Here is a 57671-nt window from a genome sequence, read left to right as displayed (position 1 = left end):
GGGCTTAGTGCTTAGCGCGGGTTATGGGGCTACAAAACCGGGTATTGAGGGTGGCACAGTGATTTTTGCACCACTTGCGCCACCGATCACCGTGACAGGTCCAAATGCCCCTGTTACCATTAATTATAATCCAGTCTCATATACAGCGCCCACCGATTACTCTACGAACTTCGTATTAACTGACTCCACACTGACACAGCATATGCTGGTGTATGCAACCGGTGGTGATAAAACATTTGATGGTTTAGCCACAACAACTCTTTCAAGCCTCATAGATGGCCCTTCAGGCGTAAGCTTAGTGGCAGGCCCAAACAGCACAGCTACCTTTGATAATGCTGCAGTAGGAACAGACAAAACCATCACCTTTGCTGGCTATAGCCTTGCTGGTGATAATGCGGGTAATTTTGCCTTGGCTGCTGATTGTTGTACCGGTGTACTCACAACCACTGGAACGATATCGGCTGCACCTACTGGTGGAACTCCAACTACTGGTGGAACTCCATCTGTGGTTGTGACGCCAATCATTCAATCGACTCCACCAGGAAAATTGCCACCACTCCTCGTGGTACCTCCATTACTTACCGTGTTGCCACCAGCTGAATTGCCACCTGTAGAAGTATATGTACCTCCTGTGGTCGTTGTTCCACCCAAACCCGTAGTCATCCCGCAACCGCCGGTAATCTACGTGCCGCCCGTTTACCCACCTAAGCAGGATCGCAACTAAAAGATTTTTAAACTTAATCTTAGGTTATTCTTGATCGGCATGACATTAGCTCGTAGCGAAGCACCAAACAAAGCCTGTCGATATAGTCTGATAGACAGGAATTGCTTTTTTAGTAATAAGGTCATTCAATGAAAATTTCTGGACACACAAGTGTAGTAGTGGCTGAAAAATTGTTGTCAGAGGCTAAATTTAGCAACCTAACGCAATCAGCAGTTGTTATGATAAGTCAGCGGCTTTGCCTTGGAATTATATTGACTGGCTTTATTACTAATCAGGCATTAGCTGCCGAGCCTAAGCAATCTGTAGTACCTATCAGTTCAGTGTTAGCCACTAATTATAATAAAACCCAGATTCATGTAACGCCTGTTCACTCACTGGTACCCAAACTCAGTACCAAACGCGCCAACTTTAAACAGGAAACTACCACTCAAGATTCTGTATATTTAGCAGATTGGGTGCTTGATTCAGGTGACAACCAACAGATGCCTTTTGCAATTGTTGATAAAAAGGCAGCCAAGGTTTATGTGTTTGATGCACTCGGGCAATTAACTGGCGCAGCACCCGCACTACTTGGCTTGGCAGTGGGCGACGATTCAATCCCTAATATTGGCAATATGGCTTTAGCCAGTATTAAACCAGAACAACGTACTACGCCTGCTGGTCGATTCGTCGTAGCCTTAGGTAAAAACATACATAATAAAGAAGTTTTATGGATAGATTATGATGCGGCAATCTCACTGCATCGCGTTGTTACGTCATCTCCCAAAGAACGGCGCTTGCAACGCTTAGAATCCCAAAATCTTTTAGAACGTCGAATTTCGTACGGATGTATTAACGTTCCTGTCAATTTTTATGACCAGGTGGTAAGTCCAGCATTCACTGGAACAAATGGCGTCGTATATGTGTTACCCGATACGCGTTCTATACAAGAAGTGTTTGGATCATATAGTGAACCGCCCCGAGTATATCGGAGGCAGATTTACTTGAGTCAGGCTGCAATGCCTGACAGGGTTAAATTATCATAATACCGTCTTTCAAACTCAAAAGGTGACACATAACCAATCGTGCTATGCAAACGGGTTTTATTAAAGGTAATCCCCCCCCCAATAAATAAGAACACTTAGAAATAGAGATTAACTGCTAAAATATACCAGCAGGAGAATCCTATGAAAAAGATACGCTTTACTGACAACCAAATCGTCAACATCCTCAAACAAGCAGAACAGGGTGTGCCTATCGCTGATTTATGCCGTGAGCATAATATCGGCCAAAGCACGTTCTACAACTGGCGTTCTAAATATGGTGGTATGGATGCCGCGCTTATCAGTCGCTTAAAAGAGCTTGAAGTTGAGAATGCTCGATTAAAGAAGATGTATGCTGATGAATGTCTTAAATCAGACATACTACAGGATGCCATGTCAAAAAAGTGGTAGCGCCGCTTGGGCTTGTCACTACATCAAAGAGCGTAGGATCAGCATCCGTAGGGCTTGCTTGATCTTTAATATCAGCGTGACCTGCTATTATCATAAGTCTGCGGCTTCTGACGAGAATAAGCAGATAGCTGACTTGCTTGTAGAACTGACTACCCAGAATAAGAACTGGGGCTTTGGGTTGTGCTTTTTAAGTCTGCGTAACGTGTTGGGACTGCCATACAACCATAAGCGTGTGTATCGCATCTACTGCGAGCTTGAATTAAACCTTAGAATCAAACCTAAGCGCCGTATTAAACGCGTTAAACCCGTACCACTTGCCGTACCTGTAGAACCGAATCAAAGCTGGAGCATGGACTTCATGCATGATGCTTTAACCGATGGCAGGGCATTTAGACTGTTTAATGTCATTGATGATTACAACCGTGAAGCCTTAACGGTTGAGATTGACTTCTCACTGCCCGCCCAAAGGGTTATACGCAGCTTAAATCAGTTAATTGAATACCGAGGTAAACCGGTTCAAGTAAGATGTGATAATGGTGCCGAGTACATTAGCAATGCGCTCAAAGACTGGGCGGTAAATCAAGGTATTACGATAAGATATATTGAGCCTGGCAATCCACAACAAAACGCTTATGTTGAGCGCTATAATAGAACGATGCGTTATGATTGGTTAAACCAAGAGCTGTTTACTGATTTGGATCAAGTCCGTCAGCAAGCAGAGGACTGGTTATATCACTACAATAACGAGCGCCCTAATATGGGTAATGGCGGTTTTACACCGATACAGAAACTACATCAGGCAGCTTAATTCTATTTGATTAGCATCTTATCGTTGGGATGATTACCCAGACACCAAACAAAGTACGCTAAGGCCCGTTATCAAGCCTGACAGCTTTGTTTATACTGATAGCTACCGAAGTTACAATGCATTAGATGTGAGCGACTTTAAACATTTCAGAGTCAATCACTCTAAAGAGTTTACTTGCGGTAAAAACAATCACATCAATGGCATTGATAAGAAGTATTTCCATTTATTTTTAAAAGAGTGTGAGTTTAGATTTAACTATGGGTCACCATCTAATCAACTTAAAACTCTGAGAAAATGGTGTGATATTTAATCCTTATCTACTACAGCCCCTAGATTAATAAACGATAGCTTTTATGATAGGAACGGCACTTAATCAGAGATTGGGTGACGTTTGATTTATTTATTAATATATCTTTCCTTTTTTTATTATTATTAAGATTATTTACAAAATTAAATGTTGTTTTGAATGGATATTTCTTATAATAACTTATCTAATTGGGAGAGATATTATGTCGGAATTACAAAAATTGCAGCAACTTGTTGAGCAGCGCCGTTCGATTTATGCTTTGAGTAGTCAGTTACCGGTATCAAATAGTGAAGTGGTTAAATTGGTCGAGCATGCTATTTTGCATACGCCTTCATCGTTTAACTCGCAGTCAACCCGAATCATTGTCTTGTTTGGCGATGAGCATCATAAACTCTGGCAACTGACTGAAGATACCTTGCGCAGTATCGTCGATAATGATGAGCAATTTGCCTCAACCAAACAAAAAATAGACAGCTTTAAAGCCGGTGCTGGTACGGTATTGTTCTTTGAAGATCATAAGGTTATTAGAGCCCTACAAGAAAAAGCTCCTTTATATGCAGATAAGTTCCCAATTTGGGCGCAGCATACCAGTGCCATGCATCAATATGTGATTTGGACAGCCTTGGCGAGCGTAAATATCGGTGCAAGCTTACAGCACTATAACCCTGTTATTGATGCCAAAGTGGCTGAGACTTGGGATGTGGATAGGGATTGGGAATTGGTTGCGCAGATGGTGTTTGGCGCTATTGAGCAGCCAGCAGGCGATAAAGCATTTGAGCCGCTCAACAAGCGACTCAAGGTATTTGGTTAATAGTTGACTGTATTGAATTTATAGCGACTACATCAGACGTGTTCTAGATATAAAAAGCGCCACTCAACAGTTTGTTGGGTGGCGCTTCTTTATTTTATTAAAAGATTATAGGTAATATCGTTCAAACCGTTATCCAAAAATAATAGCAATTGTCAGTATGATATTACCTGATCATTCACTGGCTCGCTTAGAATAAATATACCCATCGCCATAAATAGCGGCGTCGATAAGCGCATGTAAAACAACAATACCAAGGCGCTCATTATCAAGGTAAACCAAACGGATAGTGACATGCCAATCCCGAGTAGACTGACAAAAATAGCCGGAACACAGAGCAAATGGATTTTCTTATTGATAAGATTTTGATGACTGACCGAGTACTCACTGAGCCACTGCTCAAGAGTGCGCTTGGACATTCGCTTTTGCTGAGTAACAAACATACTAACCTCCTTGTTAGTAAATGAATGATAGTAGATAAATAAAGTAAATGGCTTACGACTATAGTCGATTCCAAATAAAGTAGATACATCATGTTTTAACGCGGCACTGGTATAAATTTTTCTGGCGTGCTGTGCCTGCGCAGACAGAGGCTGCAAAAAATTCATTCCAGTCCCGCTGTATCGTTTTTATACTGGGCTTACGACTACCAGTTGTAGCACTAATCTAAGCAATCCGCCATTTTATCTATTAGACGCTATAGTCGGGGCGGTTCAAATTGTTATTCTCTATCCACCATGTATATCAATGATAATTTTTTAGGTTGGTGGCATAAAATATAATAGCTAATTCTTATTAGAAAATAATGAGATTGTAACAAAAGATGTAATATATGAGAAACAAAGTAGTTATTGAAACAATTTGAAATAACTATTTAAAATCAGTGGTTTACGCGTATTAATGAGAGGTTAGAGTAAGCTTAAGTAGCATAAATTCACAAAGCACGTCTATATAGTCAACAGAGAAAATATGAATGATTGCTATACTTATTCATAAGTTCAAGGAAATAATAAAACGGACGAATAAAAAGCAACTATAATGTTTTTAGGAACTCAGTTTTTAGAGATAATTTGTAAAAGAAGTAAGAGATACCAAGATATAGAATGTTCATAAAAATATAAATAATATAAAAGAGGTATTTGATTTGGCTAAGTTAGCAAAATTGCATCGTTCACAGAACAATCGCATGATAGCGGGCGTGATGGGTGGCATTGCAGAATATGTCGGTTGGTCACCAACGTGGGTGAGATTACTATTTTTTATTATCTCAACCTTGAGTGCAGCAGTACCTGGTATTTTGATCTATATTATTTTATGGATCGTTATGCCTAAAGCAAGCAGCCAGTCTTATCGGTAATGCATTGATTTATAAGAATTGATTTATAATAGTAGTGATAAAGTAAAAAATACCAATAAGAAATAGTCGTGCCCAAAAAAACAAAAAGCCTGATCAATCAGGATGCTCGAGACATACCTTTCCTCCTGCCCAGATGCTCGCGCATTTGGGTATTTTTTTTGTTTATCATAATGACTGTCTTTAGCCCTAGGTTTTAGTCATTAATTGCTTACCAAAATTGATATCGCTGCCTGATATATAAATTTAGTTCAGGTAAATATAGATAAAATCGTCAATTTTTAGTAAGGTGAGCAGGCAAATAGCATCGTTGCTGCGTAAGCGATACGAGCGCTATCAAAGATTTATCTTATAACACTCATTCACAGTGGCTTTACTATGACAACCCAAACTATGACGTCTCAAACTATGACATCCCAAGCGAAGAACGCCGAACCGATGACCTTTCAAGATTTAATCATAACCTTACAGAATTATTGGGCGGATAAGGGCTGCGTTATCTTGCAGCCTTATGATATGGAAGTTGGCGCAGGCACCTTTCATACGGCGACGTTTTTGCGCTCATTAGGTCCTGAGCGTTGGAATGCTGCTTATGTGCAGCCATCACGTCGTCCAACCGATGGTCGCTACGGTGACAACCCAAACCGTTTGCAACATTATTATCAGTTTCAAGTCGTGCTCAAGCCCAATCCGCCCAATATCCAAGAGCTATATTTAGGCTCGCTTGAGGCAATTGGTATTGATCCATTGGTGCATGATGTGCGTTTTGTTGAAGATAATTGGGAGTCACCAACGCTAGGTGCGTGGGGACTTGGTTGGGAGATTTGGCTAAACGGTATGGAAGTGACTCAGTTTACATATTTCCAGCAAGTGGGCGGTATTGAGTGTTTCCCCGTGACAGGCGAGATTACGTACGGTCTTGAGCGTCTAGCGATGTATGTACAAGGCGTCGATAGTGTTTATGATTTGGTTTGGGCAGATGGTGAGTTTGGTCGTGTTACTTATGGCGATGTCTTCCATCAAAATGAAGTTGAGCAGTCTACCTATAACTTTGAGCACGCTGATGTGCCGATGATGGGGCAAATGTTCGACTTCTATGAGCAGCAAGCAGATAAGCTGGTTGAAGCCGGCTTACCATTACCAGCTTACGAGATGGTACTGAAAGCCTCGCATGCCTTTAATTTACTTGATGCACGCGGTGCAATTTCAGTCACTGAGCGTCAGCGCTTTATTTTGCGCGTACGTACGCTGGCACGCAAGGTTGCCTTTGGTTATGTTGAAGCGCGTGCAAAACTGGGTTTCCCATTGGCAGACGAGGCGCATCGTCAAGCGGCGCTTGATAAGTATTTGCCAAAAGAAGAAACCGTTGAGAGTATAGAAAGCAATCAACCTACCGATAACAGCCAATCTACTAATAACAATAAATAGGAGCATCCCATGAGTACCATTTTATTTGAACTGGGGTGTGAAGAGCTACCTCCAAAAAGCCTAAAAACTTTACGTGATGCATTGCAGCAAAGCTTCATTATACAGTCAGCCGCAGCTAACATTACCTTTGATAGCATCAAAGCCTTTGTGGCACCGCGCCGTTTAGCGATTCAGATTAAAGGTATTAGCGCTAAGCAGCCGGATCGTACTGAAGAAAAACGTGGACCTGCGATTAAAGCGGCGTTTGATGCTGAGGGTAATCCTACTCGTGCGGCGATGGGATTTGCAAAAGGCTTGGGTATTGAAGCCAGCGAGTTGACGACTATTAACACCGATAAAGGTGATTACGTCGGTTACGTACAAACTGTACAGGGTCAAGCGACCACTGAGCTGCTGCCTACTATTTTTCAGACCGCGCTTGATAATTTGCCAATTGCTAAGCGTATGCGTTCAGGCGCGAGTCGCAATGAGTTCGTCCGTCCAGTACAGTGGGCAGTATTGATGCAAGATGATGCTGTCATTAATGCCACTATCCAAGGTCATCAGACTGGAAATCAAACGCGTGGTCATCGCTTCCATAGTCCTGATTACCATACTATTGCGCATGCCAACGATTATGAGCAACTACTTGACGGCTTAAAAGTTGTGGCTGACTTTGATAAGCGTCAAATGCTGATTAAAAATCAAGTCAAAGCCTTGGCAGACGAGGTCAACTCTGACGCTATCGTACCGCAGAGCTTGTTAGATGAAGTCACTGCCTTGGTTGATTTTCCAATTGCGCTGCGTGCCAGCTTTGAGCCGCGCTTTTTACAAGTGCCACAAGAAGCGCTTATCTCTACCATGCAAGCAGATCAAAAGTATTTTTGCTTAACGGATAAAGAAGGCAAATTGCAGCCATACTTTATCTTTATTACCAATATTGAATCTAAAGACCCTAAGCAGATTATTGAAGGTAATGAGAAAGTTGTGCGCCCGCGTTTGGCTGATGCAGAGTTTTTCTTCTTACAAGATCAAAAGCAGCCGCTATTTGTATTGACTGAAAATCTTAAAAACCGTGTGTTCCAAGATAAGCTAGGTACGATTTGGGAAAAGTCTGAGCGTATTGCTAAGCTTGCTGCTTTTATTGCTACCTTGATGCAGCAGCAAGGGCAAGAGATTGATATCAATGAAACGGTGCGTGCAGGCATTTTGTCCAAAGCAGATTTGGCAAGCTCATTGGTCGGTGAGTATCCTGAGTTGCAAGGTATCGCTGGTACTTATTATGCGCGTCTGAATAATGAGCCTGAAGCGGTGGCAGCAAGTTTAGAAGAGCAATATTTGCCTAAGTTCAGCGGTGATGTATTACCAAAGACAGCGGTTGGGATTTGCTTAGCATTGGCAGATCGCTTAGATACGCTAGTGGGTATTTTTGCCATTGGTCAAGCGCCGACTGGCTCAAAAGACCCGTTTAGCTTACGTCGTTCAGCAATTGGTATTTTGCGTATTTTGATTGAAAAGCAGTTGCCCATTAATCTAGTGGCGTTGGTCGAACAAGCGATTAAAGGCTATAGCACTAGCGACGGTAGCAAGATTGCCAAGATGGGTGATACCTTTACTCAAGTGATGGCGTTTTTAAATTCGCGCTATCGGGCGATGTATACTGAGCAAGGCGTTAGCGTCGATACCATTCAGGCAGTACAGGCGATTAATCCGCACATGCCGCTTGATTTTGATCAGCGTATTCGTGCCGTTCAAACGTTTAGCGAATTGCCACAAGCGTCGATGTTGGCGGATTCAAACAAGCGCGTTGCGAATATTTTGGCGAAATCTGAAGGCGCGGTAGCCAATGAGGTTAATGCATCGCTACTGACTGAGGAGGTTGAAAAGTCTCTATATCAGACGGTGCAACAAGCGCAATTGGATGTGATGCCATTACTTGATACTGCCAACTATACGCAAGTACTGCAGACCCTGGTCAGTCTAGATGCGCCATTGACGCAGTTCTTTGCTGATGTGATGGTGAATAGTGAAGATGCAGCACTTAAAGCCAATCGCTTAGCGCTGCTTAAGCAAGTGCGTGCTTTATTCTTGACGGTCGCCGATATCAGTGAGTTGCAGTTATAATATCGTAAGTATAATTGCCACCTCATTTAATTTCTAAAATAAAAAACTGGCTCAATGTAGCCAGTTTTTTATATGATTATTCTGAAGTGTTGCGTTTAGAATGTATTCAGCCATATTTGAAGGAGCGCTGCCGTGTTAGCTGTTATCATTATCATTATCATCATCTGGGTTTCGATGTGGGGGTTTTATAAGTTTATGTACCCGCGCGCGCCCAAAAGTATGATGCCCAAAAAAGGCGATATCATTACACCGCGTCAATGCGCCTTTTGTGGCAATAGCTTGGCTGAGTATCGTGGTGTGCTTGAAAGCGCTGTTAATGCCGATACCCATACAACGTCAGAGAGTATTGATAAATCAGCATCTGGCGAGCTGTTCTTTTGCAATTATGAACACCAAGCAGATTTTCATGCAGGTAAGGTTTATCAGCCATAAGTATAAAAACAGGCTTATCTATCGTTGAAATACTTTAAAGTCGCTACCGTATTGCTGGTGTCATTTTTTTGCAGCCTCTGTCTGCGTAGGCACAGCAAGCAAGAAAAATTTGCACCAGTAGTACGTGTTGTGTTGTATTGTATCGATATTACTTTTCACCGACTATAGGTTTTAAAAAACGCTTAGTTTTAGTGACTAAGCGTTTGATGTATTTATAAGCATCATGAACAGTATTGGCTTATAAAATAGAATGAGCGTCTTGAATAACTTTATTTAGCAAAGCCATAGACTGCTTATCCTGTTGCCCATGATCTTTTTCGTTTCTTTCATGAGTTTGGATTTTCTCATATAAATTTAAGCAGCATAATACCAATAAGCTTTCTTGGCTAAGACTCGGTGCGTCTCTTTTTAGATTGAGTGCATAGTCGTTGATATAAGAAACTGCTGAACGTAACTCTTCTTGTTCATGTACTGGGCAATAGATAGGATAGGTCACCCCTGCTATTGCAATATCTACTTTCTTGATTTGCGGCTCAGGTGCGCTATTTACTTTAGCAGCGGCGCTGCTTTGCATATTTGCATTATTTGATACAATTTTTTGTGCCTGACTATTTTCTACTTGAGATTTTTTTACTGGGCTATTTTGCAGCTGTTTTTCTGTGATTTTGTTATGGTTGTCGGTCATGATAAATCCTACAATGTCTGGTCAATAAAGTGGAAGAGGTATGCTGTTATAGTGAGCGTTTGCGAGCTTCATTAATAAAAATAGTGATAATTTTCAACTACAAGCGACTACTGGCTCTCTGTTTGATCAATACGGGTTAAGCGTTGTAATACCACTTGTGTACGCTCCGCTGCCAATTCATTCTTCTTTTTTAAGTCACTGTTTTGCTGCTTAATATCGCTATACTGCTGCTTTAATTCATTGTTATGCTGTTTCAGGTCATGATTTTGTTGTGCTAGCAGCTCAACCTGCTTGTGTAATTTATCTTGCTCTTCACCTATCATGTGGTGCGCTTCAGCTAAGTTTTGGTAGCGCTTATCAAGATCATTAAATTGTTTTTTGGCGCCATCACGTTCTGTATAGCTGCCATCAAGTTTGGTTTTTAGGGCGCTAAGCTCTTTTGGATCGGTAAGGGGTTGTTGCTTGAGGCTGCTAAGTTCAGCACTGACAAGCTGATACTGTTTTTTGATGTCGAGTATCATTTTTTCTAATATTCTAAGTTGGTCATACATGGTCAGTTTTTATCCTTAACAAATAAGCGTGGATGAATGTTGTTGTCTGCGTTTAATAATGCCATAGGTGACCGCATAATATCTATACCAACAAAGTAATTACCAGCAGTGGGCTTGATCTATTTGCTTTTATGAATCGCTGCCTTGTCAATAACATCGTGCTGCGTTTATTTTTATTTTTATTTTATAAGCAATTATTAACTATCAATCATTAACCATAAATTATTAGGACATCTATTATGAATGACAATATCTCTGGCTGGAATACTTGGCTAAAGGCTTTTGACGACTGGACTGATGTGTCTATCAGTGAGGTACATGGTCTAATGACGGGGCTGATGACTGCTTGTGATGCGCCTGATGAGCAGGTATGGGCGAAGGTATTTGAAGAGCTGAGTTTTGCGCCACTACCTGACGAAGCGTTGACCTTGCTGACCGAAGAAGCCGAAGACACGGTATTTCAGCTAAAAGACAAAGATGACGCTTATTCTTATACGCCGCTTGTGCCAGATGATGAACATGACTTATACGAGCGCGTAATGGCATTGAAACAGTGGGCAAATGGGTTTATGACCGGCTTTGGTATCACCGATTGTCGTCTGAGCAGTGAAGAAAATGAGATGCTTACGGATTTGGCAAAAATTGGTGGCATTCGCTTAGAGGATGATGAGGATTTTGAAGGCGGCGAAGAGTCTTATTTGTACATTTATGAGTTTGCACGTATGGTACCAGTGAGCTTTGCCACTCGTCAGCGTAAGCCTGTTAAAGACATTGCGTTGATTGCAGGACTGGCTATCGATGCCAAAACCACTAAAGAGTTACAAGCAGAAGGTAAGCTGACAAAACCGATGCCGCCAGTCATTGATGTGATGAATCAGAACAATCCATCGTAAGTCAGATTCGTCATAAACGGTTTGATAGGATGTGGTGTAGTATATGTAAATCCTAATAAGGACTGTGATTTGCAATAAGCTAATAAAAGGGGGACTGAGATGATAACTGACAAAGCTATGATTCATTTACGCCGCTCTATTGAGCTTGCTGCCGCTCATGTGCCAGTTGAAGGTCCGATTGCCGGATTAGATACAGAAGTAAAAGCGCTGCAACAACGCGCATTCCAAAGAGACTAAGATTTTTTATCTTGTATCGTACTAAGGATGTTCTATGACGGTATCAACTCGTACTGATGGCATACCCCACGCTATAATGGATACTGATTATCCATCAAGTAGCGTTGACTGGCTCACAAGGCTGATTGTCTTTGATACGGTCAGTCGTCATTCAAATTTGGCATTGATTGAAGACGTACAAAGCTATTGTGAGCAATTAGGCTTAACCGTAGATTTGACCTTTAATGATGCCAAAAACAAAGCCAATTTATTTGTCACAGTACCAGCAGGTGACAATGCTGATATCGTCAATCATGGTTTGGTGTTATCTGGTCATACTGATGTGGTGCCAGTTGATGGTCAAGAATGGACATCAGAGCCATTTACTGCGACGATTCGTGGTGACAAGCTATATGGACGCGGTGCTTGCGATATGAAAGGCTTTATTGCTTGTGCGCTGACACTATTGCCAAAAGCGGTACAGTTATCGAATAGAGGTCAGTTGCGTCGTCCGCTACATTTGGCGTTATCATTTGATGAAGAGGTTGGCTGTTTGGGCGCACCCTTAATTTTGGCAGACTTAAAGGCACGTGGTATCACCCCTGATTATTGTATCGTTGGTGAGCCCACCAATATGGCGATGGTCGTTGCTCATAAAGGCATTGCCGTTTATCGCTGCCGCGTGCATGGCAAATCAGCACATTCGTCATTGACAGCGACAGGTGTGAACGCCATCAGTTATGCCAGTCGTTTGATTGGCTATGTTGATACCTTGGCGGAAGAGATCAGTCATCGTGACGATAATGATGCGCTGTTTGATGTGCCTTATTCAACATTGTCTGTTGGCACCATAAACGGCGGTACAGCGACCAATATCGTGCCCAATCTATGTGAGTTCACCTTTGATTATCGCAATCTGCCACATATGACACAGGAGGATATCCTCGCACCGATTCAAGCCAAGGTTGCAGAGTTAAGCGCACAAATGCAAGCGCGCGCGCCAGAAACTGGCATTGAGCTGATGCAAGAAGAAAGCGTGCCGGCAATGACTGATAATGAGAGCAGCGAGCTACAAGCAATCATAGCCGCACTGACAGGCGATAGTAAACGTCACAAAGTTGCTTATGCAACCGAGGGTGGACAGTTTACCAATAGCGGCATCCCAACGATTATCTGTGGACCTGGCAGTATTGAGCAGGCTCATAAAGCCGATGAATATGTTGAGTTAAATGAGATTGAGCGCTGTGATAGCTTCTTACAGCGTCTATTAGAAAGTTGTACTACGGATAAATAAACCGCGAGGTTTCGATCGTGGTTGGTATAATATACCCCGTCTTTATGGCGGTGTTTATTTTTTTAGTGGTGTATTCAGTTCAAAATAAAAAGGTAGGGGTTGGTTGATGTCTTGGCATCTGTTTTTGGTATTTTTCGCAAGTACGTTTTTTATCTCAGCGACACCGGGTCCGAATATGCTACTGGCCTTTCAATATGGCATTAATTATGGGATTAAACGGACATTGTGGACGCTGGCAGGTCTTAGCCTTGGGCTGTTTATCCTGTTACTCGCAACACTGCTTGGACTCGATGTCATTAGCCGTCAGTCACCTTGGTTATTGAGTGTAATCAAGACCGTTGGTGCTATTTATCTTATCTATTTGGGTATGGCTTCATGGCGTGATAGTGGTAGTAATAGCAGTTTAATGAATGATGCCGATATGATGAGTGCAGAGGTTAGCGCTGAGTTGGCAATAACGCCCAATCAGACTGTGACAAGTAGCCATTCTGATAAGCCCATGCCGTGCTCGCTCGCTAGTGCTGCGGTCAAGATGGCACCTAGTAATGGTACGTTGTTTCGCACCGGTATGTGGGTCTCACTCTCTAATCCAAAAGCAATTTTATTTTTTGCTGCCTTCTTTCCTAAATTCATCAATTTTAGTGCGCCGCTATGGCCGCAATATATTATGCTCACCTTAGGGCTGTTTTTAAGTGAGACGATTTGGCAGATAGTATATACATTAGGCGGTAAAAAACTGGCAGGTTGGTTAGATGTTGGTGATAGATTGGCGTGGCTCAATCGTGGTTGCGGGATAATATTTATATTAATTGCCGCCGCTTTATTGGCTGATGTGTTCAATAGTTTTATGGTATAGCAGTCGGTGAAAAGTAATATCGATACAACACGTACTACTGGTGCAAATTTTTCTTGCTTGCTGTGCCTACGCAGACAGAGGCTGCAAAAAATTTACACCAGCAATACTGTAGCGACTTTAAAGTATTTCAACTATAGTTTTATGGTATAGAAGTCGTACTGTGCCGTTTTTAAATAAGAAAAAAAGCCGCTCGCTATTGAATGGTGAACGGCTTTTTCGGCTGTTTTATTTAAAAAAACGCTTAAGCTAAAACTGCTTCAATCTCGCCTTTGACCATATGCGGGCTGACAAAGTCAGTAATGCGTACACTGACGATTTTACCGAGCAGCTCGTCCATTTTATCTACTGCATACGGGAACATCACGGTACGGGTATTATCTGCTGTACCAATGAGACAATCAGGATGACGATTGGCCACTTGTTCAACCAATACGCGAGTCGTGGTGCCGACCATCTCATGAGTTTTGGCTAGCGTTGAATCGATAATGACTTTTTGAAATTCCGCCAAGCGCTCTTTCTTAGTTTTGAAGCTCACATCATCAGGCAGTTCTGCCGCTGGCGTTCCTGGACGCTTAGAGTAAATAAAGCTATATGAGTGATCAAAATTTAATTCTTTTGCTAGAGTTAAAGTATCTTGAAAATCTTGGTCGGTCTCACCTGGGAAGCCAATGATAAAGTCGCTAGATAAGTGAATATCAGGACGTATGGCTTTCAGCTTATTGATCTGATTGATATAAACATCAATAGTATGGTTGCGCTTCATTGCTGCCAATATCGTATTTGAGCCACTTTGTACAGGTAGATGCAGGTGTGATACCAATTCTGGCAATTGCGCATAAGCGTCAATGATATCGTCGGTGAACTCTAGCGGATGGCTGGTAGTGTAGCGAATACGCTCAACGCCATCGACGTGTGACACATAGTGCAATAGCTCAGCAAAACGGCAAATATTGCCATCATCTTTTTCGCCGCGATAACCATTGACGTTTTGGCCTAATAAATTGATTTCACGCACACCTTGTGCCGCTAAACTGTCAATCTCAGCCAATACGTCGTCAAGTGGACGTGATAATTCTTCACCGCGTGTATAAGGTACCACGCAAAATGAGCAATACTTTGAGCAGCCTTCCATGATAGAAACAAAGGCTTTAAACCCTTCTACTCTAGGCTCTGGTAAAAAATCAAACTTTTCAATACTTGGAAAGGATACATCCACTGTACCGATACGGTTTTTTGGCGCAATCTCACGCTGTTGATGTGATTGGTCATACAGCTCTGGTAAACGGTGCAAGGTTTGTGGACCGAAAACCATATCAACATAAGGCGCGCGCTTTTGGATGTTATCGCCTTCTTGTGAAGCCACGCACCCGCCAACACCGATGACAAGGTCAGGGCGTTTCTCTTTGAGTTTGCGCCAGCGACCCAATTCTGAAAAGACTTTTTCTTGGGCTTTTTCGCGAATGGAGCAAGTATTCATTAGTAGTACATCGGCTTCGTCGATATCATGCGTCACTTCCATGCCATGTGAGTCGCCAAGCACATCAAGCATTTTTCCCGAGTCATAGACGTTCATCTGGCAGCCTTGGGTCGTGACAAATACCTTCTTGGTTGCTGATTTTACAGGAGCTTGTGCTGAACTTAGTTCATTGAGTGCGGTGACGGCAGGCGTGACAGCAGTAATGTCAGAGGCAGCAGCGTCATCGATGCGGGGATTAAATACAGTAACACTCATAAGGATAAGTCCATGATTGACCAAAAATATAGCGGGGTAGCCGATTAACAGGTGGCGTATTTTATCACAACCCTGCGCTAATGTGAAAAGTTAGCGTCTGTTCATTATTATAAGTAGATCGGATTATTTATAATAGTATCAATTGCTTATCGGTAATCATTTAGCTATAACTAAGATGAGTAATGATTGATGCTTATTTGTGCGCAATAACACCTTCGTGTTACGCGGTGCTATCCAATTTATTAATGAAAAGTAAAGCTTATGGTTGAAAGTGCAATGAGTATAGTATGATGAATGCCACCCTATTAGCGTCATTGAATAAATCATGATTTCTATCTATCTGTCTAAAACATCTATCTAAAATAGCTGTTTAGAAATCTATTTTCTACACACCTTTTTTAGAATTACCTTGTTAGAGTCACTTTTCTCAAAGCCTTTTTAAAATATTATTTAAGACACATTATAAAAGAGAGTCAGTATGAAAAAGCCGCAGGTTGCTCCTGATATGATTGATAAAAACACCTATCAAAATGAGACGCACAAGAGGTCTAAAAAAATGACGCTTAAAAAAAGCGCACTGAGCTTGGCAACGGCAGTGGGTGCCTTAGGCTTATCGCAAGTGGCTTGTGCAGAATTGACATGGGGCGAGGGCGGTAGTGCTGAGCAAGAAGGCAAATATCAAGTAGAGCGCTATCAGCCTGATGGTTATCAACCAAATAGTCAACCAAACAGTCAGCAAAGCACTTCTCAACCAAACAATGTGCAACAAAACAATGCTTATCAATCAGATAATGGTGTGGGTTCATTCACCGCAGCAGCCATTGCGGCAGAACGTGGCGATGTCAATGCGCTTTATAATTATGAGCAAGCTATGAGTGGTGGCTTATTTGCCATGTATCCTACTTACTGGCGGATGAATATAGATTTGAATTCGCAAAGCCCTGCGGCAGTGTCGCAGTTTGTTCGCCAATATCCAGATACGGCCATGGCAGAAAAGCTGGCTGCTGACTTTGCTGAAACTAAAGCAGGTTCAAATGATTATGCAGCAGTGCGACAAGTGGCAAATTTGATTACCAATGCAGATGATAGTGAGCGCTGTGCCGTTGCGCTTGGGTTTAATGATGGCGGCGATACCATGCGTGCTATGGCAGCAAAATCTGATGTCTGGTTGACCACCAAAAAACAGCCAGCCCTTTGTGATCAGCTAGGGCTTGAGATGAATAATAACGCCCTAATTAGCAATCCAGAGAGAGTCTCTCGCCTCAAACGTATGCTGCGTACAGGTAAAACGGGCGATATCATAGCACTGTCTTCGCGTTTGGGCAGCTCTATTCCTTATGCGTCACTGAGTGAGATTCAGCTCAACCCATCATCGTTCTTTGGCCGTTTTGCCCGTGAGCCTGCTAGCCAAACCAATCAATATTTGTATTTATATGCCATGGGGCGTGTCGCTGAAAAGTCTTATCGTGAGGCGGCGTTGCAGTTGGATTTTGATATCAAGCAAGACAATCAGCGCTCAGTTAAATTATTAAATGATGATACCCGTCGCGCAGCCTATCGTACTCTTGGTGTACAGCGCATGAATCACAATACCGATGATGGCTTTAACGTTGAAGCAGTCGACTGGTTCCGTAACAGCTTAGATAATGACTTTAGTTTTGAAGAAGCAGAATATTATGCCATGGCAGCGATTCGCTTTAGTCGTTGGGATGATGTGGTCGAAGCCATCTCGAGAATGGATGCCGAAACTCAAAAAGCCAATCAATGGCAATATTGGCTGGCGCGCGCTTATGAGCAATCAAATGATGGCAGCAAGCGTAATACCGCTAAGAAAATGTATCAAAATCTTGCCAAAAGTAATGAGTATTATGGTTTGATGGCAAAAGAAAAAGTCGGTCAACGTTTTGATGCCAGCCGTTTGGGTGGTAGTAACTTACCTAATGTCAGTAGCGAGGGTCGTGCTCGGGTCATGCAAAATCCACATTTTGCCCGCGCATTTTCTCTATATAACGCTGATGCCAGCCGTTCTTATGCCAATCGTGAGTGGAACTGGGCGGTAAAAAAAGCACGTGATAACCGTGATGAAGAATTAATCATTGCAGCAGCGCGTCAAGCTTATGATATGGGCTGGCTTGACCGTGCGATATATGCCATTGATAATACCGACAATGTAAACAGCCTTGCGATATCGCATCCGATGCCGCATCAAGATGCTGTGGTTCGCTACAGTCAGTCTGCCGGTATCGATCCCGCTTGGGCATATGGTATCATGCGTCAAGAGAGCCGATTTGTAGCCTCTGCGCGCTCAAATGTTGGGGCAAGTGGACTGATGCAAGTCATGCCAGATACCGCAAAATATATCGCCCGTAATTTGGGTGAGACATACAGCGCAAGTCGTGCCAATAGCGGTGATACCAATATTCGTTATGGTACGTGGTATATGGGTGATATCTTTGGAAAGTTAAACAGTCAGTCTGTATTGGCAACGGCGGGCTATAATGCTGGTCCAAACAACGCCAAGCGTTGGCAGCCAACCTATGGCTCATTGGCAGCGGATCAATATGTTGAATCGATTGCCTTTCCTGAAACACGAAATTACGTCAAACACGTGATGGAAAATGCCACCATCTATAGTAGCTTATTGGATAATGGTCAGCCAATCACCCAGCGTATGGGTACCGTACCTGCCGCATTTTGATTTGAATAATAGGAAGAAACCATTAACGATAAAAGGTTAATGGTTTTTTTACAGCTGCAATTTGTTAGTTTAGTAATCGTATTTTGACGACCAAATTTTTTCAATAATGAAGATGGTTAATATATAGTCGGTGAAAAGTAATATCGATACAACACGTACTACTGGTGCAAATTTTTCTTGCTTGCTGTGCCTACGCAGACAGAGGCTGCAAAAAATTTACACCAGCAATACGGTAGCGACTTTAAAGTATTTCAACTATAGATGATTCATTTATCATGCATGTTTACGTTTTTGCTATAGATTAACAGAGGTATTTTGCTACCATTGCTGTCATTATGAGTGATTTTTTTATAAGGTGTTTTTGAGTTAATCAATCGATGCTTTGAGCCTGATTAGCCAATTTGAATAATATTATCCGAATCTAGAAGCTATTTTGCAAAAGCTGATTTTTATTATTACTCAATACTTTACTTTCATATAATAAAAAATACCTCAATCTGCCCATATCGTCGCGTATTAGGCGTCGGTTATTTCTTCCAACCAGGTGGGCTTGATGCCAAAAACAGTGATGCCAGAGTACGTAAGTAACAATATGATGAGTAAACAGCATAACAGTAAAGGCTGTATGGCTATTAGCATCGCTGCCTTGCTATTGCTGCAAGGGACGCTATCTCTGCCTGCCCAAGCAGCTAACGCGAGTAGAACTGGTCAGCGCGTATTAATGATTGAGATGACACCTGCCTTATGTAGCTTGCAACCGACACGTTCGCGTATGCGTCAGTGCCTAGAAGGGTATTCTTTGACTGTATCAGGTTTGGACATGGGTTATGGAGAACGCTGTGGACGCGGTAGTGAACCGCGCATAACACCGCTACAGTTAAAAGTCGTTAACCGTATCATGCCCGATACCACAGTACGCACTCAAGCGTGGCAACGTTATGGCGCTTGTAGTCCATTAAGCTCCAGTAATTATTTCCGCCAAATCATCAACTACGCAGGCGCTCTAAAGCTGCCAAATGAGCTTAATACAGGTAACAGTTATACCGTATTAAAGTCTCGTTTTATCGGTCAAATGACCAGCTTAAATAATGGCATGACTCCTGCCAATATCGATTTAATTTGTCAGGCAGGTACGCAGCGCCAAATGATATTGACGGATGTACATGTCTGTTATGAAGGGAGTAAGTTTGGTAATTGTCATAATGTCGTGGACAATTGTGGTAGTAAATTCGTCATTTCAGGCGGTAAATAATACGTCTTTATCTTATCTGGTTATCTCTCCTTTCATATCACGAACCTTGTCCGTAACATATTCCCATCCTGCTATAGTCGATTCCAAATAAAGTAGATACATCATGTTTTGACGCGGCACTGGTATAAATTTTTCTGGCGTGCTGTGCCTGCGCAGACAGAGGCTGCAAAAAATTCATTCCAGTTCCGCTGTATCGTTTTTATACTGGGCTTACTATATATAACCTGCCAATATTTTATCGTATAAAATGTAACAATATAGTTAGGGATAGGTTTCTTGTTTTATCTAGACGCTTAATAGACTGAAGTGCTACACTAGCTGCCGGTTTATGACTACTGTATTCAGCGAATAAGTCGCTATCTAAATCATGAATTATCTAATCAATAATGAGGGAGTATTCAATGTCAATGAAACAGCCTGTGCGCGTTGCCGTGACTGGTGCCGCTGGTAATATCAGCTATGCTATGTTATTTCGTATTGCTTCTGGTGAAATGCTAGGTAAAGATCAGCCAGTGATTCTGCAATTACTTGAAATCGCTCCAGCACTCGACGCCCTAAAGGGTGTGGTCATGGAATTAGAAGACTGTGCATTCCCATTATTGGCTGGAATCGTCCAAACTGATGATGCGACCGTGGCTTTTAAAGATGTCGATTACGCATTACTTGTAGGCTCACGCCCTCGTGGTCCTGGTATGGAACGTAAAGATTTGCTAGAAGCCAACGCTGCGATTTTCTCAGCACAAGGTAAAGCATTGAATGATGTTGCAAGCCGTGATGTTAAAGTATTGGTTGTAGGTAACCCTGCGAACACTAATGCGCTAATCGCACAGCGTAACGCACCAGATCTTGACCCACGTAACTTTACTGCTATGACTCGCTTAGACCATAACCGTGCAATGGCACAGTTGGCTGGCAAGACTGATAGCACGGTTAATGACGTGAAGAAAATGATCATCTGGGGCAACCATTCATCAACTCAGTATCCTGATTTGACGGCGAGCACTGTAAACGGTAAGCTTGCGTTAGATTTGGTTGATCGTACGTGGTATGAAGGTACTTATATCCCAGAAGTACAACAACGTGGTGCTGCTATTATTAAAGCGCGTGGTGCATCATCTGCCGCTTCTGCAGCCAATGCTGCTATCGCTCATATGCGTACTTGGGTACTTGGTACTGATGAGAACGATTGGGTATCAATGGGTGTATATTCAAACGGCGAATACGGTATTGCCAAAGGTTTGATCTACTCATTCCCATGCACTTGTACTAACGGTGACTGGTCTATCGTTGATGGCGTTGATGTGTCATCAGCATTCTCAAAAGAGAAAATGGCAGCCACTGAGCAAGAGCTTAGCGAAGAGCGTGATGCAGTAGCGCACTTACTACCGTAAGCTTCTAGCTTAAGTTTAGATTAGTACTGTTTATATTCAGTACTAGACGTAAAAAGCCCTCATTTATCATGAGGGCTTTTTTTGTTTGAATTTTGGCGTGCTGTCAGCATTCTTTATATTTTATTGAGAGCCAGCTTAATCATGCAGCTTATTTCCACCTAATTCTTAAAGGTTAATACAATTGATAACGTTAGATAAACAGTTATTCAAATAAAGCTTGCTACAATAAACGGGTTGATTTAAATAATAAGCACAAGCAAATTTGTGTCATTTGAGGAGAAAGTTTATGTTAGGCAAACCTGAATATAATATGAATGAGCTATTTGCTCAGCTGGGTCTTGATAGCTCTGATGAGGCGATTGATCGCTTTATTAAAAACAATCAATTGGTAAAAGAAGAGAAATTAACAGAAGCTAGCATTTGGAATGACAACCAACGTATGTTCTTACAAGAAGAATGGGAAAAAGATGCGGCGTGGGTAGAGGTCATCGATGATTTGAATGTACGCTTGCATCCATAGGCGTAAGCTATCAGCCAGGTAATCATGTCAGCTAGGTAATAACAAACAAGCTGCTCATAAACCAGCCATTAAACGTTTTATGGCTTAACCGTCCGTTTGCTTTGCGCGCCATTCAATCAATTCTTGTACATCATGATGAATACCTTCTTTTAGCGCATCCAAACTTTCGTAATGGCGTTCACCATGCAAGTAATGCAAAAAACGCACCTGCAAGGTTGAACCATATAAGTCGGCTTGCAGTTCTGGAAAATGCACTTCTAAACGCCACTCATGGGTTTTGTCGACAGAAGGTCTGGTGCCGATATTGGCAGTACCAAACAGGCTATGTGCTCGCAAACCTGTTATACCTTTATGGTTATTATCTGCACGTTTGTATAAACCGTCTGGTATAACATTGCCATCCTGATCAAGGCTGACGACATCGACTGCAAAGATGCCGTGTAAAGCAGGTTTCATGCGCTCTAAGTCAATATTGGCGGTTGGGAAATCCATGGTGCGACCAATTTTATCACCGCCAACGACCGTACCAGTAATGGCATAATCTCGACCCAATAAAGCGTTGGCAGCGTTGATGTCACCTGCCAACAATAAATCACGGATACGAGTAGAGCTGATGCGCGCCGCTTTATGACTATCGTCATTGACGGTGTGCAGATTGGTCACATGTAGCCCATAATCACGCAAAAACTGACTGTCACCGGTACGATCATGACCAAATTTGAAGTCATCACCCAATACCAAGGCTTGCACATTCAGTCGCCTCGCTAAGATATCTGCAAATGCCTGCGCTGATAATGAGCGAAATTCGTTGTCAAAACCTGCCACAATCAAGGTCTCAACCCCGTATTCTGCTAGCAAAGCTTGCTTTTCGGCAAGGTTGGTTAAGCGGGCAGGAGCAGCCGCTGGCGCAAAGAACTCTCTTGGCTGTGGCTCAAATATCATAACGGCAGAGTTAAGTTTACGAGCCTTTGCAAGTTCGCGCACTTGAGCGAGCATGGCTTGATGACCCAAATGCACGCCATCGAAATTGCCAATAGTCAGCACACAGGGTGCTAAAGCTACTGGGTTGGTATGGGTAGGCGAAGCGTCTGAAGACGCCATCAGTTGCTCAAGAAAATAGGTGTTCATAAATGTTCAGCTATGACAGATGAAACCAGATAAAAAATGAAAAACACATCTGGATTTAAAATCGATGTGTTTAAAATCAGCCATTATAAAGTAAAATAGCCACACTAACATCCTATAGTCTGCTGATAATGGCAGAACGCTGCTATCCGTTTTACAGCATGGTTATTTTACTGGGCTAAAGCTTATTCGATTGCTGAGAGGTCGCTTTATAGGATGTTCAAACCATTAACGATGAATAACCCATTATAGAGGTGCTATGTCTGCGATAACAGCTAACCCGAATTCTAAACCTGTTTTTGATCGTACTAACTTGCCTACATTAACAAATAAGTTTGGCGATAAATTTATTGTACAGTTCGCAGTGGCAAGTGATTTAGTAGAAGTTTTAGCAATATATAATAAAAGTATTGCGGGCAAACAGGCAACAGCCAATCTGGAACCGGTGACTTATGAAGAGCGGGCAGTTTGGTTTGCAGAACATATCAATAGTGCAACGCGACCTATTTATGTCGTTAGAATGGCAAATATGGCTATGGAAAGCGAGATGGAGAAACAACTTTCGTCAATCATTGCATGGGGTAGCTTTAGCGATTTGTATGCGCGTCCGGCTTATCATATCAGCAGCGAGATTAGTATTTATATTCATAACGACTATCATGGTCAAGGACTGGGTAGCTTATTAGTACGCTGGATGTTGCATCAAGCGCCAAGCCTCGGTATTTATAATGTCGCTGCGCTTATTTTCGCCCATAACCAGCCAAGCTTGGGGTTATTTCGTAAGCTTGGCTTTGAGCAATGGGGTTTGATGCCACAAGTCTGTGATATGGATGGATTTATCGCTGATGTGGTGATGCTGGGTAAACGCCTTGCTACAGAGGATGTTACAGACGATATCAGAAATGGTTAGATCAATGATTGACAGTCAAAAGCTCTAACCCAATATTTTCCATTCGCCATCGATTTTTTGCAGCTCATAAGCCAAAGGCGCAGGCTCACTTTGACCTTTTAGTCTCAGCTCACCTGTAACGGTTGCCTTGGTTTTATCGCTATTGTACTTAGTGTCAATAATAGTGACAGCTTCAACTGTCTGCTTAAAGGCAAACTGGGTGTTTTTCAACTCTTCAGCGAAATTCTCCATATCGACTTTATAATATGACGCCGCTTTTTTAACGTCGCCATAATATAAGGTATCAAGCGCCAGTTTTACGGTATTTTCTGGGGTACCTGCTTGGGTTCGATTGGTTAAGATACTTGGCTCTTTAACAGCGGCTGCGATAGGGCTGATATCTTGACTGACAATGTCAGTATCAGGTATAGCTGCGGAATTATTGTCTATACTATTAGTATCAGTCTTATTAACATCAGTATTAGCCTCGACATCATCCGTACTCTTAGCGGTATCTACGGCAGATGGACTGTCTGTCGTCTCGTCCACTGGCTTGGTCTGCACATTATCATTATCGCTACAACCGCTTATCAACAGTCCAGCACTGAGTAAACCAGTCGCAAAAATCATAGGTAGGCGTTGAGCTGTAAGCTGCTGAATTGTCATATAAAACCTTAGTATTGAGTGATTTAACAATAAGCCATTATGGCAATTATCAGCATCATTCATTGTCAATTCTCATATTGAGCTTGTTCTGGTTTGGTAAACCAATAATTTATCTAGCACTTTTAACCATGTTTCAGATGGCGAGGACGGAAGCCTGTTGCCAATAATACTCCGCCGTAAACCAGCGCACCGACCGTACACATAATCAGTAGCGCAATCAAACGTTGCCACTGTGCCTTATCGGTTGGAAAGTACGGTAGCATGATATAAAGCACAGCGACCATGGCACTGGTAGAGATCGCAAACTGCGCAAACAGCTTTTTCCAGTGACTGCCAAAACGGAAAATATCACGCTTATGCAAGAAATAATATAATAAGCCTGCATTCACAAATGATGCGCCAGTCGTCGCAAGTGCGAGCCCGCCATGTAGTGGAATCTCAAGAAAGTAAAATATCCCAATAAAGATGACACTAAAAATCATATTAGCAAAAACGGAAATAATACCGATTTTGACGGGTGTGCGGATATCTTGACGAGCGAAGAAAGCAGGGGCAAAGACTTTAATCAACATAAAGCCCAAGATGCCACCTGCCATACTTTTTAGCGCAAGCGAACTCATTTGCGCATCACGTAAGGTAAATTCGCCGCGTAAGAACAGCGCTTGCATCAGTACATCAGAAAGTATAAATAGTGCTGCCGATGCAGGTACGCCGACTAATATAATTAAACGGGCTGCCCAATCGAGAGTCTTTTTAAAACTGACATCGTCTTTTTGGGCTTCACTTTTTGATAGGCTTGGCAAAATGACTGTACCAATTGCCACGCCAATTAAACCAAGTGGTAGCTCGCTCATACGCTCAGCGGCGTATAGCCATGAGACTGAACCGCCAATCATCAAAGAGGCAAAGATAGTGTTTAATAACAGATTAATCTGAGTAACCGATACTCCAAAGATAGCAGGTAGCATTAATTTTAGTATGCGCCTGACGCCTTCATGCTGGAAGTCGATTTTGGGCATGACCAGTAATTTTTGTTGCGACAATTGTGGCAACTGCAGTAGGAGCTGTAATAAGCCTGCAATAGCAACCGCATAACCGAGCGCCATAATGGGCGTCTCGAACATGGGTGCAAAAACCAGTGCGCCACCAATCATAGATAGATTGAGCAATACCGGTGCAAAAGCAGGTGCTGCAAAACGTCCATAGCTTTGTAAGATGCCGCTGGCAAAGGCAGTCATTGAGATAAATAATAAGTAAGGAAAGGTCAGTCGCAACAGCTCAGCGGTAATCGCAAACTTATTAGGTTGATCGGCAAAACCAGGTGCAAATAAAGTCACGACCCACGGTGCCATTAAGATAACCACCACGGTGAGCATCGATAAAATTAACAGCAGAGCACCTGAGGTGCGACTGACTAATATCTGTACCTCTCGTAAGCTATACTTTTCTTTATATTCGGATAAAATAGGTACAAAAGCCTGACTAAACGCGCCTTCAGCAAACAGACGTCGCAGAAAATTTGGTATCTTAAAGGCGACTAAAAAGGCGTCCATGAGACCACCAGCGCCAAAGACGCCTAATAATACAATATCGCGTACCAGACCTAAAATACGCGACAGCATGGTCATACTACTGACCACCATGGTTGAACGAAATAACCGACTTTTTGCCATGAGAACCTATTTTGCTAAGTTGCTTGCTGATTTACGAGAGTCAAAAAAAACTGACAGATTATAGCACTTTCATAACCTAGGTAAATGCATTGGATGTGGGATATGTAGTCGTCTATTCATTGAAACTTTATCCTCACTGAAGTAAGATTTAGTCATCAAGAAAGCAGGCAACCATCTTACGCAATTTCTTCCATTCAAAATAATCACCGGGGTCAGTTTTGCGACCGGGTGCAATATCGCTATGACCGGTCAGATGCCGACGGGTTTTGGGATACGCCTCATAGATTGCAACGATTGCTTTTGCCAATGCCTCATACTGCGCCGCACTAAACGGCACAAAATCCGACCCTTCAAGCTCAATGCCAATGCTATAATCATTACATTCGGCTCGACCAAGATAGCTCGAGCGACCGGCATGCCATGCGCGTTCGTTAAAATTGACAAACTGAGTCATCGTACCGTCACGCTCGATAAATAAATGCGCGGAAACTTCAGCGCCTTTTATCGTTTGAAAATAAGGATGGGCATCCCAGTCTAATTGATTGGTGAACAAAGCTTTGACGTAATGTATACCATCAGCGCCGCACGCGCCAAATTCACTAGGCGGTAAGCTGATATTATGAATAACAATCGTATCAATGCTTGTGTTTTGAGGTCGTTTATTAGCGTTCGGGGATGCAAGCCAAGTGGCTGCTGATAATTGACCCTCACTGATAGTCATCGATGATGCTATAGACATAATACTCTCTTTTATAATGGTTATTAATCAGCAGAAAAATGCGTTTTATCATAAATTTTGTATAAATAAATAGCAAATATATTGTCATTTCAGTATAAACCAGAGAGACGTAAATAAGATTTTGCTCAAAAGTCTATTGTTACTAATAAATGTTCAAGTTTTTTAATGAGTATCAGTCACGTGATAAGCGTATCACCTTTACAGTGCAAGATTTTACTTATGTCTATACAATCAGTTTCAAATCGTATTTTGCTGGATGATATGCCAATACAGCTCAGCCGGCGTGCACGTTTGCCATTGGCGATTGTTGGACTGCTGCTCACCGCGCAGGCACAAGCATTTTTACCAACGCCTGCCTCATTGGTAACGACTGGTGAGCTTGCGCTTAATACCGATACCAATACGGATAACAATGCTAAAGCCGGAACAGCTGCTGAAACAGGTGCAAAACAGCTGCTGGCTTTATGGCGTGAGCAGGCTAAGACAAAAAATCTTGCCCAACATACGACATGGCGACGCTTATTATATTTCTCTGATGAGAAAAAAGGGTTTTTTGGCAAAAATAAAGATACCAGCACGGTCGATGACGCTAGTTTCTTTTTAAGCGCAAATGGGCGTGAGGATTCAGGAGCTGAGCTGGATGCAATGCTTGTTGCCTTTGCTGATGAGATGACTAATACGACAAATAAACCTAAGGCTAATAATGCTGCTCAAACTGGTAATAGCAAATCTGCACTATGCCGTTTTCCAGCGCGAGCAAAATGGCTAAGTGATACCTTGGCTATTGATAAGTCAGCGATGCAGGTGACTTGTCCAGAGCTGACGGCATGGATGCAAAAACTGGCCCCTGAGCAGCTGTCTATTATGTTTGCGCAAGAGCACTTGGATAATCCTCTGTCTGCCTTTGCCCATACCTTACTGCGTATCGACTCAAAGGCAAGTGTGGTGGACCCAAGCCAAATTCATCATGCTTATGCGCTAAATGATACGGTCGATGGCGATACCGAAGATAACTTTGTACTGTACGCCACCAAATCTATGACGGGTGGCTATAGCAATCTGATTGAGATTGACCCTTATCCAGAAAAGCTGGCTAAGTATTTACAAGACGATGAGCGTGATGCATGGACGTATCGATTGGATTTAATGGCAGAGGAAGTTCAGCAAATCATATTGCACGTTTGGGAAACCAAGGATTTAAAATTGCCTTATTACTTTACCTCTGACAACTGTGCCTCTGAGATTTTGCGCTTGATAGATGTGGTACGGCCGCAGCAGCATTTATTAAGTCAGTTGCCTTATGCTGTTATTCCATCAGATGTGGTACAGCTACTGAATAAAGAAGGTTTTCTTGCCAGCACCAACTATACGCCGGCTGATAGTACCTTACGCCAAGCGCAATGGAATAAAGTCAAACAGCAGCGTGATCAGCTCGGCTATCACAATAGTGCAAAACAGACGCTTAATGAGATTAAGTCGGCGCCGCTCAATACGGTTTCGAGCATGTCAGCCGATGGACAGACGTTACTCAATCATCAGATTGCGGTCTCAGATACCAATCCTCTCAATCGACATCCGTTGCAAATGGGACATATCGGCATCGGTCAGCGTGGGGATAAGCATGGGGATAATAATTATATTGATCTTGGCGTGCGCGCAGGCTATCACGATACCCTTGATCGTCCGTCTGGTTTTCCGCAGTTTTTTGATTTAGAAGGTGCAGCAGCGACTTTGCGTTTATATGACACAAACAATGATAAACCCAGTCAGCCAAAAAGCGTGATTTTACAGAATTTGACTTTAATTAAAGGGCGTTCTTTTAATCCCGTCAATTCTGCCAAGAAGGGCAAGACGTGGGGCGCGAGTATAGAGGCAACGCGTGTAAACGATGGCTCGCAGCAAGATGGGACCGACCATCTGGTTGGGAGCTTGGGCTATGAATCAGGATGGTCATGGGCATTTGGCACCCTTAGCACAGGTACGGGCGAGATAGCGCCGCAGCTTTGCTATACGTTTTTGTCAGGAACGGCACAAACGGGACGCGGTATCAATAAAGGCTTTCGTGTTGGTGCAGGCGTGAATGCTGGTTGTCGTTATCAAATTAACAATCAGTTACGTGCGCAGGCTGAATTGCAACTGCCATATTGGTATCATGGCAGCAGCGATGACTCTAATGTGCGTGGTCATTATTGGCAGCCTATCTCGACCTTAGGTTTGCAATATGATATCGATAAAAAACAAGCATTACGTATCAATGCTAATTATGAATGGCAAGATCGTATCGACGCCAATGAAGATGTACAACTTTCATATAGACGTTATTTTTAGCGGCTAATAGTATTTAAGTAACAGCACTTAAGCGGCGTATAAAAGGCAGGCAGGAGCTATGATGAATACGCATAATATACTGATTATCGGTCAAGGGGATATTGGATTGCCAGTGACCAATAAGCTTGCGCAGAACGGTGTTAATGTCACAGGGCTGGCACGTCGTAAACGTCAAAATTATGCATTGAGTGATCATGCCAAATTTATGCAAGCAGATGCGTTGACGCTTAGCCCTGAGCAACTGCAAGACTTTACTCACATTGCGATCATCGTCACCCCTGATGAGTATTCGACCAGTGGTTATCACAACAGCTATTTGGCGATTAATCAGCATTTGGCGTTGCTTGCTGACAAACTATCCAATCTTCAGCGCGTTGTTTTTATTTCTTCAACGGGTGTCTATGGGCAAGACAATGGCGAATGGATCGATGAAGATACCGTGCCGATGCTGCCTGAACGCGAAGCCTCGCAGGTGATATTGCAAGCAGAGCAAGCGCTACAACAGGTTTTTCATGATAGAGCCATTATCATCCGCCCAAGTGGTATTTATGGGCGCGCGCGCTTAATGCGTGTGCGTAAAGCCAAAGAGCCACAAAAACAGCCGATAGCAGCTGGTGCATGGACCAATCGCATCATGGACTCTGATTTGGTCAATATTATCGCCAAGGTACTGACGATAAAGGCACCAAAGCCTATTTATATTGCAACCGATTATCTGCCAGTGACTTCCTTTGCGCTGACCACTTGGCTATCTGAGCAACTGGATGAAGCGCTGCCAGTACTTGACGATAAAAATAGCGTCATGACCGGAAAACGCTTGCATAGCAATATTCCATTATCGTGGCTGATGTATCCTGATTGGCAAATCGGTTATCAAGATATTTTGCGTCATCAAGATTGATAGCGTCACTATAGTCGATTCCAAATAAAGTAGATACATCATGTTTTGACGCGGCACTGGTATAAATTTTTCTGGCGTGCTGTGCCTGCGCAGACAGAGGCTGCAAAAAATTCATTCCAGTCCCGCTGTATCGTTTTTATACTGGGCTTACTATATAGTGCTTAAATACCTTTTTAAATATATTGTTCACGTGTGCTGTTTTATAACAGTACTCACTTAGGAAGATTTCATGACCCAGCCTTTTGCTTCTGATGATGGTTTCTTCAGTATTGATCTTGTGGCAGAGGTTCAGTTTACAGACAGTAATGCGGAGCAATCGGCAGCGTTATCCAATAGTAACCAGCCTGCGATTGTGCATCCTAATTTTGACCCAACACAATCACCACTAGATCCTGCAAGACCTCTAACTGATATTCCAGAACCAGTACGGCGCTTAAATAGTCAGCTTCGCCGCTTATACGGTAATGCGGCGCGTTTTTATCAGCCTGATAAGGAAGGTTTGTCAAAATGGGATGTTATTTCTTCAGAGCCATTGGCGGAGCATTTATCGCTATTAAGCGCTGCTAAATTGATAGCGCTGCCTGATAGTTTTTATCATAATCATAGCGAGCAGCCATTATTATCCTCTTTAAATGAGATGGTTTTGCTAGATATGTCAGATATTCAGCAAGCTATTCGAGCATATCCAAAGCTCAATCGTTATGGGTTCTTGCCAGCAGATGGTACAGATGATTTAAAGGGCGAAGAAGCTAGTGAGACGAAAGTCGCAGATAAAACCAAAGTATCTGCTGCACTGTCTCTGCGTACCCTGACCAAACGTTATAATCCTGATGAGTTACTGAGCAGTATGTATGCGGATGATTGGCATGTGATATTGCAGCCGCAGCAGTTTGATACCGGCGAGGGCAGTTTGGCCACTGATATTATGGCGTGCAGCGTTGCTGTCCATGCGTTAAAGCAGTGTAGCAGCCGTAAAAGTATCAATCATAGCTATAGCGCCACGCAAATTTGCCAGCATATACGCAGCTACTTACTCAGTCAGAGTATCTGTGAGCCTGCTCAGCGTCATGCCTATCGCCAAATTCGCATTTTTGCAGGGCATATTGTCGTTGCCGCTCATCATTTAGGCTGGAACATTCAAATGAGTAGTGATGGTCAATGTTATTTTGACCTCTCATCACGTTGTGGTCTCTTGACGCGATATCCCAATATGCAAGATTATGATATCAATGGTTGGTCAAGTTAAGCTGCAACGCCTATAATGCGTGTCATGATAATCATTTTTACACTTTCTTTTTGTTCATAGGAATTCTCTAATGCCCCATGCCCAACACGTTAACAATGTCCCATTTTCATCTCATGCCTTTATTCAGCTGGCTTTAGACAATCAAGTGCTAAAATTTGGTGAGTTTGTCTTAAAATCTGGTCGTATTAGCCCTTATTTTTTTAATGCAGGTCTGCTTGCATCGGGTGAGATGTTGTCGTTATTGGCGCGTGGTTATGCTGATGCTCTAGCTGAACAGATGGCTGCTACGAATGAGGGCAAAGGTGAGCAAGAGCTGGTCATCTTTGGTGCCGCTTATAAGGGCATTCCGTTTGTGGCAGCAACCGCACAAGCTTTATGGCTGTATCATGGTATCAATGCCAAATGGGGTTACAACCGTAAAGAAGCCAAAACGCATGGTGAAGGTGGTAATTTGGTCGGTGCTGATGTCAATGGCAAGGCAGTTTGGGTGTTGGATGATGTGATTACTGCTGGCACGGCAATGCGTGAAGTGGTTGAGATTTTAGAACAAGCAGGGGCACATGTTGCCGGTATTATTGTGGCGCTTGACCGTAAAGAAAAAGGCTTAGCAGAGCACTCAGCAATTCAGGAGCTGGGGGCAACGTTAAACGTGCCGGTGCTTGCTCTTGTAGATATTGATAATTTGATCAGCTATTTAGCAGAGGGCAGTCATCCGAAAAAAGACGCGACCCAACTTGCAAAAATGCAGCATTACCGCGCCCAGTATGGCGTATAGTTAATCGCAATCGTTGTCATCTTTATTTGCCTATATTGATAACCGTGCTGACATGTAATTCTTGTGCATCTTATCTATTAATAACCCTATGTATTAACATCATGTAAATGAGTCTTCTTATGAGCTTACAACAGCCAAAAAAATCTTTAAACATACTTGTGATTATGGATCCTATTGAGCAAGTTAATTATAAAAAAGATACTAGCCTTGCCATGATGTGGTCGGCGCAAGATCGTGGTCATCGTTTGGGTTACTGTCAGATTCATGATTTATGGCTTGATCGTGGGCAGTTGATGGTCGATACGCAGTCAGTTACTGTCAAGCGTGACCCTAAAGATTTTTATATATTGGGTAATAAAACAACAGGATCAGTCAGCGATTATGATGTGATTCTCATGCGTAAAGATCCACCGTTTGACATGCGTTTTATTTATGCCACTTATATGCTTGATCATGCTAAAACAGCAGGTGTGCTAGTCGTCAATGACCCGCAAGCGATTCGTGATTGTAATGAGAAACTATTTGCGACGTGGTTTAGCGATTATATGAGCCCTACGATTGTGACCAGTAAACAGGCACACATTCGTAAGTTTATTACTGAGCAGCAAGACGTCATCGTTAAGCCGTTAGATGGTATGGGTGGTACGGGAATTTTTCGTTTGACTGCTGACAGCCCAAACATTGGCGTGACGCTTGAAATGTTGACTGAGCTTGAAACGCTACCTATTATGGCGCAGCGTTATCTGCCTGAAATTAAAGAGGGCGATAAGCGTGTATTGATTGTTGATGGCACTGTGGTTGACTATACCTTGGCTCGTATTCCAACAAAAGGTGAAACCCGTGGCAATCTTGCCGCCGGTGGTAGCGGTGTGGCCATGCCGTTGACCGATATCGAACGCCAAGTAGCAGAAGTGGTCGCACCTATTGTCAAAGAAAAGGGTCTAATGTTCGTTGGTTTAGACTTAATAGGTGGTCGTATCACGGAGATTAACGTGACCAGTCCAACATGTGTGCGTGAGATTGATGATCAGTGCGGTACAGACATTGCCACTGACTTTATCATCGCCATCGAGCGAAAACTGGCAATCTGATAGGTTCCTAAAGTTTGTTAGTTAGATAAACGGTAAGAATAGGGTAATGTAATACTTATCTATTGGCACAAAGAGTAAAAATAGTTGTGCTAACATGTATCGTTAAAAATGTCAGGTAATCAGCGTTTTTATAACGATTTAGCAGTATTTACCAAAGCCAAGTCGCGACTACTCACGGCTTGGATTTTTATTATTGGTCAGTCAAAAATGACTATATGTCAGACCACAATTTCCACTATACTATGCGGGATTTTAAACAGCTCTTATGACCCGATGATTTCGATGGCTATAGGACAATAAGTCCTTCATATCAATACAAAAAAGGTAGGGAGGCGTTCCATGAAGACACCGCATATACTAATGATGGCTGCTGGTACTGGCGGGCATGTGTTTCCAGCGCTTGCGGTTAGTGAAGAGTTGAGCAAACGTGGTGCCATTATTCATTGGTTGGGTACGCCAAATGGCATGGAAAATGGATTGGTGGCACCGACTGGCTATCCTTTTCATGCCATTGAGATGCAGGGCTTACGTGGCAAAGGGATTGGGCGTTTACTTAAGATGCCAGTGACCTTGCTTTCTGCCACTATGGCGGTTATCAAAATCATTCGCGGTAATAAGATTGATATGGTCGTCGGCTTTGGTGGTTATGTGAGTGCACCAGGCGGCATTGCTGCGCGTCTGACAAAAACACCGCTGATTATCCATGAGCAAAATGCCATTGCCGGTATGAGTAATCGTTATTTGGCGAAGATGGCGACCAAAGTCTTGCAAGCTTTTGAAAATACCTTTGGTAATGATCAGCTTGATGCAAAACTTGAAACGGTTGGTAATCCAGTACGTAATGCTATTAGCGGCGTTGCTGAGCCAACTATACGCTACGATATAAATGACCAATCACCTTTAAAATTATTGGTCGTTGGCGGCTCGCTTGGCGCCCAAGTGCTAAATGATACCGTGCCAAAAGCACTGGCGTTAATAGAGCGTCCGTTTGAGGTGCGTCATCAATGTGGACGCCATAACGAAGTCACCACGCAATCGGCGTATGCTAGCGAAGATTTGAGCGCTCATGAGTTTACCGTACAGCCGTTTATCGATGATATGGCTGCTGCTTATAATTGGGCGGATATTGTGGTTTGCCGTGCCGGTGCTTTGACTGTTACTGAAATTCAGAACGTTGGTATTGCAGCAATTTTTGTACCGCTGCCGAGTGCAGTTGATGACCATCAAACTGCAAATGCGCGTACCTTAACGCTACATAAAGCGGCGATTTTATTACCACAAAACGAATTGACACCCAAACGCTTGAGTGATGAGCTTGCTCTCCTTGATCGAGCCGCTTGCTTAGAGATGGCAAAAAAAGGCCATGCGCTTGCCAATCGTCAAGCTTGCCAACACGTTGCCGATATTATCTGGCAAGCGTTATAAACAGTGATTTAAACGCTTACTATTTTTGATTACTTACATTTTATCAGTCTTCTATAAAGAGAAAACGCTATGTCTACCTCTGCTAAAGCCTTAACCAAACGTTTGATTGAAATACCAGAAATGCGCCGTATTCAGCATTTGCATTTTATTGGTATTGGCGGTTCGGGGATGTGCGGTATTGCTGAGGTAATGAACAATCAAGGCTACAAAGTGAGTGGCTCTGATATTACTGAGAGTCTCGTTACCAAACGCTTAGAGCAGATTGGTATCGATATTAATATTGGGCATGACTCCAAAAATATCGCCAATGCTGATGTCATCGTTGTATCGTCTGCGATTGACCGTAGCAACCCTGAAGTAAAAGCGGCACTAGAAGCGCGTCTTCCTGTGGTTCGCCGTGCAGATATGCTCGGTGAGCTGATGCGTTATCGTCATGGTATTGCTATTGCTGGCGCACATGGTAAAACCACCACCACCAGTTTACTGACCACCATGATGGCAGAAGGCAATTTAGATCCTACTTATGTGATTGGCGGTAAGCTTAATGCCTCTGGCAAAAATGCCGCCCTTGGTAGCAGTCGTTTTCTGATTGCCGAGGCGGATGAATCTGACGCCTCATTTTTGTCATTGCATCCGATGGCAGCGATTGTCACCAATATCGATCAAGATCATATGGAAACCTATGGCAATAGCTTTGATAAATTAAAAGCAGCCTATATCCAGTTTTTACAAAATATGCCGTTTTATGGTCTGGCAGTGGTCTGCGGTGATGACCCTGAGCTATACGCGATGATTGATGACATTGGGCGTCCAGTATTGACCTTTGGTCTTGAGCCATTTAACGATGTACAAGCCGTTGATTTGGTCACCGAAGGCACGAAAACTCACTTTACCGTACTACGCCGTGATCATGAGCCATTGCGTCTGACCCTAAATATTCCAGGTGTGCACAATGTCTACAATGCGCTTGCAGCCATCACTATGGCAACCGACGAAGGCGTCGACGATGCGGCAATCACCCGTGCGCTACAAAAATTTGAGGGCGTTGGTCGTCGTTTTGAGCAGCATGCCTCTGTCACTATCGATGATGGCGATGTTTTACTAATTGATGATTACGGTCATCATCCTAAAGAAGTCGATGCCACTATCAAAGCGGCGCGTCAAAGTTTTCCTGAGCGCCGTTTGGTTATGCTGTTTCAGCCACATCGCTATAGTCGTACGCGTGATTGCTTTGATGATTTTGTCGAAGTACTCTCAAGTGTTGATGAGTTATTATTATTGGATGTTTATTCAGCCGGTGAAAGTCCTATTGCCGGTGCGGATACCAAAGCTTTGGCACGCAGTATACGTTTGCGCGGTGCAGTCGAGCCAACGATAGTTGATAAAAAAAATATTGCCGCTGTAATGCAGCGATTATTAAAAGCAAATGACATGCTGATTACCCAAGGTGCCGGTAATGTAGGTCAAATAGCTATCGAATTGGCTGCCAACGATCTATATATCAAATAAGTCTTAAAAGAATAGCCTCAAAAAAATATTAGGAATATTACTTATGACCACGAATAACCATCAAGAAAACAGCGATAATTTTAATAAAAACGCAGTTAATGCTGAAGATAAGACCGTCGCTATTCTAAATCCAGAACCAGCATTGGCAGCGGCTGCACAAGCTGAACAAGATAAAGTACAGACCAATCATGAAAGCTCTGACGCGCTACCAACGATAAAAGTTAGCAAAGTAAAAGAGGCGAGTGAGTTTGGTAAGGTTGCTGTGATTTACGGTGGTAATAGTAATGAGCGTAGCGTGTCTTTAGACAGTGGTGCTGCTGTATTACAAGCACTACAAAACCAAGGCGTTGATGCCACGCATTTTGATCCTAAGCATCAAGATATTACTGAGCTACGCCAGTATGACCGTGTATTTAACGTATTGCATGGTCGTGGTGGCGAAGATGGTCTGCTACAAGGCGTACTGCAGTGGTTTGATATTCCTCAGACCGGTTCAGGTATTTTGGCATCGGCACTTGGTATGGACAAAGTACGCACCAAGCAATTGTGGCAAGGTTGCGGCTTATCGACCGCGCCATTCTCCATTCTCACGGCCGAAACAGACTGGCAGCAAATCGTCAACATGTTGGGGCTACCGCTTATTATTAAGCCGGTACATGAAGGCTCAAGTATTGGTATGACCAAGGTCAGTCATCTCGATGAGCTGCCGGCTGCTTATGCAACAGCCATACAATGTGGAGATGTAGTGATGGCAGAGCGCTGGATTACCGGTCGCGAATTCACGATTGTTATCATCGATGATGAAGCTTACCCTGTTATTCGCCTAGAGCCTGCTGATATCACCAATTTTTATGATTTTGAAGCCAAGTATAATCGTAACGATACCAGCTACTATATTCCTTGTGGTCTGAGCGCTATTGATGAAAAGCATCTGCAAGCGTTGAGCTTATCAGCATTTCGTGCTGTTGAGGCAAAAGGTTGGGGACGTATTGATGCCATGCAAGATGAAGCTGGCAACTTTTGGTTACTTGAAATTAATACCGTACCGGGTATGACCAGTCATAGCCTAGTGCCAATGGCGGCTAAAGCTCGTGGAATAGATTTTGAGAGCTTATGCTGGCATATCTTAGCTCAAACGGTATAACACTTTATTAAATAGACCCCACTCTCAACTTGAAATAAGCAATTCAAACTGAAGTGGCGGGTTACCAAGTTTTTTGTTGAGTACAAAGCATAGATTATGTGACAGAATTTTACGAATCAATCGATGAGACAAATGCCATAAATCTCTTGCTCGTACCCTTTGTATATTAAATCGTTCTGATAGCTGACCAATGACTGTTTCAACGATACGGCGGGCTTTCATTAGCCGTTTTACCACAGGTTTGGGTCTATCCTCTTTCATGTTAGCTCTGAGTGGCGTTTGTAAATCCACTCCTTGAGCGTCGTAGTACTGAGTGAGACTAGGGCTGATATACCCTTTATCAGCGCCGAGCAAACCATAGATATTGTCAGTAATATCAGGCGCAACCGCTCTTTCATCAACATTGGCAGGAGCAAAGGTAAAGCCTTTAATCATGCCCGATAAGTTAACAAGCAAATGTCCTTCAAAGCCATAGTACCTCTCTTGCTTAGCCGCACAGTAGCTAAAAGCCGCTAAGTCTTGATAGTTTTTATGCCGATAAGCGCGTCCATAATGACAGACGGGTATCGGAAAACCATCCATAAAATGGATGTTGTCACGGCCCTCAAGTTGACTGACGTTATCTTGTATCCGCTGTTTGACTTGCCACAGATTCGCGCAATGCTTTGCGAAGTTAGGATATGAGCCTATGGCTGGAAACCAGGCTTGCCAGTGCTGGGTAAAATATTGCCAAATCTGTTTGTCTTGATCAAGGTTTAAAAATTCACCGACCAGTTCCATGCAAATGATCTCAGGATCACTCAGCTTTGGCGCGTAACCTGCACCTCGCAAGGGTTCAGTAACGACTATTTTGTAATATTGCTCTACCATTAAATAGATATTGATGATAAATTCGTCTATGGGCATCTCATGACTCCGTTGTATTCTTGGTCGAAAACAATAGATTAGTGAGATGCTCTTCTTTTTTCAATCACTTTCGAAGTTGAGAGTGGGGTTAAATAGGTCATTGCCTATGTGTAACAAGCTTTTATGAGTAGTTATACAATAGTGATTATCTAGATGAATGATGTATGGGTTGCTATTTACCGCTGTTAAATGGCAGCTTCTCATTACTCACAATGTATCGCTAGAGCTGCTATACCACAGCTTCGTGTAAACTTGTGTAAATTCGTTATTAGTAGTAGGGGTTAGGCTATTGTTTGAAGGTAAAATACGTTAATATTGTAACTATAGTCGGTGAAAAGTAATATCGATACAACAGGTACTACTGGTGCAAATTTTTCTTGCTTGCTGTGCCTACGCAGACAGAGGCTGCAAAAAATTTACACCAGCAATACTGTAGCGATTTTAAAGTATTTCAACTATATCTAGCTGCCTTAGTGATACTTATGTAACGCTTTGGTAAGCCCTTCATTAAATAAGAGAAATGTTACATTTAAATGCAAATAAGCTCACTTTATATCGCCTTTTAAAGTAGCAAATTGATAGCATGTCTATTAAGTGGCCTGCTACGGTGATAAGTGCCTTTACATAAATAAAAAAACATCATCGATTTTACGTAAATATAAATCGCATGTATAAAATATACAGATTATATTGATTAAATATAGGGACGAAGTTTAATATGGCTCAAGCTGTCAATGACGTCGCTGACTTGATGAATGATAAAACCCGTCACCCAAAATCAAACTTTCAAGTACCCACTGCGGTCAGATATTTTTTTACAATATTGGTGCTCGGGTTATTAATACTAATATTGATAATGGGCGGTAAGGCTTTACGTGATGCACCTCCAGCAGCTATTCATGTTAATCATCAAGGATTGACGGTCGCCGAATATCGAGCGCTGCAGCATGTCATGAATCAGCAAAGTGTGAGTAACTTCTTTACCTCTGATTTGCAGGCGCTGCGAGATATCACCACTGGTTTGGCTTGGGTTGATCAGGTCAGTATCAGTCGTGATTGGCAGCGAGGTATAGTGGTCACGGTATTGCCTAAGCAGGCAGTGGCAAATTTTGGTACTGAGCGTTTAGTAGATGCAACAGGCAATGTGTTTGTCCCTGCTGATAGTAGAGATTTAACGCAAGAGGATTTTGCAACTTTGCAAGGTGATATGACGCAGGCACCAGTCATTATGCAGCAGATGCAGCAAGTCAATGACTGGTATGCGCCGCTTGGCTTACAAGTTGAAGATATCATTTTGTCGCCAAGAATGACGTGGCTGATTCGTTTTGATAATGGGTTACGTATTATCGTTGATAATGAAAATACGGCACAAAAGCTGCTGAATTTGAGCCAGCTATTGGGTAATCAATTAAAAAACCGCCGTGATGAGATGCAGTCGGTAGATCTTCGTTACAAAAACGGATTTACGATTGCATGGAATATAGCGCCGCCAAAAGATAATGAGACACCCGTAAACGAAAAACCCCCAAGCGAAACACCTCTATAAGTAATATATAAAGTAGCCAACACGCTAAACTTGTCTGCTTTATTTTTTATACAGAGTATACATACGCTATTATCAGACGATAATAGCCTTATTTTAATGATTTAATGGAGACATCATTTGTTCTCCTGTTTAGCGATAATTTGTCTGGTACCATGAAAAATACTGAAAATCTGGTTGTTGTCCATTTAAGTGCCACGGCAGTGTATGTCGTTATTGGTAGCGTTGTGTCTGCAAAAGACATCCGTATTATGGGTGTGGGGCAAGTTAAAAATAGCGATTTTTATCAAGGTCAAATCAAGCATCGCGAACGTTTGCAGGGCGCTATCAAACAGGCTATTCAAGAAGCGGAAGATACCGCCAACTGCCGCGTGCATAGTGTATGGCTTACGATGGCAACTCCTGAGCTATTGAGCAAAAATAGTGCTGGCGATGTTAGAGTAGAAGATGAATTCGTCCGTACTAAAGACATGGTGCAAGCGCTCTCAAACGCTAAATCGCAAGATTTGTCATCTGATTATTATTTAATGCATTGTTGTCAGCAAGGTATTTATATCGATAACCAAGAGTTTATGGTTGATGATGCCATTGACATGGTGGCGCACAACATTGCTGTGATGTATCACATGATGATGATGCCGGTTGCTGGTCGTCAAAATATCCAAAAACTATTGCAAAGCTGTGATGTTGGTATTGATCATATTGTGTTCGATGCGGTAACCAGTGCAGAATATAGCTTGATGAGCGAAGAGCGCCAACAAGGCGTTTGCTTAGTGGATATAGGTGCCAGCACCACAAGTATTTGTGTTTATAAAGAAAACAAGCTGATTTTTACCCATTGTATCGCAACGGGCAGTCATGAAGTGACGATGGATATTTCAGCAGACGTTGGTATCTCGATGATAGAGGCTGAAAAGCTGAAAAAATCGCATGGTACAGTTGATGTCAATAGTGTAGATCCAAGTTCATTTTTCCTGTTTAAACCGCAAGGGTCAGGTGATGAAATCAACATTGGTATCTACAACCTTGCTCGTATTATTGAAGCCCGTTACGTGCAGATTTTCACTGAAGTGGTTCGCCAATTGCATGAAGCGGACTTATTAGGCTATATTGATAAGGGTATTGTGCTCACAGGCGGCGGTAGTGCTATTAAAGGCATGATACCCTTTGCCAAAAAATTACTAAAAATGCCAGTGGTATTGACCAACACGCACCCTGCGATTAGTACTTACAATCATTTTGATAATGATGAATCCTTTAAGCAGCTGAATCTTCAGGTTAATGATCGGGCTTATCAAACGGCATTTGGTACACTATTATATAGTCAAAGCGAGCAGTTTCGCCGCAGTGAAAAAAGCGAGCCTGAGGCGATTCAAAAAAATCGCGTCACAGGCGTTTTTCAAAGTGCCGGTCAACGTTTTGCCAGTGTACTAAAAAAGATATTATAATTGCGCTGTAATTCTACTGACAATCTACATACCACCATCAGATAAGAGTTTTGTCAGCAAGACCAAGCAACAATATTAATAGCAATACCCTGTATAATGACGGCATATCTTGGTTAAGCATTACTATTTAAGCCATGGCCCTGTTTTATTCAAATACATTTATATATAGTAAGTCGATAGCGCGCCATATGCGTGTGTTACCACGTATCGACCATCACGCTATCTGCAACTGGAGAAACTTTTTTATGTCAAAATACACCATGCCTGATGATAATCAGCTTCAAAATAATGGCCAGGCAAGCTTCACTGTATTCGGTGTAGGCGGCGGCGGCGGTAATGCAGTTGAACATATGGTACAGCAAGGGATTAGAGGTGTAACTTTTGTCTGTGCGAATACGGACAAACAGGCGCTTGATCGTTTGACCGCACCGCATAAATTGCAACTTGGCGCAAAAACCAATCGTGGGCTTGGCGCAGGGGCGAATCCAGAAGTGGGTCGTGAAGCGGCAGAAAGTGATGAAGAAGCGATTCGTGCCTTACTTGAGCATTCAGATATGGTCTTTATCACCGCCGGCATGGGCGGTGGTACGGGTACGGGTGCTGCACCAGTCGTAGCGCGTATTGCTAAAGAGATGGAAGTATTGACCGTTGCCGTAGTCACCACGCCGTTCAAATTTGAAGGCGGCAAACGTATCAAGGCTGCCAAAGCGGGTATCGAGCAGCTTACCAATTTTGTTGACTCTATCATTACCATTCCAAATGACAAGCTGATGAGTGTCTACGGCAACATCTCTATGCAAGATGCCTTTAAAAAAGCAGATGATGTGTTATTGCATGCGGTTCAAGGTATTGCTGAAACTATCGCTAGCGAAGGTATGATCAACATTGACTTTAACGATATTCGTACAGCAATGACCGCTAAGGGTCATGCTATGATGGGTATCGGTCGTGCCAGTGGCGATGATCGTGCGCGTCAAGCCACTGAAAAAGCCATTAGATCGCCACTGCTTGATGATTTGCGTCTAGAGAATGCCAAGGGCTTACTCGTCAACGTGATATCGTCTGAATCTTTGTCTTTAGATGAGATGAGCAAAATCAGTGTCATCGTCGAAGAAATTACTGATATCGATGAAGCGCATATCTTCTATGGCTCAGTGATTGATGAGAAAATGGGTGACGATTTACACGTTACAGTTATCGCAACCGGTTTAACCTTGGATGAAAATGCTGGTGAAGAGCCTGAAGTAGTAGAACAGCCTGTGCCTTCTGTAAACAGTACACAACCTGTTGACCCAAACTTGCATACCAGTGCATTAAACAGTCAAAAACAGTCTCAAGCTCAGTATCAAGAAAACCCAATTCGCTCAAATACGGTGCCTGAACAGACTAAAAGCAAGACCAATAGCATTCAAGACTATCTAAAGCGTCAGCAAAACAAATAGATATCATTCATCTAAATATTGCTCTTTAAAAAAGCCAGCGTTTGAACTGACTCCCATAAGTTGGACATAACTTATGGGGGTTAGTTCACGCTGGCTTTTTTGTGCTTATTGATAACATCTGCTATTTACCAACCGGCCTATGTATATAGTTGAAATACTTTAAAGTCGCTACCGTATTGCTGGTGTAATTTTTTGCAGCCTCTGTCTGCGTAGGCACAGCAAGCAAGAAAAATTTGCACCAGTAGTACGTGTTGTATCGATATTACTTTTCACCGACTCTAGAAGACAAAGCACTTTAAAGCTCACTATGTCATAGCAATCTGTCAGCTATTGCGACTAGAGAGTCATCGATAATAATGCTTCGATAAGTGTTATTAATCAAAGAGATAGGTATATCAATGCTTTTTATCGCTAGCGAACTGGGGTCGGGTAATGCTACACTATAGCAATTGTAACAAAATATGTGAGAAGACAGTCATGAACCAACGAACCATAAAAACAGCAATCGCCGTTACAGGTACTGGTCTTCATAGTGGTCAACCTGTTGATTTAGAGTTTCAGCCGCAACCAATTGATACTGGAATCGTCTTTGAGCGTTCTGATATTGTTGGCAGCACACCCATCCCTGCCAGTGCCTTTTTGGTACAAGATACCATGATGTCATCCAATCTGGTATTTGGTGGTACCCGTGTCGGTACGGTTGAGCATTTGCTCAGTGCCATAGCAGGACTTGGTGTTGATAATCTACTAATTCGTGTATCAGCATCAGAGATACCTATCATGGATGGCAGTGCTGCGCCATTTGTAGGATTGTTATTACAAGCAGGTTTGTGTGAACAAGATGCTTTAAAGAAGTTCATTAGAATTGTACGTACTGTACGTGTCAAAGTTGATGATAAATGGGCAGAGCTACGTCCTTACAGTGGATTTGAGCTGAATTTCGAGATTGATTTTGACCATCCTGCGATTGATAAAGATTTTCAGCATGCCCAATTGCAGTTTTCCACACAAAACTTCATTGAACAATTAAGCTCAGCACGTACTTTTGGTTTTTTACGTGATATTGAAGCCATGCGTCAGAACAATTTGGCATTAGGCGGCAGCATGGACAATGCGATTGTCATCGATGAAGCAAATATTTTGAATGAAGAAGGTCTACGTTTTAATGACGAATTTGTCCGTCATAAAATTCTAGATGCACTTGGTGATTTATATTTGATTGGCTATCCGATTCTAGGTCGTTTTAATGCTTATAAATCTGGTCACGCTTTAAATAATTTATTGGTGCGTGAGATTTTATCCGACCACAATAACTTTGAAATTGTAACTTTTGATGACAATGTAACATGTCCTATCGAATATTTACCTTTGAATGGTATAACTGTCGAAGGATGAATACAGGAATATACACGAAGTATCGAAACATTTACGCAATATTACATAAAATGGTTATAGGTGGGACGAAATAATATTCGTATAAGTGGATGTATAATTCTTTATTTTATGATTAGTTACCTGTACAGTAGATGAGATAAAAGCTGTAGCGAATAGCAAAATCATCTGTTAGTGATGTTCACAATGTGAATGACACTGACAGATGATTTTTTTTGTTTTTGAAATTACAAAAACCTAGCCTGAACCGTGTCATTTACTGGATTAATTTACATAACTTTACATTATTTGTAGGGGTTTTTTACGAATTTATGAGGCGCAAGAGTGCTTTTTTGAGGTTTTCATCAGTGGTGACATGCTCTGCTGTCTGTGCTATAGTCCGCTTTGTGTTTTGGCTAAGAGCCTGATTTTCATGGGCTTTAACGGACATTGAGCGTGATTCTGACAAGGCTGATGATGATTTAGAATAATGATTATCGGCAGATTTCTTGGCTACGACGACGCGAATTTGCTTGAGTTGTTTAAATGTAATTGACTGCTCTGTTAACACCTGCAAATACGCGCTCTGTAAATAGCGAATATGATTGGCAGCAGTTACCGACTCGACACTGAGTGTCAGTTGTTCAGACGTTAAGCCTACGACCCAGCAGCTATTGAGGATTTCCTCAGGTAGACAATCTACTAAAAGCGCTTTTATTTCAGTGGTCGCTTGTACATATAAACGCATACTATCAGATAGGCTTTGAGGTAGCGCACTACCAGCAAAAGCTTGATGATCGATGAGAGTAGCAAGGCGGTTAGGGTTTTTTTTGGACATCGTAATGACTCATCTAACAGGTGAAAAATCGATATTCATAATAAACATACTCTAAACGCTCATTTTCAAAGCAAGGTATGACATAGCAAACGATTTATATAGTAGATGATTACGCTGCTAATGATATCAGCATCATCTACTTAAGAAGTAAAAGAGCGATTGTACTAAAGATTTTATCATGTTTATTTCATGATTATATTCTCTAAACTAATTCATGCTTTGTCACGGATGACGAGCAATTCCGTTTTAACAATAGGTAGTAAATTTATGAAACAAGCTTTATTAATTTTGTCAGTATTGGGAATGGGCGTAGCACAGACAAGTGGTGCTGCCGAAACAACCTTTCAATCAAATAATACCTTGAGTCATACCATTACAAATATCACTACTTCTGCGAACTACGGTTCTAGTCGTAACATTTACAGCACCAATAGCGGTGCATATGTTTCTAGCAATGATGAAATCAGCCAAGCAATCGACAATCTAAGCGCGCATGCAAAACAAAAAGAATATCAGCTTGCTTCGCTAACCAATCGTTTGTCTTATGAGCAGCGTCAGCAGAAAGTAAGTTCAGTGCCAGATCGTTATTCGGCTCCTGCTATTGCAGCAGCAAATGCATCACGAGTCGCTTTATCTAGTAGCACAGGCTACTGTGCTCGTTATGTCCGTAAAGCGCTACAATCGGCGGGCTACGAGTTTACGCCTAACCCTTCAGCGTATCAGTATGCCTCTCGCGGCACACTCTCACAAGCTGGCTTTACCAAAATCAGTAATAACATGCAGCCTCAAGTGGGTGATGTTATTGTCTATGATCGCTCATCAAACCGTCCACATGGCCATATCCAAATCTTTGATGGTAATGATTGGGTGTCTGACTTCCGTCAAAACAGCATCAGCCCATACAGTGGTGTCTATGCTTATACAACATGGCGCGATTCCAAATATGTTGATGACGCATCGGACCGTGGCATCTACCTTGCTATGGCTGACAAATAAGTATCAGTTAAGCGCTCTCTCCGGACTCAGTAATGCTCTTTATGACATTACTGAGTTTTTTTATGTCTTACATAAGGCTAGCTATTCAGTTGATATTTTTACTTGGTAAGGGCTGCTAGCCTATCAAATGGTGTCCAATACTGACGATTATGAAAGTCGGGTGGAGCGGCATGTTTGGGTGCAAAATATAAAACCGTAGCGTCAAATGACAAAATGACGCAAGGATGTATGTAGTCGAGAACGCGGTCATAACCGGAATCACAAGTAGCGTCATCATACCATTGACTCAAAGGTATTCTAAAACGGCGCTCATACTGATAAAGCTGAGAAGCTGACGTTTGAGACGCAGTTTGCAGCTTTGAGATATTATTCCAATCAATAAAAGCGTGTGTCTGTCTATCAGCTTGTAAGACAGGTTTTGGCGGTAGTGTCGCAGGATTGCGATAGCTATCAAACTCATAAAGCGCATACTGACCGTCAGGACTGGCATTGATCTCAATATAGGACGTTGTCTTATTGGTGGTTCTATCATTATGATCTAGCAGACTGTCATTATGTATCGAATAGTTTTTACCGATTAAGCGGCCTGCTAAAAAGCACTCCAGACAAGTTTGCTCCCACAGATAATCATTAAAGCCGACCTTATTTGATTGCCACTTCGGCCAAGTTAATTGAGTAGCTAGGCACTTAAGAGGTAACGTCACACGATACGCTAGCTGCAAGTAAGCTTCCGGCTGCGCTATAAGCGTTGCGCTTACCTGTACACTAATATCCTGTAAAGCTTCTACCGTCACGCCAAGTTGCTGCGCGTCATCTGCTAAGGTTTCAGTCGCTACGTATAAATCAAAAATTTGGCTCATAGTCTCATTACCTCAAAAATCATTAGTATCATAAAATATGATATATCTGATAACGAATATCGCATGTTAAATAATGAACTATAAATGACATAAAAGCCGCGAGCAAAAAATTGCATCGCGGCTTTTATTATTTACCGTCATCATCTGTCTAAAAATAAATCAGCAGGCTATCTTAAGCAAGTTTATATTCAACAGACATTAAAGTAATGACGTATTACGCATTACGGGCAAGATTTGAAAGCTTAGGATTGGCATTTGGGTTTTTACGTAGCAATAGCGCCATACGACCAATTGAGTGAATCAAAGTTGCCTTCGCAGTAGCAGCAAGCTCAGCGCCGATCACATCACGCTCTTCCTTGGTACCAGCAGGCAATTTTATTTTGATGAGTTCATGATCTGATAAAGCGCGATCAATCTCTTCAGTGATGCTTGGCGTGACGCCTTTATTGCCAATCATAACGATCGGTTTAAGATCATGACCAATGCCTTTTAGGCGTTTGATGGTTGCGTTATCAAGTTGCATAGAATTCCTAGGGGTTGATAAAAATAAAAGATAATAAGATTGAGAGCAATTAATGACCATTATAATTAATCTATGATCATCTTGCATGAGATCAGCGGGATTTTTCACGATTTTACGTGATGAAAATGTTAAACTGCAGTTATGGGTACATTATAAACGCTATGCTCTTATAAAGCAGTGTTTTCACTAAGAAAATTTATCGGTTTAACTTTTTGAAGTTGATAAATAGCTCAATAATATTAAAAATCATGGCTAAAAGTATTTTTGATGGCATGGTGACATAAGGCAAAAAAGTCTATTCAGACGTTATTTAATAAACATATATGCGCGTATAGAAAAGCACGTTATAGGAGCAAGAATTTTGGCCACACGTATTGAAAACAAAAAGTTGTCAAAAAGCAGTAGTGCTTGGATGAAAGAGCATATTGATGATCATTATGTGCAAAAGGCCCAAAAAGATGGCTACCGTGCCCGCGCTGCCTATAAATTATTAGAAATAAATGAAAAAACCAATCTGATAAAAAAAGGCATGACAGTCGTCGATTTGGGCAGTGCCCCTGGCAGCTGGTCTCAAGTCGCTGGTCAGCTGGTCGGTGAAAAAGGTATTTTGATTGCCTCTGATATTTTGCCAATGGATACCTTGCCAGACGTTACTTTTATTCAAGGTGACTTTCGCGAGCCAGAAGTTTTTGACCATATAATGGCTGAGGTTGGTGATAGACAAGTCGATGTGGTGCTGTCTGATATGGCGCCCAATACGGCGGGTAATAGTGCTATTGACCAGCCGCGTATGATGTACTTATGTGAGCTTGCAGTCGATTTCGCGTTGGCAACCTTACCAGAAGGTGGCGCGCTTATTATGAAAGTGTTTCAAGGCGAGGGTACACAAGAATTACGCAAGCAGATGCAGGCGGATTTTAGTAAAATCCGTAGTATTAAGCCTGGCGCTTCTAGACCGCGCTCAAAAGAGATGTTTTGGATTGCGATTAAGTAATCTGACATAAAATTCTCACATCAAAATTAGCAAGTTAAAATCATTGCATGAAAACTGCTACAATCGTTAACTGAATAAATGTGAATGCTGCTTGAATTATTCAGGTTAATACCACATATCATGATATATTAACTTTGTTTGAAATTAATTCTTAAGTATTTTTCTAAGTGCTTATATGATATTTTTAGCAAAGTCGTCTGACAGTAAGCGCCTTATAAACTCAGTTATTTATCGTTATTGCGCGGCTTATTTCTCCAACAAAAATATAAGGTTTTTTTATACCCTGTATTTGGAATGAGAAATGATAATTCGTCAGTAAACCTTGAATAGCGAGACATACGTTTATATATAGACGTCACGTGTTTAGTAAACACACCAATAAGTATGGGATGGGAATAACTAGTGAGCGACATGGTAAAAAATACCTTATTGTGGCTGGTGGTAATCGGCGTTTTAGTGCTGGTGTTTAGCGGCTTTGATAAATCATCTGAGCCCGATAACCTTAACTACTCTGAATTTGTGACCGCAGTGTCAGAAAATCAAGTAGCCAGTGTTGAGATCGATGGCGAGCAAATCACCGGCGAAAAGAAAAATGGTTCTGAATTTGAAACCATTCGTCCAGCTGTGATGGATGACGAGCTGATGCCATTGCTACGTGAAAATAAAGTTGAAGTCCAAGGCACTGCACCGAAGCGCCAAAGCGTATTGATGCAATTGCTGATAGCCAGTTTCCCAATTTTGCTGATTATTGGTCTGTTTTTATTTTTTATGCGTAACATGCAAGGTGGTGCTGGCGGCAAAGGCGGCGGACCGATGAGCTTCGGTAAATCAAAAGCCAAAATGCTAACGGAAGACCAAATCAAAGTAAATTTTGAAGATGTTGCCGGTTGTGAAGAAGCCAAAGAAGAAGTGGTTGAAGTCGTCGAGTTCTTACGTGACCCTGATAAATTTACCAAGCTTGGTGCGACGATTCCACGTGGTATTTTGATGGTTGGTCCTCCGGGTACGGGTAAAACGCTATTGGCTAGAGCCATTGCGGGTGAAGCTAAGGTACCTTTCTTCTCAATTTCAGGTTCTGATTTTGTTGAGATGTTTGTGGGTGTTGGTGCGTCACGTGTCCGTGATATGTTCGAACAAGCGAAAAAAAGCGCTCCTTGTATCATCTTTATCGATGAGATTGACGCTGTCGGTCGTCATCGTGGCTCAGGTATGGGCGGCGGTAACGATGAGCGTGAGCAAACATTGAACCAATTGTTGGTTGAGATGGATGGTTTTGAGGGCAATGAAGGCGTCATCGTCATTGCTGCCACCAACCGTGCAGACGTTCTTGATAAAGCACTATTGCGTCCGGGTCGTTTTGACCGTCAGGTTCAAGTTGGCTTGCCAGACATCAAAGGTCGTGAGCAAATTCTTAAAGTGCATTTGAAAAAACTGCCTAATACTATTGGTGTTGACGCTCATGCCTTAGCTCGTGGTACGCCAGGATTTAGTGGTGCGCAGCTTGCTAACCTTGTTAATGAAGCAGCATTGTTTGCTGCTCGTCGTAACAAGCGCAGCGTTGATATGAATGATTTTGAAGACGCAAAAGATAAGCTCTATATGGGTCCTGAGCGTAAATCAATGGTCATACGTGAAGAAGAGCGCCGCGCTACTGCTTATCATGAAGCAGGCCATGCGCTAGTCGCTGAACTGCTACCGGGTACTGATCCTGTCCATAAAGTCACTATTATGCCGCGCGGATTTGCGCTTGGCGTCACTTGGCAGTTGCCTGAACATGATCAAATCAGTCTATATAAGTCAAAAATGCTGAGTGATATTGCGATTTTATTTGGTGGCCGTATTGCTGAAGAAGTATTTATCCATCAGCAATCAACTGGTGCCTCTAACGACTTTGAGCGCGCAACCAAAATGGCGCGTGCCATGGTGACTAAATACGGTATGTCTGACGCGCTTGGTATCATGGTCTATGAAGATGATGACAGCTCGCAAGGTTATTTTGGTGGCGGCAGCCGTACCATATCAGAAGCTACTCAGCAAAAGGTGGATGAAGAAGTACGCCGTATGCTAGAGGAGCAATATGATATTGCTCGTGAATTGATTGAAGGCAATCAAGAAAAAATGCATGCTATGGTTGACGCTTTGATGAAATGGGAAACTATTGACCGTGATCAATTGCAAGCTATCTTAGCCGGTGAACAGCCTCGTCCACCAAGAGTTTATCAGCATCACGAAGTAAACTTATCAAAGGATGATGTAAAAACAACCGGAGTAACCCCTCCGCCATTACCAGCGATGTAATAGTTGCTATCAAGTTTTGAATAAAAAAAGCCCTTTTAATAAAGGGCTTTTTTGTTGCTACCAATTCAGAATGGCATTAGATTTACTGGTATTATAAGCACTATATATTAGTGCTAAAATAACTTTTATAAATTTAAATTATTATGGATAAGTTATGTCATTATTCCAACCTTTACCTGCTTATACCATAACCAGTCGTGATAAGGTTTTAGATTTATCCCAGCCTCATATCATGGGTATTTTAAATGTTACTCCAGATTCGTTCTCAGATGGTGGGCAGTTTAATGCAGTTGATAAGGCAATATCGCATTGTAAGGAGATGATGGCAGCAGGTGCCACCATCATCGATATTGGCGGCGAGTCTACCCGTCCAAACGCTGAAGTGGTGGCGACTTCTGATGAGATACAGCGTGTCGTGCCAGTCGTGACAGCGATTAGACAGCAGTTAGGTAATGACATATGGCTATCCATTGATACCAGTAGCCCTGAGGTCATACAGGCAGCTTTTGAAGCAGGAACGGATATTTGGAATGATGTACGGGCACTCAAGCGTGAGGGCGCTGCGCTGATGGCAGCTCAGCTTAATATTCCTGTTATGCTAATGCATATGCGCGGTGAGCCAACGACGATGAACAATTTAGCACAGTATGATGATGTGATTAGTGAAGTCATGACAGAGCTAAAAGTACGTATTAATGAAGTGATAAGCGTCGGCGTCAAGCGGGAGAATATCATTATTGACCCCGGTTTTGGTTTTGCTAAAAATTATGAGCATCACTGTGCATTATTGAGTGAGCTTAAAAGCTTACAAACACTCGGACTACCAATGATGTTTGGTATTTCACGCAAGCGGTTTTTGGCAGAAGTGCTGACCAAAACAGGTCTACAAGCGCTTGCTACCACCCAACCGCTTGAGCGTGATACCGTGGGTACTGCTGCTGCTCTTTTTGCATTGCAGCAGGGGGCAAGTATCATTCGTACCCATAATGTCGCTATGATGCAGCAAGCCGTGGCATTATGGAGCCAGCTATCTGCATATGATAAACGCTAATCGCTGTAGTTATGGCTGTGATTAAGTGCTTATGATCAAAAATAGATTTATCGATGATAATAATTCCTAACAATACAAATGCGACACTTTGATATTTATTTAGCGTTGCACTTCATGTGTTAATCTAAGATACCTTTTAAACGGATGAGAATAACTTTATGACAATTAATAATCAGCCAGAGCCTACTAATGAGCAGCGCCGCATTATTTATCAAGCACGCCGTGGTCTTAAAGAATTGGATTTTTATTTTGAACCCTACATTAAAGAGCTTTATTTGACGGCTGAAGCTGCCGAACAAGAAAGCTTCGCGCAAATGCTGACTCATGAAGACCCTGATTTATTAGATTATTTTACCAATCAAAGCCGTCCAGAAGATGATGCAATGTGGGCGCTGGTCAATAAGATTAAGACGTGGCGTCATAGTAAAAGTTTGAGTTAATTGTTTAAATGGCTTAACTTTATTTTTTGATTGTTATAGTAGTATTGAATCTTCTTTAATAATCAGACACATGCCTTGGTAGCTCACTATGACAGCATTAACCTCGCTACGTATCGATACTGCTATCAAACCTATAAGCTATTTATATCTGCTGTTTTCTATCGCTATAGCCAGTATCCTGATTGTATTGGCGGCGCTTGCTTCATTAGCATTATGGCAGTATATCCTTATACTCATCATCAGCGCTGTAGTCATTGGCTATTTAGCATTATCACGACCCATATTATTGCATCTAAGCCAGCCGCCACTTGATAAGAGCCTTTATCAAGATTGGCAGCTATTGATACGTACGAGTCGCGGGGATGCCTTATGGCAAGCAAAGCTTAATACAGTCAGCCAATCTCGTTGGGTCATATGTTTTGATTTTAATATCATAGAGCCTTATCAACGCCGGTTTTCTGTGGCTATATTTCGTGATCAGGTCAGCCCTGAGCAATGGCGCGAGTTAACCATCTTGGCAAATATGATTGCTAGCAAAATCGTTTAATTGAGCTTTGATTTCATTGTAGATGCTTATCTGCTTTATCTTGTTATTCTAAATTATCTACTACATCTCATAACAAAATGCCTATCTAGAGAGACAAATAGATTTGCTATATTGGAATTTATATTTAAAGGTCGATCTATTTAACAAGTGAGATGGCAGTCATTATTTTGCTATATCAAAGTTTGTATCGACGAATTTTATTATAATAAAAAGGATAAGATAATGAGTTTACTAGGGAATTTAGTGAGTCAAGTGGCACGCAGTGCAATGGATCCAGAGGATGCACAGCGTAACCCAGTCAATCAAGGTATCAATCCACGTCGTACTGGCGGACTTGGTGATATTTTAGCTAGTGTACTTGGTGGTCAAACGACGAGAGGCGGCTTCGGTGGTAAAGGTATGCTTATCGCTGCACTTATGCCTATGGTACTGAGCTGGATAAAGCGCAATGGTGGATTAAGTGGGGCTTTATCGAAAATTACAGATATGGGTTATGAAAAGCAAGCGCGCTCTTGGTTAAGTAATAATGAGCTCAATGATAATCTTGATCCGAATGATATTAATCGTTTGTTTAATGATAGTGAAATTCAGCAAGTCGCTGCCCATACAGGCGCCAATGAGATAGAGGTTCGCCAAGGGTTGGCTGAATTGTTACCTGAAGTGGTGAATCAGTTGACGCCAAACGGTAATTTAGATAACGAACCAGAAGCCAATGAAGAGATTGATCAAATTATTAGTCAGCTATCAAGCCGTCTAGGGGCGTTAAAATAGTTAGGTTTTTTTTATATCTAAAATATAATAGTGAGCTGTATAGGTTGACATTGATAAGTTATAATTCTCTAAAAACGCTCGTCTAAAGTATCTAATGTATAGTTTAATGCCGCAAAGCAGATATCGATATTAAAGCCGCGATACTGTAAAAAACGTAGCTGCCTTGCTTTATCTTTTTGTTCGACAGGTACGCTATCGCCGTATTTTCTAGTACGCGCGCTCACTGCTAACTTGAGCCAGTCTATACCTTCGACCAAATTATCTGCGCTATCATCAATAAATTCACTAAACTCATCAGACTCGGCGTTTGCCATATCGATAAGCTCATCGATATTATCGGGCGTAGACATCTTTTTGCGATAGAATTCTTGCTTGATACGACCTTTACCGCGTCCTTTTCTAATATTTTCTCGAATCAGCATCAGGGTAGTGCGGTAATCACTTTGATAGCCTTTTTCTTCGAATTCGTCGAGTAAGGCATCAATTTTTTCCGCCTCTTGCTCTTTATCTAACAATTTTTGCTTCAGCTCAGCCTTGCCATACTCTCGACGTGATAAATAATAAAACGCCAACCAACGCAAACGGCTTTCTGCTTTGATGGCATCAACCTCTGCTTGACGCTGCTCAGGCGTGCGCAAATAAGCTTTTAGAGCGGCTGGTAGGTTATCGATTTGGCTGTTTTGGTTGTCTGCCTCACTATCATGAGCAGCTACCGATTCAAATGCTTCTGAGTTTATTAAGCATGAGTCAACGCCAGTCTCATTAATAGAGACACTATCTTTTTCATTGTCATGAACCGCATGTTTAACTTCAGCCAGCATCTCTTTGATACTTTGCGCAGCAGGTGGCTGATAAGCAGGTGCGCTATTAGGCTCAGCGTGGAAAGTAGCAGCTGGATGAAAGCGTTTTTTACGTTTTTTGGATTTGGGCAAAGGATTTAAGGCAGAGAAGGGTGCATTAGTCGAATCTGCCGTAAAAGTAGTATAATTATCTACTAAAAGGTTCTCATCTAAATCATGTTTATTTAAATTCTGAGAGCGCTTACCAGTTTTACTGGTGTTTTTAGGCTTGTCTTTATATGACTGCTTGGTATGCGAATGCTGAGCGATGGTTTTTTGATTGCGATGTGTATGACTCGCTGAATCGGTATCCGACTCAGCGAGTATTTCAGCCAACGTTTTAATTTTCATAAGACATCATATAGTCGGTGAAAAGTAATATCGATACAACAGGTACTACTGGTGCAAATTTTTCTTGCTTGCTGTTCCTACGCAGACAGAGGCTGCAAAAAATTTACACCAGCAATACGGTAGCGACTTTAAAGTATTTCAACTATAGTTGCTGATAACGGTTTGAAAAATAAACCGTTATTGTACAGGTTCAGAGGCTAGTTCTTCATTAGTCTCAGCCACGACCGCTGCTTTGCTATCATCCTTTACGCCAAGCTTTTCAGCACGGATTTTGGCTTCTATCTCTTCAGCAATAGCAGGGTTCTCTTTTAAGAACAGTACAGAATTGGCTTTGCCTTGACCGATTTTTTCATCACCATAGCTGTACCAAGAACCCGCTTTACCAACCGCACCAATCTCAACACCTAAATCAATCACTTCGGCTAAGTGATTGGTACCTTCACCGTAAGTAATCTCAAACTCAGCTTGACGAAATGGTGGTGCCATTTTATTTTTGATGACTTTAACGCGAGTTTGGTTACCGATGATTTCATCACCATTCTTCACCGCACCAATACGGCGAATATCCATACGCACAGAGGCATAGAATTTAAGCGCATTACCACCGGTTGTGGTCTCAGGGCTACCAAACATAACGCCAATTTTCATACGAATTTGGTTAATAAATAACACCATACAGTTTGAGCGCTTGGCGTTACCAGTAATTTTACGTAAGGCTTGGCTCATCAGACGTGCTTGCAGACCCATATGTGAATCGCCCATCTCGCCTTCAATCTCTGCACGTGGTGTCAAAGCGGCAACCGAGTCAATAACGATCATATCGATCGCCCCTGAACGTACCAACATATCAGTAATTTCAAGCGCTTGCTCTCCATTATCAGGCTGTGAGAGTAGTAAATCATCCGTATTGACGCCAAGCTTGCGTGCATATACTGGATCTAGTGCGTGCTCAGCATCGATAAAGGCACAAACACCGCCTTGCTTTTGGCACTCTGCAATCGCCTGTAAGGTCATCGTCGTTTTACCTGAGCTTTCAGGGCCGTAAATTTCAACGATACGACCTTTTGGCAGACCACCAATCCCTAGAGCAATATCTAAACCTAATGAGCCAGTAGAGACCACATCGACATCAAGTGCTGCTGAGTCATCACCCAAATGCATGATGGTATTTTTACCAAATTGCTTTTCGATTTGAGCGAGCGCAGCTTTAAGGGCTTTGGCTTTATTGTCGTCCATACAGGACTCCTTGTGATTAATCATTCATTTATAAGAATAGGTATTGTCGCTATAAAAAACGGCTTGTTAAAGGCTATTAACGATAATATCATCATACATAAGAGTGCTTTTTAAACAAGATTGAGATGGATAGTAATATAAGGTTGGTAGACAGTAATAGCGAACATATCAGGCTACTATACAGTAAAATCAAATAATAATAAAAGCAAAAAAAAGTTCATAATTTTTAAGAAGGCTCATAGTGACTATGGCATCATTCATTCACTTCCTATTTATTTCAAACTCTATATCACTGTTTATTAGATAAGGTAATTATAACAAAATCCAAGGTCAATATTGACCATCATTACACACTAGGCGACAGTCAATGTCGTCTAGTATAAAGGTGAAGTTTGTTTAGAGTGAAATACGTTTAATTTATTATTCGGACCTGAGAATGGTGTTGTTTGTCAATAGGTTCAGGAGTTGTCCACAATAAATAAATATATTTTATTTAGCCAGTGTGAAACATTAGATGGGATAAAATCAATATTAAAAATATTAAAAATAAATTATTTTGCTTTTAAATTACAGTTAACGCATTGATTTTAATAATTTTTTAAATTGTACAAAAAATGAACGATTTTACCTAAGCCTTTAAGCTATCTAGGGAAATGCTTGTCAAGTAGCGACTTATACACAGGGTTATCCACAGCTTATGGGGAGAACTCACCAAGCCCTTATAGTACCAAGGTTTACGCAGATAAGAGATACCCTAGAAACTAAGAATTTTAGCTATTTCTGATTTTGCAAATTTAAATTTAAGGGTTATCGGGTTTTTAATGCCTATGTTTCACATCAAGCTAAATAAATTATTTTTTGATATAAATGCTTTTAATTCTTCAGAGTCGTTACTAGAGCAGGTTCTATGAGTGCTCAAACCTTATAAACTAAGGGCTTGAAATCGCATAGCCATAAAAAAGCAGTTAAAGTGCTTATAAAAATCTATAAGTACTTTAACTGCTATAGGATACGCTATCAAGGTAAAGCGAAAGACATTAGTCCTTTAGGTAGATTAAATCCCAAACCCCATGTCCACGCTCTAGACCGCGGCGCTCAAACTTAGTCATTGGACGAAAGTCAGGGCGGTCAGTGAAGTTGCCAGCACCTGCTTGGTTGCTTAAGCCTGCAAAACCATCCAAAACTTCTACCATCCAAAAGGCATAATGTTCCCAGTCAGTCGCCGTATGGAACCACCCACCTTGTTTTAGGCTACGGGTAACGATTGCCATACGCTCAGCACTGACAAAACGACGTTTGTAGTGGCGCTTTTTTTGCCATGGGTCAGGGAAGTAGAGCTGGATACGGTCGATATGGTTTTCTGGTAACTGTTTTAGCAGTTGAATGGCATCGCCATTGATGATTTTGATATTACTCAAATTTTGAGTACCTGCCATGTAAGCGCATTTACCGATACCCGGCTCATGGACTTCAACACCAACAAAATTGCGACTCGGCTCGGCTGCTGCCATCTCGATGAACGAGTCACCAAGTCCAAAGCCAATCTCCAAGGTTAAAGGCGCATCACTACCGTTTGGTAAGTCAGCAAATAGTGCACGCAAATCGTCAATACCATCAAGGTTGCCATCACCAAAACTGTTATTGACCAAATAATGCGCAAACTCAGGCGCAGTCAATGCCAGCTCGGCATTCTTATTCATGTGTGTACGTCGTTTCATAAAGGTATTAACGATACGAATATGCTTACTGTCGTCAGGCATAGCTTCCTTGTCGATGACCGCATTGGCATCTAAAGATGTTTGATCATCGGTAAGGTGGTTGGCATCGATGCTGCTATTGATATCAGGATGTTGACTCATAGGATTAACAAGGCTTAATAAATGGGTGGTGTGTGCTTATTATAAGTGAAATCTATACGGCTGTGAATGAACAATACTTTTTTAATAATTCTAGCGTGTTAATAAGTTTAATGGTGGAGTTTTTATGTCGTTTCGCTGTCCTATTTGGGGCTGTTAGCGTTATCATATAATCAGGATAGCTAAGTTAAATATTTTCTTAATCGCATGTAAGGCTCATCATCATGTTATTTATTGAGACGGATTCGCCGCCCCCTTTTTATCAAGAAAAACTGAGCCCTGCCAGACGCACGCAGTTGGATAAATGGTTTATCGGCCATCGTAGCCAGCGCTACTATCTGAAACGTTTTGAGCAATTTGATGAG

Annotated in this window: 52 protein-coding genes and 1 pseudogene (2 of these 53 only partly in view); 38 read left to right on the top strand and 15 right to left on the bottom strand. The window is 42.1% G+C overall.

What is annotated here, in order from left to right:
- From PSYC_RS09220 to PSYC_RS09200, 5 genes and pseudogenes are all read left to right on the top strand, one after another.
- Nucleotides 1-724 carry the final stretch of a filamentous hemagglutinin N-terminal domain-containing protein gene (locus tag PSYC_RS09220; RefSeq protein WP_011281041.1) on the top strand. The gene continues 1589 nt to the left of window position 1, outside the view, so the window shows 724 of its 2313 coding nt (coding positions 1590-2313); the start codon falls outside the window, past its left edge; the stop codon is at nucleotides 722-724.
- Nucleotides 725-852: 128 nt separating this feature from the next.
- The gene (locus PSYC_RS11700) at nucleotides 853-1749 is read left to right on the top strand and encodes a hypothetical protein (RefSeq protein WP_011281040.1); all 897 of its coding nucleotides are present in this window, start codon (nucleotides 853-855) and stop codon (nucleotides 1747-1749) included.
- Between the two features lie 141 nt (nucleotides 1750-1890).
- Nucleotides 1891-2965 (top strand): IS3-like element ISPar2 family transposase gene (locus tag PSYC_RS09205; RefSeq protein WP_076611460.1). Its coding sequence is split into 2 segments (ribosomal slippage): nucleotides 1891-2145 and nucleotides 2147-2965, totalling 1074 coding nucleotides; the frame shifts between segments, so codons are not numbered across the junction.
- 40 nt (nucleotides 2966-3005) lie between these two features.
- Nucleotides 3006-3275 (top strand): annotated as a pseudogene (locus tag PSYC_RS11450) (transposase); the annotation flags it as partial.
- 199 nt (nucleotides 3276-3474) lie between these two features.
- Complete coding sequence (locus PSYC_RS09200) at nucleotides 3475-4083, top strand: nitroreductase family protein (protein ID WP_011281037.1); 609 nt, start codon at nucleotides 3475-3477, stop codon at nucleotides 4081-4083.
- Nucleotides 4084-4235: 152 nt separating this feature from the next.
- Here the strand turns inward: PSYC_RS09200 and PSYC_RS09195 are convergent, their stop codons facing one another.
- The gene (locus tag PSYC_RS09195) at nucleotides 4236-4523 is read right to left on the bottom strand and encodes an Mpo1-like protein (protein WP_264622156.1); all 288 of its coding nucleotides are present in this window, start codon (nucleotides 4521-4523) and stop codon (nucleotides 4236-4238) included.
- Nucleotides 4524-5224: 701 nt separating this feature from the next.
- Here PSYC_RS09195 and PSYC_RS09190 point away from each other — a divergent pair.
- From PSYC_RS09190 to PSYC_RS09175, 4 genes are all read left to right on the top strand, one after another.
- Nucleotides 5225-5437 (top strand): PspC domain-containing protein, encoded by a 213-nt coding sequence (locus PSYC_RS09190; RefSeq protein ID WP_011281035.1) that lies wholly within the window; start codon nucleotides 5225-5227, stop codon nucleotides 5435-5437.
- 390 nt (nucleotides 5438-5827) lie between these two features.
- Nucleotides 5828-6862: a glycine--tRNA ligase subunit alpha gene (gene glyQ, locus PSYC_RS09185; protein ID WP_406621541.1), complete on the top strand. Its 1035-nt coding sequence runs from the start codon at nucleotides 5828-5830 to the stop codon at nucleotides 6860-6862.
- A 9-nt stretch (nucleotides 6863-6871) separates the two neighbouring features.
- A complete protein-coding gene (gene glyS / locus PSYC_RS09180) occupies nucleotides 6872-8965 on the top strand; it encodes a glycine--tRNA ligase subunit beta (RefSeq protein ID WP_011281033.1) in 2094 nt (697 codons plus the stop codon).
- Between the two features lie 174 nt (nucleotides 8966-9139).
- Nucleotides 9140-9397: a hypothetical protein gene (locus tag PSYC_RS09175; RefSeq protein ID WP_011281032.1), complete on the top strand. Its 258-nt coding sequence runs from the start codon at nucleotides 9140-9142 to the stop codon at nucleotides 9395-9397.
- Nucleotides 9398-9635: 238 nt separating this feature from the next.
- Here PSYC_RS09175 and PSYC_RS09170 read toward each other — a convergent pair whose 3' ends face one another.
- Both PSYC_RS09170 and PSYC_RS09165 read right to left on the bottom strand, forming a co-directional pair.
- On the bottom strand, nucleotides 9636-10082 hold the full coding sequence (locus PSYC_RS09170) for a cell division protein ZapA (protein WP_011281031.1): 447 nt from the start codon (nucleotides 10080-10082) through the stop codon (nucleotides 9636-9638).
- Between the two features lie 107 nt (nucleotides 10083-10189).
- Nucleotides 10190-10633, bottom strand: a complete 444-nt coding sequence (locus PSYC_RS09165; protein WP_011281030.1) for a hypothetical protein — start codon at nucleotides 10631-10633, stop codon at nucleotides 10190-10192.
- Nucleotides 10634-10872: 239 nt separating this feature from the next.
- Between PSYC_RS09165 and PSYC_RS09160 the strand changes: the two genes are divergently transcribed.
- The 4 genes from PSYC_RS09160 (at nucleotide 10873) to PSYC_RS09150 (ending at nucleotide 13892) form a co-directional block, all read left to right on the top strand.
- Complete coding sequence (locus tag PSYC_RS09160) at nucleotides 10873-11526, top strand: UPF0149 family protein (RefSeq protein WP_011281029.1); 654 nt, start codon at nucleotides 10873-10875, stop codon at nucleotides 11524-11526.
- Between the two features lie 99 nt (nucleotides 11527-11625).
- A complete protein-coding gene (locus tag PSYC_RS11595; RefSeq protein WP_227500328.1) occupies nucleotides 11626-11763 on the top strand; it encodes a hypothetical protein in 138 nt (45 codons plus the stop codon).
- Nucleotides 11764-11797: 34 nt separating this feature from the next.
- Entirely contained in the window at nucleotides 11798-13036 is a 1239-nt protein-coding gene (gene argE / locus PSYC_RS09155) for an acetylornithine deacetylase (protein ID WP_011281028.1), read from the top strand.
- A gap of 106 nt (nucleotides 13037-13142) precedes the next feature.
- Nucleotides 13143-13892: a LysE family translocator gene (locus PSYC_RS09150; RefSeq protein WP_011281027.1), complete on the top strand. Its 750-nt coding sequence runs from the start codon at nucleotides 13143-13145 to the stop codon at nucleotides 13890-13892.
- A 241-nt stretch (nucleotides 13893-14133) separates the two neighbouring features.
- Here PSYC_RS09150 and miaB read toward each other — a convergent pair whose 3' ends face one another.
- Complete coding sequence (miaB, locus tag PSYC_RS09145; protein WP_011281026.1) at nucleotides 14134-15624, bottom strand: tRNA (N6-isopentenyl adenosine(37)-C2)-methylthiotransferase MiaB; 1491 nt, start codon at nucleotides 15622-15624, stop codon at nucleotides 14134-14136.
- Nucleotides 15625-16102: 478 nt separating this feature from the next.
- On the opposite strand from miaB, the gene PSYC_RS09140 reads away from it, so the two are divergent.
- From PSYC_RS09140 to PSYC_RS09125, 4 genes are all read left to right on the top strand, one after another.
- Complete coding sequence (locus tag PSYC_RS09140) at nucleotides 16103-18322, top strand: lytic transglycosylase domain-containing protein (protein ID WP_011281025.1); 2220 nt, start codon at nucleotides 16103-16105, stop codon at nucleotides 18320-18322.
- 553 nt (nucleotides 18323-18875) lie between these two features.
- Nucleotides 18876-19574 carry a ribonuclease T2 gene (locus PSYC_RS09135; protein ID WP_227500327.1) on the top strand — a complete coding sequence of 233 codons (699 nt, stop codon included), beginning with the start codon at nucleotides 18876-18878 and terminating at the stop codon, nucleotides 19572-19574.
- A gap of 401 nt (nucleotides 19575-19975) precedes the next feature.
- Nucleotides 19976-20965, top strand: a complete 990-nt coding sequence (locus tag PSYC_RS09130; protein WP_011281023.1) for a malate dehydrogenase — start codon at nucleotides 19976-19978, stop codon at nucleotides 20963-20965.
- A gap of 286 nt (nucleotides 20966-21251) precedes the next feature.
- The gene (locus tag PSYC_RS09125) at nucleotides 21252-21485 is read left to right on the top strand and encodes a DUF2789 domain-containing protein (protein ID WP_011281022.1); all 234 of its coding nucleotides are present in this window, start codon (nucleotides 21252-21254) and stop codon (nucleotides 21483-21485) included.
- An 84-nt stretch (nucleotides 21486-21569) separates the two neighbouring features.
- Here PSYC_RS09125 and ribF read toward each other — a convergent pair whose 3' ends face one another.
- Entirely contained in the window at nucleotides 21570-22586 is a 1017-nt protein-coding gene (ribF, locus tag PSYC_RS09120) for a bifunctional riboflavin kinase/FAD synthetase (protein ID WP_049750954.1), read from the bottom strand.
- Between the two features lie 283 nt (nucleotides 22587-22869).
- On the opposite strand from ribF, the gene PSYC_RS09115 reads away from it, so the two are divergent.
- Entirely contained in the window at nucleotides 22870-23520 is a 651-nt protein-coding gene (locus PSYC_RS09115) for a GNAT family N-acetyltransferase (protein ID WP_011281020.1), read from the top strand.
- 24 nt (nucleotides 23521-23544) lie between these two features.
- Here PSYC_RS09115 and PSYC_RS09110 read toward each other — a convergent pair whose 3' ends face one another.
- The 3 genes from PSYC_RS09110 to ampD all read right to left on the bottom strand — a co-directional run bounded on the left by PSYC_RS09110 (nucleotide 23545) and on the right by ampD (nucleotide 26577).
- Nucleotides 23545-24165, bottom strand: coding sequence for a hypothetical protein (locus PSYC_RS09110; protein WP_011281019.1), 621 nt, complete (start codon nucleotides 24163-24165; stop codon nucleotides 23545-23547).
- A 122-nt stretch (nucleotides 24166-24287) separates the two neighbouring features.
- Nucleotides 24288-25838, bottom strand: coding sequence for a murein biosynthesis integral membrane protein MurJ (murJ, locus tag PSYC_RS09105; protein ID WP_011281018.1), 1551 nt, complete (start codon nucleotides 25836-25838; stop codon nucleotides 24288-24290).
- Between the two features lie 148 nt (nucleotides 25839-25986).
- The gene (gene ampD / locus PSYC_RS09100) at nucleotides 25987-26577 is read right to left on the bottom strand and encodes a 1,6-anhydro-N-acetylmuramyl-L-alanine amidase AmpD (protein ID WP_011281017.1); all 591 of its coding nucleotides are present in this window, start codon (nucleotides 26575-26577) and stop codon (nucleotides 25987-25989) included.
- Between the two features lie 219 nt (nucleotides 26578-26796).
- Between ampD and PSYC_RS09095 the strand changes: the two genes are divergently transcribed.
- From PSYC_RS09095 to PSYC_RS09055, 8 genes are all read left to right on the top strand, one after another.
- A complete protein-coding gene (locus PSYC_RS09095; RefSeq protein ID WP_227500326.1) occupies nucleotides 26797-28905 on the top strand; it encodes an Lnb N-terminal periplasmic domain-containing protein in 2109 nt (702 codons plus the stop codon).
- A gap of 61 nt (nucleotides 28906-28966) precedes the next feature.
- Nucleotides 28967-29806: an SDR family oxidoreductase gene (locus PSYC_RS09090; RefSeq protein WP_011281015.1), complete on the top strand. Its 840-nt coding sequence runs from the start codon at nucleotides 28967-28969 to the stop codon at nucleotides 29804-29806.
- Nucleotides 29807-30035: 229 nt separating this feature from the next.
- On the top strand, nucleotides 30036-31052 hold the full coding sequence (locus tag PSYC_RS09085; RefSeq protein ID WP_011281014.1) for a hypothetical protein: 1017 nt from the start codon (nucleotides 30036-30038) through the stop codon (nucleotides 31050-31052).
- A gap of 70 nt (nucleotides 31053-31122) precedes the next feature.
- Nucleotides 31123-31827, top strand: coding sequence for an orotate phosphoribosyltransferase (gene pyrE, locus PSYC_RS09080; protein ID WP_011281013.1), 705 nt, complete (start codon nucleotides 31123-31125; stop codon nucleotides 31825-31827).
- 119 nt (nucleotides 31828-31946) lie between these two features.
- Nucleotides 31947-32918 carry a glutathione synthase gene (gene gshB, locus PSYC_RS09075; RefSeq protein WP_041757766.1) on the top strand — a complete coding sequence of 324 codons (972 nt, stop codon included), beginning with the start codon at nucleotides 31947-31949 and terminating at the stop codon, nucleotides 32916-32918.
- A 339-nt stretch (nucleotides 32919-33257) separates the two neighbouring features.
- Nucleotides 33258-34343, top strand: coding sequence for an undecaprenyldiphospho-muramoylpentapeptide beta-N-acetylglucosaminyltransferase (murG, locus tag PSYC_RS09065; protein WP_011281011.1), 1086 nt, complete (start codon nucleotides 33258-33260; stop codon nucleotides 34341-34343).
- Between the two features lie 69 nt (nucleotides 34344-34412).
- Complete coding sequence (gene murC, locus PSYC_RS09060; protein ID WP_011281010.1) at nucleotides 34413-35852, top strand: UDP-N-acetylmuramate--L-alanine ligase; 1440 nt, start codon at nucleotides 34413-34415, stop codon at nucleotides 35850-35852.
- Nucleotides 35853-35895: 43 nt separating this feature from the next.
- Nucleotides 35896-36996 carry a D-alanine--D-alanine ligase gene (locus tag PSYC_RS09055; RefSeq protein WP_011281009.1) on the top strand — a complete coding sequence of 367 codons (1101 nt, stop codon included), beginning with the start codon at nucleotides 35896-35898 and terminating at the stop codon, nucleotides 36994-36996.
- Between the two features lie 24 nt (nucleotides 36997-37020).
- Here PSYC_RS09055 and PSYC_RS09050 read toward each other — a convergent pair whose 3' ends face one another.
- Nucleotides 37021-37902 carry an IS982 family transposase gene (locus PSYC_RS09050; RefSeq protein WP_011279666.1) on the bottom strand — a complete coding sequence of 294 codons (882 nt, stop codon included), beginning with the start codon at nucleotides 37900-37902 and terminating at the stop codon, nucleotides 37021-37023.
- A 718-nt stretch (nucleotides 37903-38620) separates the two neighbouring features.
- Here PSYC_RS09050 and PSYC_RS09045 point away from each other — a divergent pair.
- The 4 genes from PSYC_RS09045 (at nucleotide 38621) to lpxC (ending at nucleotide 43730) form a co-directional block, all read left to right on the top strand.
- A complete protein-coding gene (locus PSYC_RS09045; RefSeq protein ID WP_011281008.1) occupies nucleotides 38621-39448 on the top strand; it encodes a cell division protein FtsQ/DivIB in 828 nt (275 codons plus the stop codon).
- Nucleotides 39449-39600: 152 nt separating this feature from the next.
- Nucleotides 39601-40893 carry a cell division protein FtsA gene (ftsA, locus tag PSYC_RS09040; protein WP_201500658.1) on the top strand — a complete coding sequence of 431 codons (1293 nt, stop codon included), beginning with the start codon at nucleotides 39601-39603 and terminating at the stop codon, nucleotides 40891-40893.
- A gap of 245 nt (nucleotides 40894-41138) precedes the next feature.
- Nucleotides 41139-42335 carry a cell division protein FtsZ gene (gene ftsZ, locus PSYC_RS09035; protein WP_011281006.1) on the top strand — a complete coding sequence of 399 codons (1197 nt, stop codon included), beginning with the start codon at nucleotides 41139-41141 and terminating at the stop codon, nucleotides 42333-42335.
- A 477-nt stretch (nucleotides 42336-42812) separates the two neighbouring features.
- A complete protein-coding gene (gene lpxC / locus PSYC_RS09030; protein ID WP_041757762.1) occupies nucleotides 42813-43730 on the top strand; it encodes a UDP-3-O-acyl-N-acetylglucosamine deacetylase in 918 nt (305 codons plus the stop codon).
- 298 nt (nucleotides 43731-44028) lie between these two features.
- Here the strand turns inward: lpxC and PSYC_RS09025 are convergent, their stop codons facing one another.
- Entirely contained in the window at nucleotides 44029-44544 is a 516-nt protein-coding gene (locus PSYC_RS09025) for a DciA family protein (protein ID WP_011281004.1), read from the bottom strand.
- Nucleotides 44545-44811: 267 nt separating this feature from the next.
- Here PSYC_RS09025 and PSYC_RS09020 point away from each other — a divergent pair, with 267 nt between their 5' ends.
- Complete coding sequence (locus tag PSYC_RS09020; protein ID WP_011281003.1) at nucleotides 44812-45540, top strand: CHAP domain-containing protein; 729 nt, start codon at nucleotides 44812-44814, stop codon at nucleotides 45538-45540.
- A gap of 98 nt (nucleotides 45541-45638) precedes the next feature.
- Here PSYC_RS09020 and PSYC_RS09015 read toward each other — a convergent pair whose 3' ends face one another.
- The gene (locus PSYC_RS09015) at nucleotides 45639-46400 is read right to left on the bottom strand and encodes a DOMON-like domain-containing protein (protein WP_011281002.1); all 762 of its coding nucleotides are present in this window, start codon (nucleotides 46398-46400) and stop codon (nucleotides 45639-45641) included.
- Nucleotides 46401-46614: 214 nt separating this feature from the next.
- On the bottom strand, nucleotides 46615-46923 hold the full coding sequence (locus PSYC_RS09010) for a YhbY family RNA-binding protein (protein ID WP_011281001.1): 309 nt from the start codon (nucleotides 46921-46923) through the stop codon (nucleotides 46615-46617).
- A 361-nt stretch (nucleotides 46924-47284) separates the two neighbouring features.
- On the opposite strand from PSYC_RS09010, the gene PSYC_RS09005 reads away from it, so the two are divergent.
- The 6 genes from PSYC_RS09005 to PSYC_RS08980 all read left to right on the top strand — a co-directional run bounded on the left by PSYC_RS09005 (nucleotide 47285) and on the right by PSYC_RS08980 (nucleotide 53024).
- Entirely contained in the window at nucleotides 47285-47917 is a 633-nt protein-coding gene (locus PSYC_RS09005; protein ID WP_011281000.1) for an RlmE family RNA methyltransferase, read from the top strand.
- Nucleotides 47918-48319: 402 nt separating this feature from the next.
- Entirely contained in the window at nucleotides 48320-50215 is a 1896-nt protein-coding gene (ftsH, locus tag PSYC_RS09000) for an ATP-dependent zinc metalloprotease FtsH (RefSeq protein ID WP_041757759.1), read from the top strand.
- 154 nt (nucleotides 50216-50369) lie between these two features.
- Nucleotides 50370-51266, top strand: coding sequence for a dihydropteroate synthase (gene folP / locus PSYC_RS08995; protein ID WP_011280998.1), 897 nt, complete (start codon nucleotides 50370-50372; stop codon nucleotides 51264-51266).
- Nucleotides 51267-51424: 158 nt separating this feature from the next.
- Nucleotides 51425-51706 (top strand): succinate dehydrogenase assembly factor 2, encoded by a 282-nt coding sequence (locus PSYC_RS08990; protein ID WP_011280997.1) that lies wholly within the window; start codon nucleotides 51425-51427, stop codon nucleotides 51704-51706.
- 88 nt (nucleotides 51707-51794) lie between these two features.
- Nucleotides 51795-52253 carry a hypothetical protein gene (locus PSYC_RS08985; RefSeq protein ID WP_011280996.1) on the top strand — a complete coding sequence of 153 codons (459 nt, stop codon included), beginning with the start codon at nucleotides 51795-51797 and terminating at the stop codon, nucleotides 52251-52253.
- A 222-nt stretch (nucleotides 52254-52475) separates the two neighbouring features.
- Nucleotides 52476-53024, top strand: a complete 549-nt coding sequence (locus PSYC_RS08980) for a YidB family protein (RefSeq protein WP_011280995.1) — start codon at nucleotides 52476-52478, stop codon at nucleotides 53022-53024.
- A 68-nt stretch (nucleotides 53025-53092) separates the two neighbouring features.
- On the opposite strand, the gene PSYC_RS08975 is transcribed toward PSYC_RS08980, so the two are convergent.
- The 3 genes from PSYC_RS08975 to trmB all read right to left on the bottom strand — a co-directional run bounded on the left by PSYC_RS08975 (nucleotide 53093) and on the right by trmB (nucleotide 57309).
- Nucleotides 53093-54214: a regulatory protein RecX gene (locus tag PSYC_RS08975; protein WP_011280994.1), complete on the bottom strand. Its 1122-nt coding sequence runs from the start codon at nucleotides 54212-54214 to the stop codon at nucleotides 53093-53095.
- Between the two features lie 177 nt (nucleotides 54215-54391).
- A complete protein-coding gene (gene recA, locus PSYC_RS08970; RefSeq protein ID WP_011280993.1) occupies nucleotides 54392-55450 on the bottom strand; it encodes a recombinase RecA in 1059 nt (352 codons plus the stop codon).
- A 1037-nt stretch (nucleotides 55451-56487) separates the two neighbouring features.
- Nucleotides 56488-57309 (bottom strand): tRNA (guanosine(46)-N7)-methyltransferase TrmB, encoded by an 822-nt coding sequence (trmB, locus tag PSYC_RS08965; RefSeq protein WP_011280992.1) that lies wholly within the window; start codon nucleotides 57307-57309, stop codon nucleotides 56488-56490.
- 221 nt (nucleotides 57310-57530) lie between these two features.
- Here trmB and PSYC_RS08960 point away from each other — a divergent pair, with 221 nt between their 5' ends.
- Nucleotides 57531-57671: the beginning of a DUF2628 domain-containing protein gene (locus PSYC_RS08960; protein ID WP_011280991.1), read on the top strand. 789 nt of this gene lie beyond the right edge of the window; the window shows 141 of its 930 coding nt (coding positions 1-141); its start codon is at nucleotides 57531-57533; its stop codon lies beyond the right edge, outside the window.

Origin of the sequence: Psychrobacter arcticus 273-4 (assembly GCF_000012305.1) — a bacterium.
In the GTDB taxonomy this organism is placed as follows: Bacteria; Pseudomonadota; Gammaproteobacteria; order Pseudomonadales; family Moraxellaceae; genus Psychrobacter; species Psychrobacter arcticus.
The sequence above is the reverse complement of the archived record's forward strand: the minus strand, read 5'-3'. Positions and strand labels throughout refer to the sequence as shown.

Coding starts and splice junctions, on each gene's coding strand:
- PSYC_RS08990 (WP_011280997.1), top strand. CDS start 51,425: ATGACAATTAATAATCAGCCAGAGCCTACTAATGAGCAGCGCCGCATT.
- PSYC_RS09160 (WP_011281029.1), top strand. CDS start 10,873: ATGAATGACAATATCTCTGGCTGGAATACTTGGCTAAAGGCTTTTGAC.
- PSYC_RS09010 (WP_011281001.1), bottom strand. CDS start 46,923: ATGCAACTTGATAACGCAACCATCAAACGCCTAAAAGGCATTGGTCAT.
- PSYC_RS09050 (WP_011279666.1), bottom strand. CDS start 37,902: ATGCCCATAGACGAATTTATCATCAATATCTATTTAATGGTAGAGCAA.
- trmB (WP_011280992.1), bottom strand. CDS start 57,309: ATGAGTCAACATCCTGATATCAATAGCAGCATCGATGCCAACCACCTT.
- PSYC_RS09025 (WP_011281004.1), bottom strand. CDS start 44,544: ATGTCCAAAAAAAACCCTAACCGCCTTGCTACTCTCATCGATCATCAA.
- PSYC_RS09170 (WP_011281031.1), bottom strand. CDS start 10,082: ATGACCGACAACCATAACAAAATCACAGAAAAACAGCTGCAAAATAGC.
- PSYC_RS09130 (WP_011281023.1), top strand. CDS start 19,976: ATGTCAATGAAACAGCCTGTGCGCGTTGCCGTGACTGGTGCCGCTGGT.
- gshB (WP_041757766.1), top strand. CDS start 31,947: ATGAGCTTACAACAGCCAAAAAAATCTTTAAACATACTTGTGATTATG.
- PSYC_RS09200 (WP_011281037.1), top strand. CDS start 3,475: ATGTCGGAATTACAAAAATTGCAGCAACTTGTTGAGCAGCGCCGTTCG.
- PSYC_RS09055 (WP_011281009.1), top strand. CDS start 35,896: ATGACCACGAATAACCATCAAGAAAACAGCGATAATTTTAATAAAAAC.
- murJ (WP_011281018.1), bottom strand. CDS start 25,838: ATGGCAAAAAGTCGGTTATTTCGTTCAACCATGGTGGTCAGTAGTATG.
- PSYC_RS09085 (WP_011281014.1), top strand. CDS start 30,036: ATGACCCAGCCTTTTGCTTCTGATGATGGTTTCTTCAGTATTGATCTT.
- PSYC_RS08980 (WP_011280995.1), top strand. CDS start 52,476: ATGAGTTTACTAGGGAATTTAGTGAGTCAAGTGGCACGCAGTGCAATG.
- PSYC_RS09115 (WP_011281020.1), top strand. CDS start 22,870: ATGTCTGCGATAACAGCTAACCCGAATTCTAAACCTGTTTTTGATCGT.
- ftsZ (WP_011281006.1), top strand. CDS start 41,139: ATGTCAAAATACACCATGCCTGATGATAATCAGCTTCAAAATAATGGC.
- PSYC_RS11595 (WP_227500328.1), top strand. CDS start 11,626: ATGATAACTGACAAAGCTATGATTCATTTACGCCGCTCTATTGAGCTT.
- ftsA (WP_201500658.1), top strand. CDS start 39,601: ATGAAAAATACTGAAAATCTGGTTGTTGTCCATTTAAGTGCCACGGCA.
- lpxC (WP_041757762.1), top strand. CDS start 42,813: ATGAACCAACGAACCATAAAAACAGCAATCGCCGTTACAGGTACTGGT.
- argE (WP_011281028.1), top strand. CDS start 11,798: ATGACGGTATCAACTCGTACTGATGGCATACCCCACGCTATAATGGAT.
- PSYC_RS09140 (WP_011281025.1), top strand. CDS start 16,103: ATGAAAAAGCCGCAGGTTGCTCCTGATATGATTGATAAAAACACCTAT.
- PSYC_RS09195 (WP_264622156.1), bottom strand. CDS start 4,523: ATGTTTGTTACTCAGCAAAAGCGAATGTCCAAGCGCACTCTTGAGCAG.
- recA (WP_011280993.1), bottom strand. CDS start 55,450: ATGGACGACAATAAAGCCAAAGCCCTTAAAGCTGCGCTCGCTCAAATC.
- PSYC_RS09150 (WP_011281027.1), top strand. CDS start 13,143: ATGTCTTGGCATCTGTTTTTGGTATTTTTCGCAAGTACGTTTTTTATC.
- murC (WP_011281010.1), top strand. CDS start 34,413: ATGTCTACCTCTGCTAAAGCCTTAACCAAACGTTTGATTGAAATACCA.
- PSYC_RS09125 (WP_011281022.1), top strand. CDS start 21,252: ATGTTAGGCAAACCTGAATATAATATGAATGAGCTATTTGCTCAGCTG.
- miaB (WP_011281026.1), bottom strand. CDS start 15,624: ATGAGTGTTACTGTATTTAATCCCCGCATCGATGACGCTGCTGCCTCT.
- PSYC_RS11700 (WP_011281040.1), top strand. CDS start 853: ATGAAAATTTCTGGACACACAAGTGTAGTAGTGGCTGAAAAATTGTTG.
- PSYC_RS09015 (WP_011281002.1), bottom strand. CDS start 46,400: ATGAGCCAAATTTTTGATTTATACGTAGCGACTGAAACCTTAGCAGAT.
- PSYC_RS09095 (WP_227500326.1), top strand. CDS start 26,797: ATGTCTATACAATCAGTTTCAAATCGTATTTTGCTGGATGATATGCCA.
- pyrE (WP_011281013.1), top strand. CDS start 31,123: ATGCCCCATGCCCAACACGTTAACAATGTCCCATTTTCATCTCATGCC.
- PSYC_RS09020 (WP_011281003.1), top strand. CDS start 44,812: ATGAAACAAGCTTTATTAATTTTGTCAGTATTGGGAATGGGCGTAGCA.
- PSYC_RS08985 (WP_011280996.1), top strand. CDS start 51,795: ATGACAGCATTAACCTCGCTACGTATCGATACTGCTATCAAACCTATA.
- PSYC_RS09175 (WP_011281032.1), top strand. CDS start 9,140: ATGTGGGGGTTTTATAAGTTTATGTACCCGCGCGCGCCCAAAAGTATG.
- murG (WP_011281011.1), top strand. CDS start 33,258: ATGAAGACACCGCATATACTAATGATGGCTGCTGGTACTGGCGGGCAT.
- PSYC_RS09135 (WP_227500327.1), top strand. CDS start 18,876: ATGCCAAAAACAGTGATGCCAGAGTACGTAAGTAACAATATGATGAGT.
- glyQ (WP_406621541.1), top strand. CDS start 5,828: ATGACGTCTCAAACTATGACATCCCAAGCGAAGAACGCCGAACCGATG.
- PSYC_RS09090 (WP_011281015.1), top strand. CDS start 28,967: ATGAATACGCATAATATACTGATTATCGGTCAAGGGGATATTGGATTG.
- PSYC_RS09045 (WP_011281008.1), top strand. CDS start 38,621: ATGGCTCAAGCTGTCAATGACGTCGCTGACTTGATGAATGATAAAACC.
- ampD (WP_011281017.1), bottom strand. CDS start 26,577: ATGTCTATAGCATCATCGATGACTATCAGTGAGGGTCAATTATCAGCA.
- glyS (WP_011281033.1), top strand. CDS start 6,872: ATGAGTACCATTTTATTTGAACTGGGGTGTGAAGAGCTACCTCCAAAA.
- PSYC_RS08975 (WP_011280994.1), bottom strand. CDS start 54,214: ATGAAAATTAAAACGTTGGCTGAAATACTCGCTGAGTCGGATACCGAT.
- ribF (WP_049750954.1), bottom strand. CDS start 22,586: ATGGCGTCTTCAGACGCTTCGCCTACCCATACCAACCCAGTAGCTTTA.
- folP (WP_011280998.1), top strand. CDS start 50,370: ATGTCATTATTCCAACCTTTACCTGCTTATACCATAACCAGTCGTGAT.
- PSYC_RS09110 (WP_011281019.1), bottom strand. CDS start 24,165: ATGACAATTCAGCAGCTTACAGCTCAACGCCTACCTATGATTTTTGCG.
- PSYC_RS09165 (WP_011281030.1), bottom strand. CDS start 10,633: ATGTATGACCAACTTAGAATATTAGAAAAAATGATACTCGACATCAAA.